The sequence below is a fragment of the Chroococcidiopsis cubana SAG 39.79 genome (assembly GCF_003991895.1).
Lineage (GTDB): Bacteria > Cyanobacteriota > Cyanobacteriia > Cyanobacteriales > Chroococcidiopsidaceae > Chroococcidiopsis > Chroococcidiopsis thermalis.
On record NZ_RSCK01000030.1, the window covers coordinates 1 to 57,671 of the forward strand.

The 57,671-nt window shown below is 44.1% G+C and carries 50 protein-coding genes, 1 tRNA gene and 1 pseudogene (1 of these 52 running past the window's edge); 22 read left to right on the plus strand and 30 right to left on the minus strand.

Going from position 1 to position 57,671, the window contains the following annotated elements; all coding sequences use genetic code 11:
• Positions 1–166: 166 nt before the first annotated feature.
• The 8 genes from DSM107010_RS18070 (at position 167) to ctpC (ending at position 9,867) form a co-directional block, all read left to right on the plus strand.
• Positions 167–718 (plus strand): glycosyltransferase family 4 protein, encoded by a 552-nt coding sequence (locus DSM107010_RS18070; RefSeq protein ID WP_258183848.1) that lies wholly within the window; start codon positions 167–169, stop codon positions 716–718.
• Positions 719–723: 5 nt separating this feature from the next.
• Positions 724–1,872: a glycosyltransferase gene (locus tag DSM107010_RS18075; RefSeq protein ID WP_041462336.1), complete on the plus strand. Its 1,149-nt coding sequence runs from the start codon at positions 724–726 to the stop codon at positions 1,870–1,872.
• Complete coding sequence (locus tag DSM107010_RS18080) at positions 1,869–3,128, plus strand: glycosyltransferase family 4 protein (RefSeq protein ID WP_106166730.1); 1,260 nt, start codon at positions 1,869–1,871, stop codon at positions 3,126–3,128. The genes DSM107010_RS18075 and DSM107010_RS18080 overlap by 4 nt, the downstream gene beginning before the upstream one ends.
• The gene (locus DSM107010_RS18085) at positions 3,106–4,269 is read left to right on the plus strand and encodes a glycosyltransferase (RefSeq protein ID WP_106166731.1); all 1,164 of its coding nucleotides are present in this window, start codon (positions 3,106–3,108) and stop codon (positions 4,267–4,269) included. The genes DSM107010_RS18080 and DSM107010_RS18085 overlap by 23 nt, the downstream gene beginning before the upstream one ends.
• A 54-nt stretch (positions 4,270–4,323) precedes the next feature.
• Complete coding sequence (locus DSM107010_RS18090; RefSeq protein WP_127023560.1) at positions 4,324–5,625, plus strand: hypothetical protein; 1,302 nt, start codon at positions 4,324–4,326, stop codon at positions 5,623–5,625.
• Positions 5,626–6,169: 544 nt separating this feature from the next.
• Positions 6,170–7,075 (plus strand): WecB/TagA/CpsF family glycosyltransferase, encoded by a 906-nt coding sequence (locus DSM107010_RS18095; protein WP_181246308.1) that lies wholly within the window; start codon positions 6,170–6,172, stop codon positions 7,073–7,075.
• Positions 7,076–7,230: 155 nt separating this feature from the next.
• Complete coding sequence (gene ispG, locus DSM107010_RS18100) at positions 7,231–8,457, plus strand: (E)-4-hydroxy-3-methylbut-2-enyl-diphosphate synthase (protein ID WP_106166733.1); 1,227 nt, start codon at positions 7,231–7,233, stop codon at positions 8,455–8,457.
• A 135-nt stretch (positions 8,458–8,592) separates the two neighbouring features.
• The gene (gene ctpC / locus DSM107010_RS18105; RefSeq protein WP_015152692.1) at positions 8,593–9,867 is read left to right on the plus strand and encodes a carboxyl-terminal processing protease CtpC; all 1,275 of its coding nucleotides are present in this window, start codon (positions 8,593–8,595) and stop codon (positions 9,865–9,867) included.
• Between the two features lie 21 nt (positions 9,868–9,888).
• On the opposite strand, the gene DSM107010_RS18110 is transcribed toward ctpC, so the two are convergent.
• The 3 genes from DSM107010_RS18110 to DSM107010_RS18120 all read right to left on the minus strand — a co-directional run bounded on the left by DSM107010_RS18110 (position 9,889) and on the right by DSM107010_RS18120 (position 12,982).
• Positions 9,889–10,077 carry a hypothetical protein gene (locus DSM107010_RS18110; protein ID WP_041462750.1) on the minus strand — a complete coding sequence of 63 codons (189 nt, stop codon included), beginning with the start codon at positions 10,075–10,077 and terminating at the stop codon, positions 9,889–9,891.
• A 163-nt stretch (positions 10,078–10,240) separates the two neighbouring features.
• Positions 10,241–12,304: an elongation factor G gene (locus tag DSM107010_RS18115; protein WP_015152690.1), complete on the minus strand. Its 2,064-nt coding sequence runs from the start codon at positions 12,302–12,304 to the stop codon at positions 10,241–10,243.
• Between the two features lie 330 nt (positions 12,305–12,634).
• Positions 12,635–12,982 (minus strand): ArsR/SmtB family transcription factor, encoded by a 348-nt coding sequence (locus tag DSM107010_RS18120; RefSeq protein WP_015152689.1) that lies wholly within the window; start codon positions 12,980–12,982, stop codon positions 12,635–12,637.
• Positions 12,983–13,178: 196 nt separating this feature from the next.
• Between DSM107010_RS18120 and trxA the strand changes: the two genes are divergently transcribed.
• The gene (trxA, locus tag DSM107010_RS18125; RefSeq protein WP_106166734.1) at positions 13,179–13,538 is read left to right on the plus strand and encodes a thioredoxin; all 360 of its coding nucleotides are present in this window, start codon (positions 13,179–13,181) and stop codon (positions 13,536–13,538) included.
• 88 nt (positions 13,539–13,626) lie between these two features.
• Positions 13,627–14,739, plus strand: coding sequence for an alkene reductase (locus DSM107010_RS18130; RefSeq protein ID WP_015152687.1), 1,113 nt, complete (start codon positions 13,627–13,629; stop codon positions 14,737–14,739).
• 43 nt (positions 14,740–14,782) lie between these two features.
• On the opposite strand, the gene DSM107010_RS18135 is transcribed toward DSM107010_RS18130, so the two are convergent.
• The 5 genes from DSM107010_RS18135 to DSM107010_RS18155 form a co-directional block, all read right to left on the minus strand.
• Positions 14,783–15,754, minus strand: a complete 972-nt coding sequence (locus tag DSM107010_RS18135; RefSeq protein WP_181245474.1) for a histidine kinase — start codon at positions 15,752–15,754, stop codon at positions 14,783–14,785.
• A 316-nt stretch (positions 15,755–16,070) separates the two neighbouring features.
• Entirely contained in the window at positions 16,071–16,922 is an 852-nt protein-coding gene (locus DSM107010_RS18140) for a DUF72 domain-containing protein (RefSeq protein ID WP_106166735.1), read from the minus strand.
• 120 nt (positions 16,923–17,042) lie between these two features.
• Positions 17,043–18,095 (minus strand): pentapeptide repeat-containing protein, encoded by a 1,053-nt coding sequence (locus DSM107010_RS18145; RefSeq protein ID WP_015152684.1) that lies wholly within the window; start codon positions 18,093–18,095, stop codon positions 17,043–17,045.
• Positions 18,096–18,376: 281 nt separating this feature from the next.
• Positions 18,377–19,024 (minus strand): response regulator transcription factor, encoded by a 648-nt coding sequence (locus DSM107010_RS18150; RefSeq protein ID WP_015152683.1) that lies wholly within the window; start codon positions 19,022–19,024, stop codon positions 18,377–18,379.
• Positions 19,025–19,537: 513 nt separating this feature from the next.
• On the minus strand, positions 19,538–19,990 hold the full coding sequence (locus DSM107010_RS18155) for a (2Fe-2S) ferredoxin domain-containing protein (protein ID WP_015152682.1): 453 nt from the start codon (positions 19,988–19,990) through the stop codon (positions 19,538–19,540).
• Between the two features lie 331 nt (positions 19,991–20,321).
• Between DSM107010_RS18155 and groES the strand changes: the two genes are divergently transcribed.
• The 3 genes from groES (at position 20,322) to DSM107010_RS18170 (ending at position 23,435) form a co-directional block, all read left to right on the plus strand.
• The gene (gene groES / locus DSM107010_RS18160) at positions 20,322–20,633 is read left to right on the plus strand and encodes a co-chaperone GroES (RefSeq protein ID WP_039713348.1); all 312 of its coding nucleotides are present in this window, start codon (positions 20,322–20,324) and stop codon (positions 20,631–20,633) included.
• A gap of 106 nt (positions 20,634–20,739) precedes the next feature.
• Positions 20,740–22,380, plus strand: a complete 1,641-nt coding sequence (gene groL, locus DSM107010_RS18165; protein ID WP_015152680.1) for a chaperonin GroEL — start codon at positions 20,740–20,742, stop codon at positions 22,378–22,380.
• 269 nt (positions 22,381–22,649) lie between these two features.
• A complete protein-coding gene (locus tag DSM107010_RS18170) occupies positions 22,650–23,435 on the plus strand; it encodes a DUF3891 family protein (RefSeq protein ID WP_106171034.1) in 786 nt (261 codons plus the stop codon).
• 50 nt (positions 23,436–23,485) lie between these two features.
• Here the strand turns inward: DSM107010_RS18170 and folB are convergent, their stop codons facing one another.
• The 5 genes from folB to DSM107010_RS18195 form a co-directional block, all read right to left on the minus strand.
• On the minus strand, positions 23,486–23,848 hold the full coding sequence (gene folB / locus DSM107010_RS18175; RefSeq protein WP_127023563.1) for a dihydroneopterin aldolase: 363 nt from the start codon (positions 23,846–23,848) through the stop codon (positions 23,486–23,488).
• Between the two features lie 51 nt (positions 23,849–23,899).
• On the minus strand, positions 23,900–26,923 hold the full coding sequence (gene ydiJ, locus DSM107010_RS18180) for a D-2-hydroxyglutarate dehydrogenase YdiJ (protein ID WP_127023566.1): 3,024 nt from the start codon (positions 26,921–26,923) through the stop codon (positions 23,900–23,902).
• A 576-nt stretch (positions 26,924–27,499) separates the two neighbouring features.
• A complete protein-coding gene (locus DSM107010_RS18185) occupies positions 27,500–29,002 on the minus strand; it encodes a multicopper oxidase family protein (RefSeq protein ID WP_106169137.1) in 1,503 nt (500 codons plus the stop codon).
• A 295-nt stretch (positions 29,003–29,297) separates the two neighbouring features.
• Positions 29,298–29,909: a chorismate lyase gene (locus DSM107010_RS18190; RefSeq protein WP_106169138.1), complete on the minus strand. Its 612-nt coding sequence runs from the start codon at positions 29,907–29,909 to the stop codon at positions 29,298–29,300.
• A gap of 193 nt (positions 29,910–30,102) precedes the next feature.
• Positions 30,103–30,183 (minus strand) — tRNA-Leu (locus DSM107010_RS18195).
• 159 nt (positions 30,184–30,342) lie between these two features.
• Here DSM107010_RS18195 and accC point away from each other — a divergent pair.
• Entirely contained in the window at positions 30,343–31,692 is a 1,350-nt protein-coding gene (gene accC, locus DSM107010_RS18200; protein ID WP_015152674.1) for an acetyl-CoA carboxylase biotin carboxylase subunit, read from the plus strand.
• Positions 31,693–31,732: 40 nt separating this feature from the next.
• Here the strand turns inward: accC and DSM107010_RS18205 are convergent, their stop codons facing one another.
• The gene (locus DSM107010_RS18205; protein WP_106169023.1) at positions 31,733–32,020 is read right to left on the minus strand and encodes a YggT family protein; all 288 of its coding nucleotides are present in this window, start codon (positions 32,018–32,020) and stop codon (positions 31,733–31,735) included.
• Between the two features lie 173 nt (positions 32,021–32,193).
• Here DSM107010_RS18205 and DSM107010_RS18210 point away from each other — a divergent pair, with 173 nt between their 5' ends.
• On the plus strand, positions 32,194–33,306 hold the full coding sequence (locus DSM107010_RS18210) for an AI-2E family transporter (protein ID WP_106169024.1): 1,113 nt from the start codon (positions 32,194–32,196) through the stop codon (positions 33,304–33,306).
• 36 nt (positions 33,307–33,342) lie between these two features.
• On the opposite strand, the gene DSM107010_RS18215 is transcribed toward DSM107010_RS18210, so the two are convergent.
• Entirely contained in the window at positions 33,343–33,783 is a 441-nt protein-coding gene (locus tag DSM107010_RS18215) for a secondary thiamine-phosphate synthase enzyme YjbQ (protein ID WP_106169025.1), read from the minus strand.
• A 229-nt stretch (positions 33,784–34,012) separates the two neighbouring features.
• On the opposite strand from DSM107010_RS18215, the gene DSM107010_RS18220 reads away from it, so the two are divergent.
• Both DSM107010_RS18220 and DSM107010_RS18225 read left to right on the plus strand, forming a co-directional pair.
• A complete protein-coding gene (locus DSM107010_RS18220) occupies positions 34,013–34,516 on the plus strand; it encodes a hypothetical protein (RefSeq protein WP_106169026.1) in 504 nt (167 codons plus the stop codon).
• 591 nt (positions 34,517–35,107) lie between these two features.
• Positions 35,108–37,537 (plus strand): PhoX family protein, encoded by a 2,430-nt coding sequence (locus DSM107010_RS18225; RefSeq protein WP_106169027.1) that lies wholly within the window; start codon positions 35,108–35,110, stop codon positions 37,535–37,537.
• A gap of 256 nt (positions 37,538–37,793) precedes the next feature.
• On the opposite strand, the gene DSM107010_RS18230 is transcribed toward DSM107010_RS18225, so the two are convergent.
• Positions 37,794–38,432: a TetR/AcrR family transcriptional regulator gene (locus tag DSM107010_RS18230; RefSeq protein WP_106169028.1), complete on the minus strand. Its 639-nt coding sequence runs from the start codon at positions 38,430–38,432 to the stop codon at positions 37,794–37,796.
• 142 nt (positions 38,433–38,574) lie between these two features.
• Here DSM107010_RS18230 and DSM107010_RS18235 point away from each other — a divergent pair, with 142 nt between their 5' ends.
• The gene (locus tag DSM107010_RS18235) at positions 38,575–39,297 is read left to right on the plus strand and encodes a DUF4336 domain-containing protein (protein WP_127023569.1); all 723 of its coding nucleotides are present in this window, start codon (positions 38,575–38,577) and stop codon (positions 39,295–39,297) included.
• A gap of 135 nt (positions 39,298–39,432) precedes the next feature.
• Here the strand turns inward: DSM107010_RS18235 and DSM107010_RS18240 are convergent, their stop codons facing one another.
• The 7 genes from DSM107010_RS18240 to DSM107010_RS18270 form a co-directional block, all read right to left on the minus strand.
• Positions 39,433–41,052 carry an iron uptake porin gene (locus DSM107010_RS18240; protein ID WP_106171311.1) on the minus strand — a complete coding sequence of 540 codons (1,620 nt, stop codon included), beginning with the start codon at positions 41,050–41,052 and terminating at the stop codon, positions 39,433–39,435.
• A 92-nt stretch (positions 41,053–41,144) separates the two neighbouring features.
• Positions 41,145–42,095, minus strand: coding sequence for a lysylphosphatidylglycerol synthase transmembrane domain-containing protein (locus tag DSM107010_RS18245; RefSeq protein WP_127023572.1), 951 nt, complete (start codon positions 42,093–42,095; stop codon positions 41,145–41,147).
• Positions 42,096–42,273: 178 nt separating this feature from the next.
• Complete coding sequence (locus tag DSM107010_RS18250) at positions 42,274–43,929, minus strand: hypothetical protein (RefSeq protein WP_127023586.1); 1,656 nt, start codon at positions 43,927–43,929, stop codon at positions 42,274–42,276.
• A 125-nt stretch (positions 43,930–44,054) separates the two neighbouring features.
• Positions 44,055–45,017, minus strand: coding sequence for a glycosyltransferase family 2 protein (locus tag DSM107010_RS18255; protein ID WP_106168204.1), 963 nt, complete (start codon positions 45,015–45,017; stop codon positions 44,055–44,057).
• Between the two features lie 145 nt (positions 45,018–45,162).
• Positions 45,163–45,579, minus strand: a complete 417-nt coding sequence (locus DSM107010_RS18260; RefSeq protein ID WP_106168203.1) for a hypothetical protein — start codon at positions 45,577–45,579, stop codon at positions 45,163–45,165.
• 110 nt (positions 45,580–45,689) lie between these two features.
• Positions 45,690–46,364 carry a response regulator transcription factor gene (locus DSM107010_RS18265; RefSeq protein WP_015152661.1) on the minus strand — a complete coding sequence of 225 codons (675 nt, stop codon included), beginning with the start codon at positions 46,362–46,364 and terminating at the stop codon, positions 45,690–45,692.
• Entirely contained in the window at positions 46,357–47,814 is a 1,458-nt protein-coding gene (locus DSM107010_RS18270; protein WP_127023589.1) for a sensor histidine kinase, read from the minus strand. The genes DSM107010_RS18265 and DSM107010_RS18270 overlap by 8 nt, the downstream gene beginning before the upstream one ends.
• Positions 47,815–48,012: 198 nt before the next feature.
• On the opposite strand from DSM107010_RS18270, the gene DSM107010_RS18275 reads away from it, so the two are divergent.
• Positions 48,013–48,831 (plus strand): SirB1 family protein, encoded by an 819-nt coding sequence (locus DSM107010_RS18275; protein WP_015152659.1) that lies wholly within the window; start codon positions 48,013–48,015, stop codon positions 48,829–48,831.
• Between the two features lie 83 nt (positions 48,832–48,914).
• Here DSM107010_RS18275 and DSM107010_RS18280 read toward each other — a convergent pair whose 3' ends face one another.
• Positions 48,915–49,361, minus strand: coding sequence for an SRPBCC family protein (locus tag DSM107010_RS18280; RefSeq protein WP_106168202.1), 447 nt, complete (start codon positions 49,359–49,361; stop codon positions 48,915–48,917).
• Positions 49,362–49,379: 18 nt separating this feature from the next.
• Complete coding sequence (locus DSM107010_RS18285; RefSeq protein WP_127023575.1) at positions 49,380–49,604, minus strand: hypothetical protein; 225 nt, start codon at positions 49,602–49,604, stop codon at positions 49,380–49,382.
• A gap of 286 nt (positions 49,605–49,890) precedes the next feature.
• Between DSM107010_RS18285 and DSM107010_RS18290 the strand changes: the two are divergent.
• Positions 49,891–51,640, plus strand: a pseudogene (locus DSM107010_RS18290) (mechanosensitive ion channel).
• An 85-nt stretch (positions 51,641–51,725) separates the two neighbouring features.
• Here the strand turns inward: DSM107010_RS18290 and DSM107010_RS18295 are convergent.
• Positions 51,726–53,168: a GTP-binding protein gene (locus DSM107010_RS18295; protein WP_106168200.1), complete on the minus strand. Its 1,443-nt coding sequence runs from the start codon at positions 53,166–53,168 to the stop codon at positions 51,726–51,728.
• A 212-nt stretch (positions 53,169–53,380) separates the two neighbouring features.
• On the opposite strand from DSM107010_RS18295, the gene DSM107010_RS18300 reads away from it, so the two are divergent.
• Positions 53,381–53,644: a DUF3146 family protein gene (locus DSM107010_RS18300; RefSeq protein ID WP_015152654.1), complete on the plus strand. Its 264-nt coding sequence runs from the start codon at positions 53,381–53,383 to the stop codon at positions 53,642–53,644.
• A gap of 73 nt (positions 53,645–53,717) precedes the next feature.
• Here the strand turns inward: DSM107010_RS18300 and DSM107010_RS18305 are convergent, their stop codons facing one another.
• The 4 genes from DSM107010_RS18305 to ntcA form a co-directional block, all read right to left on the minus strand.
• Positions 53,718–54,137 (minus strand): pre-16S rRNA-processing nuclease YqgF, encoded by a 420-nt coding sequence (locus DSM107010_RS18305; protein ID WP_015152653.1) that lies wholly within the window; start codon positions 54,135–54,137, stop codon positions 53,718–53,720.
• 2 nt (positions 54,138–54,139) lie between these two features.
• A complete protein-coding gene (locus DSM107010_RS18310) occupies positions 54,140–55,678 on the minus strand; it encodes a DUF3084 domain-containing protein (RefSeq protein ID WP_015152652.1) in 1,539 nt (512 codons plus the stop codon).
• Positions 55,679–55,781: 103 nt separating this feature from the next.
• Positions 55,782–55,973 (minus strand): hypothetical protein, encoded by a 192-nt coding sequence (locus DSM107010_RS39760; protein WP_199755615.1) that lies wholly within the window; start codon positions 55,971–55,973, stop codon positions 55,782–55,784.
• Positions 55,973–56,644, minus strand: a complete 672-nt coding sequence (gene ntcA / locus DSM107010_RS18315; RefSeq protein WP_015152650.1) for a global nitrogen regulator NtcA — start codon at positions 56,642–56,644, stop codon at positions 55,973–55,975. The genes DSM107010_RS39760 and ntcA overlap by 1 nt, the downstream gene beginning before the upstream one ends.
• A 461-nt stretch (positions 56,645–57,105) precedes the next feature.
• Between ntcA and fabI the strand changes: the two genes are divergently transcribed.
• A protein-coding gene (gene fabI / locus DSM107010_RS18320; protein ID WP_015152649.1) for an enoyl-ACP reductase FabI crosses the window boundary here: on the plus strand, positions 57,106–57,671 show its 5' portion. 211 nt of this gene lie beyond the right edge of the window; the window shows 566 of its 777 coding nt (coding positions 1–566); the start codon lies at positions 57,106–57,108; the stop codon falls past the right edge of the window.

A 57,671-nucleotide genomic window follows, 5' to 3' on the forward strand; every position in this document is an offset into this window, starting at 1 on the left:
AAGGCTTTGCTCCTACAAGGTTGAGCGCATAATTGCATCTTAGCTCAACTGGTATTCTGTTTGATAGAAACCGCCTAAAGACAGCCGCGTTTTCGTTCAGCCTTACGAAATTCCCGACACCAAAACTTTAGCAATTCAGGAAAATCTTGAGTTAAATAATTCTCAAATCCAGCGACCAGTTTTTCTTTTCGTCGGACATATTATTCCCAGAAAAGGATTACAGATATTGCTAGAAGCCTGCCAGATTCTTCAGCAACAAGGTTATCGAGAATACACATTACAAGTTATAGGCAATGGATCGCAACAAGAAGAACTAGAAAAATTCGCTCAAGAGAATCATCTGACTGACTGCATCCAGTGGGTAGGCAGAGTAGATTACAACCTCATCAGTGCTTATTTTCACAATGCTGATGTCTTCGTACTACCAACGCTAGAAGATACTTGGGGTGTGGTGGTACTAGAAGCAATGCTGATGGGTAAACCAATTTTATGTTCTACAGGTGCGGGAACGTCAGAACTTATAGTGCATGGTGAGAATGGCTATGTATTTGACCCCAATCAGCCGGAAAAACTAGCCGAACTCATGTGTCAGTTTATCAATCGCCCGACGGCGATCGCAGACATGGGTAAAAAATCGCAACAAATCATGTGTCAATATACCCCAGAAGCAGCATCAAAATGCCTAGTTCAGGTGACAAACCTAGTTTTAAATAATTGAAATTTATGACTATGAAAAAAGTTGCTATCCTGACGCATGATATTGGAGGTGGTGCGTTCACTAGCTTAGGAACTGCCCTCTCGCGCGGCTTTCAGGAATTAGGAATCAATTGTGAGTTTGTGGTTTTAAAGGCAACTCAAGCAGAAAAAGAGCAATATCCAAACATTAATATAGTTACTCTCAATACTCAACGCACGGCTTTTTCTCTACTCCCAACTGTTCGCTATCTCAAACAAAGTAAACCAGATGTTATCTTTCCAATGCCTTGGTATTTTAATATCACGGCAATTTGGGCAAGGTATCTATCAGGAATTGATAGCCAAATTATTATTGGCGAACACAATATTATTAGCTTAGAAACAGGCATCGAGCATCAAGATAAACTGCACCTGCAATCTCTGCCGATGCTAATGCGGTACACGTATCCCTATGGTGATGGCTTAATTGCCGTTTCTCAAGATACGATCGCCGACTTAGTTGAAACAATTAAAGTGCCACCGCGTATTCCGATGCGGGTCATTTTCAACCCCATTGACCTCGATCGCGTGCAACAACTAGCGAAAAAACCAACCGATCACCCCTGGTTTCTAGACTCTGAAACACCAACCATCGTTACGGTAGCTCGTCTAGCCAAGCAAAAACAACTCGATGTATTGCTGCGTGCTTTTGCCCGCGTTGTCAAGATTCAGCCTGCCAGATTGTTGATTTTGGGTGAAGGACCCTTGCGATCGCAACTAGAAAACCTGTGCTACGAACTCCAAATTGAAGATTGCGTAGCGATGCCGGGATACGACCGCAACCCTTACAGATACATGTCTGCCTGTGACGTATTCGTACTCGCATCCGCTTGGGAAGGATGTCCGATCGCTTTACAAGAAGCAATGGCTTGCGGTGCGGCTGTTGTCGTCAACGATGCCCCGGGCGGATCGAAGGATCTGATCGAATATGGGAAGCACGGAATGATGGTAGCTGCTGGAGATTCAGAAGCACTGGCAACAGGAATTTTGCAAATCCTCAGCAACTCCAGCCTCAAGCAGCATTATCAAAACCAGGCGCGTAAACGGGCGCGAGACTTTCAGTATTTGAAAATCGCTCAGCAATATTTAGATTTCTCTACCACTGGGTTAGTCCGCCAAGAGGTACTGTGTCGATGAAGATTCTATTGTCTGCCTATGCCTGCGAACCAGGTCGAGGAACTGAACTAGGGGTAGGCTGGAACACAGTTCGAGAGGTTGCCAAATATCATCAAGTTTGGGTACTAACTCGACCTGATGACGGTCGCGAGGCAATTGAAGCAGAGTTAGTCCGTCATCCAGTCTCCAACCTGCATTTTATCTATTTCACCTTACCAATCTGGGGTGGCGGTTGGAAGTGGGGCAATGGAGCTTTCCAAATCCACTACTATCTCTGGCAGATTCAAGCTTATTTTGTTGCCCGTCAACTGCATCGTCAAATTGGCTTCGACTTAATTCAGCACGTTACTTTTGTTAAGTACTCTAGTCCTAGTTTCCTCTCTCTGATACCAGTTCCCTTCATTTGGGGTCCTGTGGGCGGCGGCGAAACTGCACCAAAGGCTTTTTGGCAAGATTTTAGCTGGAAAGGTAAGGTCTACGAAATACTGCGTGACTTCTCTCGTCGTTTAGGAGAACTCGATCCGTTTGCTCGTTTGACAGCCAGACGCTCTGTCTTAGCTTGGGCAACTACTGAGGATACGGCGCGACAACTCTCTCAAATGGGAGCGAAAAACGTCAAAGTCCTTTCCCAAGTCGCTTTACTCCCAGAAGAGATCGCCCGTCTGAGTCAGAGTTATATTTCTAGCGATCGCCCAGTTCGGTTTATTTCTATTGGTAGATTGTTGCATTGGAAGGGGTTTCACCTGGGACTACGTGCCTTTGCTCAAGCAGATTTACCCTCTGATGCCGAATATTGGATTGTGGGAGACGGACCCGAACGAAAACGGCTGCAAATTCTCGCCCAAGAGTTAGGGATTATCTCTCAAGTCATGTTCTGCCCTGAGATGTCCCGCGATCGCATCTGGCAAATGATGGCAGATGCACGAGCATTGATTCATCCTAGTTTGCACGAATCTGGAGGATTTGTCTGCTTAGAAGCAATGGCAGCAGGTCGTCCGGTTGTCTGTCTCGATTTAGGTGGACCAGCGGTTCAGGTCACCGAGGCAACAGGTTTTAAAATCCCCGCAATCGAACCTCAGCAAGCTGTTGCAGGTATTGCTGATGCTATGTCTCGTCTGGCAAACGATGCTGAACTGAGTGCCGAATTGGGCAAGGCAGGACAGAAGAGGGCAAACGAGCTGTTCAACTGGGCAAATAAGGGTCAGCAATTAGTTCAGTGCTACGACAACATTCTCAATCGACAAACAATTCCCCATGCGTATTCTCACAGTTCATAACTATTACCAACAACCAGGTGGTGAAGAACAAATCTTTGCTACCGAATCGGCTCTTTTAGAAACACGCGGTCATCAAGTACATCGCTACACGATTCACAACGATCGCGTTGAGGGGATGAATCCTCTAACTCTGGCGAAAAAAACAATCTGGAATAACGATGTATACCGCGACCTACGGGCGATCGTCCGCCAGGAACGACCAGAGGTTGCTCATTTCCACAACACTTTTCCTCTGATTTCTCCAGCCGCGTATCACGCCATGAAAGATGAAGGTGTACCAGTCGTCCAAACTTTGCACAATTATCGTCTCTTATGCCCCAATGCTCTGTTTTTTCGCGATGGCAAGATTTGCGAAGACTGTTTGGGAAAATGCGGTGCTATACCTGGCATCGTTCGCGGTTGCTACCGAGATAGTCAAACTGCGAGTGGAGTTGTAGCGGCAATGGTGAACTTGCACTCGATGATGTGTACTTGGACAAAAACAGTAAATGTATTCGTAGCGTATAGCCATTTTGCTTTGCAGAAATTCGTTCAAGGTGGCTTACCGGAGAAAAAAATTCAATTTAAAACTAATTTTCTACATCCCGCTCCCGCACCAGGAACAGGACGTGGTGGATACGCTATTTTTGTCGGGCGGCTTTCGCCAGAAAAAGGTTTAGGGACGCTACTAGCTGCTTGGGAACAATTGGGCGGAAAAATCCCTTTGAAAATTGTTGGCGATGGACCGTTAGCACCTCAAGTTATTGAGGCAACAAAGCGCGTACCAGGAGTGGAGTGGCTAGGACGCAGACCGTTGGAAGAGGTTTACGAGTTAATGGGAGAAGCTGCTTTGTTGATTTTTCCTTCTGAATGGTACGAGACTTTTGGCAGAGTTGCGATCGAGGCTTTTGCCAAGGGAACTCCTGTAGTAGCTTCAGCAATTGGTGCGATCGCCGAGTTAGTTACGCCTGGGCAAACCGGACTTCATTTTCTTCCAGGTAACACCCAAGACCTCGTAGAGCAAGTAGAGTGGGCTTTATCACATCCAGAAGAACTGATGCAGATGCGCCAAGCAGCTAGGGCTGAATTTGAGACTAAGTATACTGCGGAGGAAAACTATCGTCGCATGATGGAAATTTATACCTTAGCTCCTCATGTCTAACTTACATGTAGCAGTATACAGCGCGCTCTGGTGCTTGTATCTAGAGGTCGATCGATGAAAGTAGAGGCGGCGTGTCAGCAACAACGCAAGGGATTAATTAAAAGTTCCACAATTGTACTATTGGCATTTGCTACTGCTTATTTTGCCCGTATCATCGAGGCATTAGGAGTACCCGCAGCAATTAATTTTTTACACTTTGCTACAGTTCCACTTGCCTGTGGTATTGCTCTTGTCAAAGCTCGCTCTAAAAGCCAGCGTCAGCTTACCATCGTCCAAGAAATTCTCTTAGGTTTATTAATATTTTTCATCTTAATATGTGCTAGTGGACTACTCAATAATGCTGGATTAATTAATGTAGTTCTCAATTATTTAATGCTGACCGAGCCGTTCTTACTTATAGTAGCGATCGCCTGCATTCCCATGTCTTTAACTAGCACGGAAAAACTGCACTGTTGGTTAGTGCGTTTTGGCTTTATCAGTCTCCTGCTTGCTTTGCTCCAGCGCTTTGTTCTCAACTTACATCTTCAGGAAGGTTTAGAAGACAATATTAAAGGAGTGTTTTTAAACCAAGGTTCTGGTCATGTTGTTGGTGCTTCAGTTTCATTAACATTTGGTACGTACTATTTATGTATTGCTAAAGAACGTCCACTTTGGCTGCGAGCATCTGTATTTATTGCTACTATCGTTCACGTATTAGTATCAGATGCCAAACAAGTTCTAGCAGTATTTTTAGTTGCTCTCGTACTTCTTTTTTGCACTAAATTAAAAGATATTACAGAATTTGTAAAATACTCGATTGGAGCAATTTTAGCTGTATTTATCGCAGTTTGGTTGGCAAATAATGGGTTTCTCGCTTGGAGCGTCGATATGACTTTAGAGGGGATGAAGCTTAAACTAGTAGGATTCTCAATTATTCCTTCTTTCTATCATTCTCCGCTCAACCCTTTATTGGGGCTTGGTCCCGGTCACACGATCGGACGTTTAGGGGGGTGGATGCTGCGTGATTATTGGGATCTGCTCTCCCCTTTAGGAGCAACTCAACTTTCCGTGAGCGAAGCCGTATGGAGTGTGGTAGGAGCAAGCTGGTTTGGCGATAAATCTAGCATGTTTTCGCCGTTTTTTGGTTGGGCAGGAATTTGGGGAGATTTGGGTCTGCTAGGGTTAGGAGCTTATTTTTATCTTGCATTTCTTGTTTGGTGCAGGCTGTGTTCGGACGATCTTTCTCGGTTTTTTCTCCTAACTATATTTGTTTTTGGATTAATTTTCACTCAAATAGAAGAACCTGGTTATATGCTCTTTATGGCTATTCTTGTCGGTCTGCAATGGCAAACCAATCGCTTGAGACGGCTATCATAATTCTGTATCTTCAGAGTTTTGCGATCGAGCAATCTACGAGCTATTAAATAGAAGCAAATCTGCTACTATAGCTGGGTACTAATCATACCATGACTGAGCAATTATTATTTTTTAATGAAGTTGCTAAACTATTATTGCTTGTCAGTAAATTTTGGTATAAATTTAGACATATAAATAATGTTCAAGGCAGTTCTCATCAATCCCACCGTACTTTGAGAAGACGTGTAGCAATTTCTCAAATCTATAGGTGCTATTATTTCTGTTGATTATTATTTAATCGGTAATCATTATATTTTTTTCATCACTTCTATGACTCATTTAACATGCAAATTGAATTTAATCAAATAAATCATGAGTTATCAAAATAGGGGAAAGAAAATCAATATTTTCCCAAATCTTTTCTAGTAAAAACTATAGTTTTGATGGATTTGAAATCTTTTTTTTATCGTTAAAAACGCAAATAATCAATGATTAGCAATGCTATAAATTACTTTCAAACTATACTGTCATTCATGGTAATGACTCAAGTGAAGAGTTCAGGGAAATGAGATTCGATACAACAAATAAAGTAGAAGCAGTGGAGTTAATCCAACCAATAGCATCGGATTTTCCCGGTCTAGCCATCACTCAATCGTTTCATACTCCAGTCAATAAATCGGAGTTAGAAGTTATTCCGGCTGAAATTCCTCAAATTAGAATTTGTGTGATTGGCTCACCAATCACGATAGCACCTTTCGATCGCCAAATAGAAATGATGTTGGAGTGGGCTAGCAGTCGTGCTAGCCGATTTGTATGCGTGGCAAACGTCCATATGCTGGCAGAAGCCTACTGGCATCCAGAATTTCATGCAGTGTTAAATCGTGCAGATTTAATTACTCCTGATGGTATGCCCTTAGTATGGATGATGAAACTAATGGGAGCGCAACATCAAAATCGCGTTGCTGGGCTAGATATTATGTTATCTATTTGCCAACAGGCTTCGCAGCGTCAGATAAAAGTTTTTTTTCTTGGTTCGGAAGCTTCCATATTAAAACAGATGCGAAAGCACTTAGAGCGTGACTTTCGCGCTTTAGAAATTGCTGGAATGGAGCCACTACCATTCCGTCCGCTCACGAGAGCAGAAGATGCAGCAGTTATTCAAAAAATTCATGATAGTGGAGCTGGCATTGTATTTTTGGCTCTGGGATGTCCGAAGCAAGAATACTGGATGGATCGACATAAAGACAAAATTCATGCCGTTATGATTGGTGTAGGCGGAGTATTTCCAGTGTATGCAGGAATTCACAAACGCGCTCCCTTGTGGATGAGAAACTTTGGTTTGGAGTGGTTTTACAGATTAATTCAAGAACCACGTAGACTCTGGAAAAGATATACTACCACCATGCCCCTGTTTATCTGGCTAGCTTTGAAGCAGCTATTAACTCAGGGAGCAAGAAGCAGTGACCAGTGACCAGTGACCAATAACCAATAATCAACAACTACTTATCACCGCTCTTCACAAACAACTAATAACTGATAACTAGCCCCCTGCCCCTAATTTGTGGCAATCTGAGAGACAGATAGACTCATCTGATAATCTCGCTACAAAAATTCAGCCAATAGGTTATGCAGACTCTCCCCAACCCAGCTACAGTAAAATCTTCTTCTGGCGAACTTTCCACTGATACTACTATTCATCGCCGCCAGACTCGTCCGATTCAGGTAGGAAACGTCACGATTGGTGGTAGTCATCCAGTGGTGGTGCAATCCATGATCAACGAAGACACCCTGGACATAGATGGTTCCGTTGCTGCTATTCGTCGCCTACATGAAATTGGCTGCGAAATAGTCCGCGTCACCGTACCAAGTATGGCACACGCTCAAGCCTTAGCAGAAATCAAACAAAAGTTGTATGCCTCATACCAACCAGTTCCAATCGTGGCTGACGTGCATCATAATGGGATGAAAATTGCCTTGGAAGTTGCCAAGCACATCGATAAAGTGCGGATCAATCCTGGCTTGTACGTATTTGAAAAACCTAAATCCAATCGCACTGATTACAGTCAAACAGAATTCGAGGAAATTGGCGACAAGATTCGCCAAACTTTGGAACCACTGGTAGTCTGCTTGCGCGACCAGGGTAAAGCCATGCGGATTGGCGTGAATCACGGCTCCCTGGCAGAAAGAATGCTGTTTACCTACGGCGACACCCCAGAAGGAATGGTAGAATCAGCCCTGGAATTCATTCGGATTTGCGAATCGCTGGACTTTCGTAACTTAGTGATTTCTCTTAAAGCATCGCGAGTGCCCGTGATGATCGCTGCCAATCGCTTGATGGTTAAGCGGATGAATGAGCTAGGCATGGACTATCCCTTGCATCTAGGCGTGACGGAAGCTGGAGATGGCGAATACGGTCGAATCAAATCTACAGCTGGGATTGGGACACTGTTAGCTGAAGGGATTGGCGATACCATCCGCGTATCGCTGACAGAAGCGCCAGAAAAAGAAATTCCCGTTTGTTACAGCATTCTGCAATCTTTAGGTTTGCGGAAAACAATGGTAGAGTACGTTGCTTGTCCTTCTTGCGGACGCACTCTGTTTAATTTAGAGGAAGTGTTGCATAAAGTTAGAGAGGCAACAAAGCACCTAACAGGTTTAGATATCGCCGTTATGGGTTGTATAGTCAATGGTCCAGGGGAAATGGCGGATGCGGACTACGGCTATGTAGGGAAGCAACCTGGTTACATTTCTCTCTATCGCGGTCGAGAAGAAATCAAGCGCGTTCCTGAAGATCGAGGAGTGGAAGAATTGATTAACTTAATTAAGGCAGACGATCGCTGGGTCGATCCGTAAGCAGTGACCAGTGACCAAGGTTTGTCTGCTGCGGTCACTGGTCACTGTCAAAACTGGTCACTGTCTGAGCGCCCTGTGTTAAATTGGGCTTACTTGGTTTGCTTTGTTCTCCGGCTGTGCAGTGTCAATACGATCATGAATAAGCGTGGAATTTTCTTGGGTGCAACAGCAGTGATGCTCTCGACTGCCGCAGTTGCCAGTTTTAGCGATCGCTCTCAAACTCAAGCTTTCTTTCGTGAAAGTCCGAAAGAATTAGTCGATGAAGTTTGGCAAATAATCGATCGGCAGTATGTAGACGGGACTTTCAACAAGGTCAATTGGCAAGCTGTACGCAAAGAGTACTTGAGCCGCTCTTATGCCAATCGAGAGGATGCATACAAAGCAGTCCGACAAATGCTAGAAAAGCTCAAAGATCCATATACCCGATTTATGGATCCAGAAGAATTCAAGAATATGCAGGTAGATACTTCTGGAGAACTAACGGGAATTGGCATTCAAATCGCCCAAGATGAGAAAACAAAGCAATTAACTGTAATTGCCCCAATTGAAGATACACCCGCTTTCAGTGCCGGAATTCTTGCTAAGGATACAATCGTCAAAATTGATGGTAAAAGCACTAAGGGAATGGATGTGAATCAAGCAGTGTCGCTGATTCGGGGACAACCAGGTACAGAAGTACAAATCACGATTTTGCGCAACGGACAGCAGAAGGATTTTCGGATAAAACGGGCGCGAATTGAAATTCATCCAGTGCGTTACAGCTACCAGAATAGCCCAACAGGTGGTATAGGGTACATTCGCTTAAATCAGTTCAGTGCCAATGCTGCCACGGAAATGCGCGATGCAATTAAAAATTTAGAAAAGAAACAGGTATCCGGTTATATTTTGGATTTACGTAACAATCCTGGTGGGTTGTTATTGTCCAGCATAGAAATTGCTCAAATGTGGCTGGAAGACGGGGTTATTGTTTCCACTAAGAACCGACAAGGGAAGCAAGACATTGAAAGGTCTAACCACCATCCATTAACTAATAAACCCCTAGTCGTACTAGTAAATGACGGTTCGGCAAGCGCCAGTGAAATTCTTTCTGGGGCGCTACAGGATAACAAACGCGCGGTTTTAGTTGGAGAAAAAACTTTTGGTAAAGGGTTGGTACAGTCGGTACGCAGCTTGGGAGATGGTTCTGGCTTAGCTGTGACTATAGCGAAGTACTTTACCCCCAACGGGCGCGACATCAATAAGTCTGGGATTGCTCCTAATGTAGTAGTATCGCTGACGGATAAAGAAAAACAGGCGTTATTTCTACAAAATCGCGACAAAGTTGGTACGCCATCAGACCCGCAATATGCTAAGGCACTAGACATATTAAAGAAGCAAATTGCAGCTAAGGGGAACTCTGCTACAAGGTAGGGAGAAAGTGTTCCCCACACTTTACATAGGCTGGCATTTTCCGGCACGGATGAGTCCAACGCGACGGGCGATCGCTTCTGCTTGAGATGGGAACGGTCCCCAACGTTCTTTTGCTTCTGCATCTGGCTCTATATTCACTTGCTCGTCAGAAACAATTTGACAATGACCGTCCGCTAGCTTGACAATAAACCAAGTTTGTGAATTCATCATAGAAAAAAGTTGAGCGCTGTTCTGTCTGGTATCCTCAATTCTAAGCTGTTCGCAGACAAGAGCATATTTGTAGGGGCGCACAGCTGTGCGCCCCTACAGATCGTGTAATTTATCTAATCGAAAACGACAGATCTTTTCAGCAAAGGTAATCAAGCCTGATGCATCAACGGTTGCCGTTACCGTTACTGCCAGTTGCCAAAACTCGCTCTGCTAACTTGTCAGGAACTTCTTGCAAGTGATGGTATTGCCACTGGAAGGAACCAACACCTAGAGTTAGCGATCGCAACTCGACAATGAAGTTCTGCATCTCGGCTTGAGGTAAGTAAGCAATCAGCTTGTCCCAACCAGACCAATCAGATCTTCCTTCATAGCCGAGAATTTGTCCCCGTCGCCCGCTCACCAGTTGCATCACCTTGGAGGTGAATTCGCTGGGCGTATTGACTTCAATTGAGGCGATCGGTTCTAATAGCGTCGGTTCGCACTGAGTCATTCCCGTTTGCATAGCTAGCCGTGCCGCTTGTTTAAATGCTTGCTCGGAGCTATCAACTGTATGATAAGAGCCGTTGGTCAAGGTGACGGCAACATCAACTACGGGAAAACCTAAAGGACCGTGTACCAAAAATTCCTTCACACCAACTTCAACGCCAGGAATATATTGCTTCGGGACAACGCCACCTACAATCTTTTCGCTAAAATTAAAGCCTTCTCCGCGTCCAAGCGGTTTAATATCTAGGTAAACATCGCCAAACTGCCCGTGTCCTCCTGACTGGTGCTTGTAGCGCCCGTGAACTGAAGCAGCAGGCTTGCGAATGGTTTCTTTATAGGGTACTTGTGGTAGATGAGTCCCCATTGGTAAGTTATACTTCCGACGCAGGCGATCGAGGGCTACTTGCAAGTGAATTTCGCCTTGTCCCCACAGGATCACTTCGTGGGTATCGCCGTGCTGTTCCCACATTAAAGATGGGTCTTCTTCTAACAGCTTAGTCAACGCTGCACTCAATTTGACTTCGTCGTTGCGTTTTTCCGGGGCGATCGCCAAGGCATAAACTGGTCTGAGTATATCTGCTTTAGGTAGCTCTGTGGCTTGTCCGTTGGCTGAGATGGTGTCGCCAGTTTTTACGCCATCCAAGCGGCTGAGGGCAACAATTTCACCAGCTTCAGCTTCATTTATCGAGTTTTGTTGTTGTCCTAGTAGCCGATAAATCCCGCCAGCGCGAGTACCATTCAATACGATGCCATCGGTTAACTTACCCTGCCATACCCGTACTAGGGAAAGTTTGCCTCCTTGGGGCGTGTAATAGGTTTTCAATACTTGGGCTATGGGAGTTTCAGCAGTAGCGCCAAGCCCTCGTCGTTGAGCAGTGTCTTGTGGTTCAGGTGCTTCTCGTAACAGTGCTTCTAAAAGCGGTCTAACTCCAAAATCTCGGTCTGCAACTCCACAAAATACTGGAACGACTAAATCTGCCCCTAATTCTAATTTCAAGTCTTGCAGAATTTCTTCTTGAGGCGGCTCGATCTCTTCTAAAAGTTCTTCCAATAAATGGTCGTCAAAGTTGGCTAATTCTTCCAACATTTCCGCTCTAGCTGCCTGTTCCTGTGCCTTTAAAGATGCTGGCAATGGAATTGGATCGGCTGGTGCGCCAGAGTGGTATTGATATGCTTGTTCGCTGACTAGATCGATAAATCCAGTTAGCTGTTCGTCTTGAATAATGGGATATTGATGCGGTACGAGCGGACGCTTGGAAACAGCTTTAAGGGCGTGCAACATATCCATGAAATTGTTGCTAACCCGATCCATTTTGTTAATAAATACGAGATGGGGAATTTCCCAATCGTCAAGAAATTTAAATAAGGGAGCGAGGGTAAGTACCTTCTGACGCAAACCGTTTTCATTGTTATCATTTGCTGGCTCGCAAACAACAACTGCTGCATCTACGCCCATGAGAGCGTTATATGTCTCTTGAGCAAATTCGACTGAACCCGGACAGTCAACAAATGTGAAGCGGACACCTTCATACTCGGTACTAGCGGCGCTCACTTCTACACTCATTTGGCGATCGCGCGCTTCCGCTGCACTGTCTCCTACGGTGTTACCGTCGCGGACGCTACCTTTACGAGTAATAGCTCCTGTGACCGATAACAAACTTTCGAGCAAAGTTGTTTTTCCGCTCAAATAAGGACCGACAATTGCAACATTGCGCGTACTCGCTCTGACATTTTCATTCATACAACCTCCTACGCGGATTCTTTTATGAGAAGCCGCACGATCGTGAGTAGACAATGGATAATGTTGTAGAGAATTATCCCGTCTTTAATCCGACCTTATCTTGTCTTTAATCGTAAGAATGAAAATTGTAGTTTCTCGTAAGAATTAGCTAAATTAAAGTTAATTAGCTTGAAGTTTTATGCAGATATTTGGAGTTTTATCAAGGAGAGAGTGGTAATTGGTAGTTGGTAGTTGGTAGTTGGGTGGTGCGTGGTGCGTGGTGCGTGAAGAAGGGGTGTAGGGTGTAGGTTGTAGTGGATTGTTGACTGGTCACTGGTCACTGGTCACTGGTCACTGGTCACTGCTCCCTGCTCGTGCGCTCCCTCTCATCAAGCTTTGCAGGCAAGCATTGAGTAACTCCCAATTCAAAGAGTTATATTTTGTCTGCCCTTCCTTGCGAATATCGAGCAACCCTGCTTCCGCTAGAGTTTTAGAGTGGTGGCAGAAGAGGGCAAGGCTAATACTTAATTTTTGCGCAATCTCCGTACCGCTCAATTCTCCAGCATGGGCGAGTAACTCGACAATTTTCAATCTGGTGGGGTCGGCAAGGGCTGCAAAGATTTTTGCCCGACGACAGCTATCGTCTACTTCAGCTACAGGTAGGGACTTGGGCTGGTCTAGATTATTGTGTGTCATCATCGTTCGTCCGCGATCGCGCTACTTGTCAAATAGTTAAATAGCTACTTGACTTTTTAATTTATCTTGTCTAACATAATAGCAAGTGGTTGTTTAACTACTTAAATTTTAACCTACGGTTGGCGATCGGTAATAGGTAGTTGGTAGTTACCTTTTGCTTGTGCTAATCCGGTTTTGATGAAGAAGGAGACTTGTAGGTATGACAGATCGTGTCAAGCCGTTGACTCTCACTGCCGAGAATTTTCAAACAGAGGTCATTGAGAGTAAAACACCAGTGCTAGTAGATGTTTGGGCAGCCTGGTGCGGACCCTGTAGGGTAGTTAACCCAATCGTGGAAGAGATTGCTGCCAATTTTGCCGGACGCGCCACAGTAGGCAAGCTGAATATTGACGAGTACGGAGAAATTGCTTCTCGATATCAGGTGCAGGCAATTCCGACGCTGTTATTTTTCCAAAATGGCGTAGTTGTAGATCGAGTTGTTGGTGTTGTTGGGGCAAAAGCGATCGCGCAAAGATTGAATGCTTTGTTAGAGCCAGCAGCAGATCGACAAGCTGCTTAGACATTACATCTGTAGAGGCGTGAAATTTCGCGCTTCTACAGTCCACATTATTTCATACACTTTTTATCCATTTACCCTAGTAAAGCCTATGAATACCAACATCGATCTATTCTCACCCGTTCGGCTCGGTCGTTACGAATTACCTAACCGAATGGTGATGGCTCCCTTAACGCGCAACCGTGCGGGAGAGGGTAACGTGCCGAGAGAATTGAATGCAGAATATTACGCCCAAAGAGTCTCGGCAGGACTGATTATTACAGAAGCGACTCAGGTGTCGCCACAAGGCTTAGGTTATCCGTTTACCCCTGGTATTCACTCCCAAGAACAGGTAGAAGGCTGGCGGCTAGTGACGAAAGCCGTACACGATCGCGGTGGCAAAATTTTTCTCCAGCTATGGCACGTCGGGCGAATATCTCACCCCGATTTGCAAGTCGATGGAGCATTGCCCGTTGCACCTAGCGCGATCGCGCCATCAGAAGGTATGGCAGCTACTTACGAAGGAGAAAAGCCTTACGTTACACCCCGCGCCCTAGAAACAGCAGAAATTCCAGGAATTGTAGAACAATATCGCCAAGGGGCAAAAAATGCGTTGGCGGCTGGGTTTGATGGCGTAGAAATTCACAGCGCCAACGGCTATCTGCTCGATCAATTTCTCCACGATGGCTCCAATCACCGTACAGATGAATATGGTGGCTCGATTGAAAATCGCGCCCGCTTGCTAATGGAAGTGACTGAAGCAGTCGTTAGTGTTTGGGGCGCAGATAGAGTGGGAGTCAGACTTTCACCCAGTGGCACTTTTGGCAGCGTCTACGACTCCGATCTCAAAGCATTGTTTACCTATGTAGTTGATGCGCTCAACCAATTTGAATTAGCTTATCTACATTTGGTAGAGCCGAGAGTTGCTGGTAACGAGACAGTAGAAAATCCTACTTCAGAATTGTCATCAAAATACTTCCGTCCGATCTACAAAGGGACTCTCATCAGTGCTGGCGGCTACGATCGCGAATCGGGAAATGCAGTATTAGCCTCTGGAGATGCGGACTTAGTTGCTTACGGTAGACTGTTTATTTCCAACCCCGACTTACCGCAGCGTTTTGCTCTCAACGCACAATTAAACCCCTACGATCGCTCTAGCTTTTATGGCGGAGACAAGAGGGGTTATACAGATTATCCATCTTTGGAATTGCAGGCTGCTGGTTGATGGGGGTAGGGGCGCACGGCTGTGCGCCCCTACTTTACCCAATTTATTTACTAGCAGGTGGTTCTTTATCTTTGAGCAAATCACTTGCAACTTTGAGCAGATCGTGCAGAATCTTGCGTAGTTGATGCTCTCCTTTCGCGATCGCTTCTCCTACTTCTTTAAGTCTATCTTCAAGCGATCGCCCTTCTACTGATTCTCCGACATCAGCTTTGTTACGGGTGCGGCTGTACCAGTGCGTAGCCTCATCTATTCTTTCTTTTATTTCCTCGTAGCGTCCGCCATAGCGGGCGGCTAGATTGGCGCGAACGATCGCCAATTGTGCTTGGAGTTGAGCGTAACGCTTCTTCATTAAAGCGAATTCTTCGCTATTTTTAAAGGCATTAATGGCGGATTGGATCGAATCTTTCAAACTAGAATCTGATTCTTTACCAACTTCTTCTACATCAACCAAGAGGCGATCGATCTCTTGTTGTAGTTCCTCTTCTTGAGTGTCAATTCTGGATTGTAATTGGTGAACTTCTGCCTGATCTTTGACAATAGTTTGCCGTTTGCCACTACTGTAACCTTCAATAAATCCTTCAACCGCAGCAGTGATTTCCTCTTTGATCTCGCTACCCTTATCCTTAAAGTTATCGCTAACTGCTGAAATGGTATCTCTGAAAATTTGACGAATATCGCTAGTACCTGCTTTTATCTCCGTACGAACATCATATATAGCAGATTGAACGATTTCGCGAATCCTACTCGATCGCAACTGTCCAGTAGTTTTTGCTTCCTCAAATTCGGAGCGAATTTGCGTCCTAATTTGCTCGACTATATTTCTTTGTGGATAAGTTGACGTACCTGTCTCATCTACAGGACGCTGAGCAAAATCCTCAAAATTCTCGTAGTCTTTAGCATCGAAACTAGAGTCATACTGGTCGAGATTAGGAGTTTTTTCCTCATGAACCAATCCTGGCTTACCTTGAGCTAGATCGTTCATGATTTTTTGTTTTTCTTCATTACTTAAAGTCACTGTTGTTTCTCCCACTTACTAAATTGAGCTACTAAAACTGAACTGTAGTAAAAGAATTGTTTTTGCTTTCTTCTTTGCGCCTGTGCATCTAACGCTTCGCCTTCGGCTAATGCGTGAAACACAATCAAAACTTTATCCAATCTAAGAAAAATCTCTGATATCGTGTTCGGTTAATCGCTCGTAAATACCGTCAGAATGAATTCTGGTAAACCCACCCTTGCAATACTCTGGTTATTGCAACGAACTTAATATGACTTATCTCTACATTAATGACAAACAAATCCAATCGCACTCTTTCTGACGGATGAAAGTCAATCTAGAACAAGCTGAGTTGCTGAGGAAATGGCTGCAAATCGTTCCAGGGAAGCGGCGGAACCACAACCCCTTTTTGTGTCAATAACTGGTGAAACGACCGAGCATTGTGCGGCGATCGCTCTTCTGTGGGACAATGTATAAAGAAATAAATCTGGGTTCCTTGACTTAGATTGCGATCGATAAAATCAACCCATTCCTCAAGAAACAGCTGATTCAACTCCCATTTTGGGTGGCTGATAAAACGAACTAAGCTAAACGGTGCAGCGATACTAAATTCTACTGGTAACTTAGGTTTGCGGCGTTCGGAGTGAATCTGCGGATCGTCTGGTGCATCGTATATCGGACGGCTATCGAGTAAAACTCTACCTATCCCTAATTGTTTCAGAAGCGTTGTTAGTTGACTAGCGTGAGGTTCTTGAAACCAACTTGGATGACGTACCTCTAAAGCCAGCGACGTTTTTTCTCTCAAAGCGTTTAAGAATATTGTTAAGTCTTCTATTGCTTCTGGACTATATCGTGGCGGGAGTTGAGCAAAAATTGGTCCCAAGCGATCGCCTAAACCTTGCATTCGTGCTATGAAACTCAAAGCATCGGGAATATGTGGTTCTAGCAAGCCTTGATGGGTAATGTCTCGCGGTAACTTGAGGCAGAATTTAAATTCTGGCGGTGTTTCTGCTGCCCAGCGCGCTACAGTATCGGCATCAGGGATAGCGTAAAAGGTGGTGTTTCCTTCAACAGTCGTGAGACGCTGGCTGTATAAACCTAAAAATTCACCCACACGACTTCCAGTCGGATAAAAATCGCCTACCCAACCTTTATACGACCAAACAGCACAGCCAAGATGAAAAGTCAAAAGTTAAAAGTTAAAAGTTAAAAAACTGTAAGGACTGGTTTTTACTAAGATCTTCAGCTAAAGCTGTCAATCTATTTGCTAAGCTCACTCGTACAACAATCAAAAATCAAAGACAATTTTCTAGGAATGAACTGAGCCATCAGGCATAATTGCCCCAGTTAAAATTGCTCCGGTTAATTTGACCATAATTCGGTCTTTTGTACCTACTTTGGCTCCTTTTAAATTAGCTTTACTTAAATTTGCTCCACTCAAGTCAGCACCAATTAAATTGGCTTCCTGTAAATTGGCTGAAGTTAAATTTGCGCCTAATAAGTTGGCGCGAAATAAGTTGGCTTGAGACAGATTTGCTTCTTGTAAATTGACTTTGTGTAGAAAAGAATCGCTCAGATCGGCTTTACTTAAGTTAGCTTTGCTCAAGTTTCTCCCCGATAAATCTTTTTCTTTCAACTCAGCACCCCGTAAATCGGCTCCAGTCATATCGGGATAGTGAGGACGGTAAGGTTGATGGGGGGAAGATGAAGCAGTGGCTTGCTGGGGCGACTTAGAAGCAGAATAGTAAGACTGAGAACTACTCTGTTGGGGCGATTGCGATCCCGAGTAATAGCTTGAGGGAGGTGATTGCTGCTTGTAGCTCGACTGTGAAGCTGAGTAGTAATCTGACTGGTACGGTTGCTTATAGCTAGATTGCGAATGTGACTGCTGGTGCGACTGAGTAGAGTCGTAGTGCGATTGCGACGGTTGTTTGTAGCTAGATTGTGAATTATTGCCGTTCGACTGCGAACTTGCCTGCTGACGCGATCGCGCGGTTGAATCGTAATATGACTGAGAATTATTGCTGCTCGACTGCGAATAACTTTGCTGGCGCGATTGTGACGCTGAGTAGTAATGAGATTGAGAATGAGCCTGCGACTGTTTAGATCTACTGCGAGACTCTGGTTTTGGTTGCGCGGGAGTAAATTTACCCGTGCGAGTCTGAATTACCCGCAATTGCTCTCGCGCTTGATTAATTTCTTTTAATTTTTCTTGCGCTTTTTGCTGCAACCGCTGATTCTCTTTCGGGATGCGATCGGGATGCCAAATAAAAGCCAAGTCCTTATACGCCTGGTTAATTTCTTCCAGGGAGGCTCCAGGCTCTAATCCAAGTACTCTGTAGCAGTGGTTCAGGTCTAACATTACTACTGCCGCATCCTCACTAGCTTGGTATTACCCATGATAGGCAGCTAATTGCGTATTCGCTACCTTCTTTTAGGCGATCGCCTAATAAGAAACTTAAACTAAACTTATCACTACTGAGACAACACTAGCTCAAGAAAGCAGGAGGCAGATGACAGCAGGATTTAATCTATACGGCATCAGCCAGTCGTGCTGATTCAACTATATAGTTATTCTTGCCATAATCCGCTACATTTTTTCTTGAATTCCCCAGTCTCCAGCCGCCAATTTTCCATGTCGAGTCATGCCATTTGATTTTCAATTGCCCAACGTGCTAGCTCAGTACGATTGTGCAATCCCGTTTTACCAAGCATATTAGACACGTGGCTTTCTACTGTCCGCTGACTCACATTCAGTTCTTCGGCAATATCGCGATTAGCTAGACCTCTCGCCACATATTGCACGACTTTTAGCTCTGTTTGCGTCAGATGCACGTCAAAAGGAACTTGAATTTTTGTCTCGTTTTCGCCGTTGCCACCTGATTGTTGTCTCTGGCGATAAGCTTGTTTAAGAGAAGCTTCCACTTGAGCCACTAGTTCCTCTGGCTCGAATGGTTTGACCATGTAGACATCAGCACCGATGTTTAAACCTTTGATTTTGTCTTGGCTTTGACCCTTGGCAGAAAGAAATAGAATCGGAATCCAACTGGTGCGTTCGTCCTGTCTTACCTGATTGACAAACTGATAGCCATCCATTTCTGGCATCATCACGTCACAGATAATCATATCTGGAATTTCCTGCTCCAGAACTTCTAAAGCCTCTCGCCCGTTTTCTGCGGTGATGACCTCATAGCCTCGGAATTCTAGGTAATCCTTGACGAGTAATATGAGGTTGGGGTCATCATCTATTAATAGCAGTCGCTTGTGCTCTTTTACGCTAGTTTCCTTCATGCTGCGCTTACTCGCCACAATTGAGTCAGTCGAACTTTTCAATAGCAGTTTCTCTTGCAATTTATCGGTTTGGTGGTATTTTACTGACCTCGGTCTCGCTGAATTGTAGTCGGAAAGCCATTTTAATCTTCAAAGAAGATTTATAGCTTTAGTGCTGCACTGCAACTGCAAAGATTTCAGTCTTAGTACGGACACCTAATGATACGCCCTATTTGGTATAACTTAGGCGATATCATTATATATTCTTTTTTCGGCGTTGTCGTATAAAACCTGATACAATAGCAAAATATACCTATCTTTATTTGAAAGAATCAGTAAAACCCACTAAAGTAGGAGCAAACGCCAAAATTTGTACTGAGAAAAGTCAGTCAATTTTGTTTGCTAAATCAAATATTCTTTGTAACTATCCTTAATAAACTGTGATGAGATGGGGTCTCGTGCAAAAGAACTGATGGCTTTTTAGTTATTTTGCCAAGTTATTTTGCCAATTCTATTGACTTCTCTGATGCTGCACTAGTTGTCATCAGCGATCGCGTCTGATGTCGGTTCTGGAAGAGGATGAACGAGAAAGGCATATTCGCGCACAATTTGGTTGCCGATGAGATGTTCTTGGATAATCCGTTCGATAACTTCGGGGGTTGCCTGACGATACCAAACCCCATCGGGATACACTACGAGAATTGGACCATTAGTACAGACGCGCAAGCAGTTAGCCTTCGTGCGAAAGATACAACTGGGGCGATCGCTCGTTGGTTTATCGAGTTTTAATTGTTTGAGGCGTTTTTTCAAGTAATCCCAAGATTCTAGGCTCGCTTCCTTAGAACAGCACTGCGGTAAAGTCTGGTCGGCACAAATAAAAACATGGCGTTGAATTTGCGGTAAACCTAAAGCCTGGACGCAAACAGCCAAAGCTTCATCATCTTTTGGTTTACAGGTTTCATCTTGGGGTGTCAGGTTGTCGGTCATTTGAGGAGTGAGGGAGAAAATCTCAGCTTCAGGGAATGAAACGGGTAAGTTACATAATTTACACGCATACACATTGCATTTTAAATTGTCTTGTTCCTCATTATCCCCTTGTCCTCCTTGTCCCCCTTGTCCCCCTTGTCCCCCTTGTCCCCCTTCGCCCCCTAATCCCCACTCCCTTCGGTCGTGGGGAAGAGCGAGTTCCCCCTTGTCCCCCTTGTCCCCCGACTCTCTAGTTCGGAAACCCGTACAATCGAATTTGTTGCCACGATCTCTATCTTTTGGCTAAATTAGCACTCAGGAGTTGAGAGTGCTAACAAGGCAAGGAATTTGTATGGCAGCAGTATCTTTAAGCGTTTCTACAGTTAAGCCACTAGGCGATCGCGTATTTGTCAAAGTCAGCGCCTCAGAAGAGAAAACCGCTGGCGGTTTGTACTTGCCCGACACTGCTAAGGAAAAACCCCAAGTTGGTGAAATCGTCGCCATTGGTCCTGGTAAGCGTAATGATGATGGTTCTCGCCAAGAATTAGAAGTTAAGGTTGGAGACAAAGTTCTTTACTCTAAGTACGCTGGCACAGACGTAAAGCTAGGTACAGATGAGTACGTGCTGTTGTCTGAGAAAGACATTTTAGCAGTTGTTAGCTAATCGGTAATGGGTAATGGGTAATGGGAGATCCACAACTACCAATTACCAACTACCAATTTACAAAATCTAAAATCCAAAATCTAAAATCCAAAATCGCAAGACAACTATGGCAAAGCGCATTATTTACAACGAAAACGCTCGTCGCGCCCTAGAACGGGGTATGGACATTCTAGCTGAAGCGGTAGCCGTTACGCTGGGTCCAAAGGGTCGTAACGTGGTGCTAGAGAAAAAGTTTGGCGCACCGCAGATCGTCAATGATGGCGTAACCATCGCTAAAGAAATTGAATTAGAAGATCACGTCGAAAACACTGGTGTATCTCTAATTCGTCAAGCTGCTTCCAAAACCAATGACGCTGCGGGTGATGGTACAACCACTGCAACCGTATTAGCTCACGCCATTGTAAAAGAAGGCTTGCGTAACGTTGCTGCGGGTGCAAATGCAATTTCCCTCAAGCGCGGGATCGATAAAGCGGCTAACTTCCTAGTAGAAAAGATTGCCGAACACGCTCGTCCTGTAGAGGATTCTAAAGCGATCGCTCAAGTCGGTTCGATTTCTGCTGGTAACGATGAAGAAGTTGGCAGCATGATCGCTGAAGCGATGGATAAGGTGGGTAAAGAAGGTGTCATTTCCCTAGAAGAAGGGAAGTCCATGACAACCGAACTAGAAATCACCGAAGGGATGCGCTTTGACAAAGGTTACATCTCTCCCTACTTCGCTACCGATCCCGAACGGATGGAAGCTGTTCTAGACGAACCTTTCATTTTGATTACCGACAAGAAAATTGCTTTGGTACAAGATTTAGTCCCCGTACTAGAGCAAGTTGCACGTTCTGGTCGTCCGCTGCTGATTTTGGCAGAAGATATTGAAAAAGAAGCGCTAGCAACCCTAGTTGTTAACCGTCTGCGTGGCGTACTCAACGTAGCTGCGGTCAAGGCTCCTGGGTTTGGCGATCGCCGCAAGGCTATGCTGGAAGATATCGCTATCCTCACTGGTGGTCAATTGATTACTGAAGATGCTGGTCTGAAGCTGGATAACACCAAGCTAGACATGCTCGGTAAAGCACGCCGGATCACCATTACCAAAGACAACACCACAATTGTCGCTGAAGGTAACGAACAAGCTGTTAAGGCTCGTTGCGAACAGATTCGCCGTCAAATGGACGAAACCGAATCTTCCTACGACAGAGAAAAGCTACAAGAGCGCTTAGCTAAACTAGCTGGTGGCGTTGCTGTGGTCAAAGTCGGTGCTGCAACTGAAACCGAAATGAAAGACCGCAAACTACGCCTGGAAGACGCGATTAACGCTACCAAAGCCGCCGTAGAAGAAGGTATCGTTCCTGGTGGTGGTACAACCTTGGCTCACTTAGCTCCTCAGTTGGAACAGTGGGCAAGTAGCAGCCTCAAGGGTGAAGAATTAATCGGTGCATCAATTGTAGCTCGCGCTCTAACTTCTCCCCTGAAGCGGATTGCTGAAAACGCAGGTCAAAACGGTGCGGTCATCGCCGAGCGCGTCAAGGAAAAAGATTTCAATATCGGCTTCGACGCTGCTAAAAACGAGTACGTCGATATGTTTAGCGCTGGTATTGTTGACCCTGCTAAAGTGACTCGTTCCGCGCTGCAAAATGCTGCTTCTATCGCTGGTATGGTGCTGACAACTGAGTGTATCGTGGTTGATAAGCCTGAACCAAAAGATGGCGCTCCTGCTGGTGCTGGCGCTGGTATGGGTGGCGGAGATTTCGATTACTAAAGTTTGTTAGAGGTAGGCTACTGTCTACCTCAATTGTGAAGAATACAGCTGCTTCCCTTGGGAGGTGGCTGTTTTTTTATAAAGTCAAAAGTCAAAAGTTAAAAGTCAAAAAACCGATCGCATTTGTATTTTACGTGCCACCTGCATCCATCTCTGTTTAAAATTTCTACCATTTTCCAAAACAGAAGCTATTGACTATATCTATGGCTAGGCGACAGACAGGAAAATGTTAATTTAATCTCAAGTTAATCGAGCGAGAACGCAGAGAGATGCTCCACCGCCAAACACCAACAGGAATAATTGCGATCGCACAACCAACTCATGCTTGGATTGCAGGTTGTCTGGCACAAGCTTGGGGAAATCAAGATTTTGGGAATTTTACGCCTAGAGAAGAAGTTTGTCTTGGTGCGGCAATACACGATATTGGTTGGGTCTTTTGGGAAAACGAACCGACTTTAAATCTCCAGACGGGTTATCCTCATCATTTTATGGAACTCCCTTCAGAAATCTCGGTTAAGATTTGGTCTGGTGTCAAGCATTTAACTTCGTCTTACGGTAGATATGCAGCGTTATTGGTTTCGCTCCACGGTACGGGATTGTTTGAGCGCTTCCGAAAATGGGAAAATTCACCTGAATCTACTCAGTTAGTAGAAGAATATTTGCAGCAAGAATATGCTTATCAAAAACAGCTCGTTAATTATTTACAGAATGACTCTTACTATGCAAATCATACAACTCCAGAAGTAATTCAACGCAATCGCAAATTAGTAGCAATTTGGGATTTATTATCACTTGCTTTATGTATGGGACTGCGAGAGGAAAGGCAATTTCATCATATTCCTACCGCATCTGGGGAAACGACTCTAACTCTGATTCCTGTAAATGATAATTTTGACAAAATTAAAGTTGAACCTTGGGCATTTGAACGAGATGAAGTAAAACTCAATTATGATGGGCGAGTTTTAAATGAAAAGTTTACCGATGAAACTCAAATGCGTCAGGCTTTGGCAAATGCAGAATGGGTAAATATGTCTACTGTTTTGATTCCAATGTAGAAACGTTATGTAGAGACGTTACATGTAACGTCTCTACATTGAATTGGAAATTATTCCCGAGCATTTCTCGTAATTTCAATTGAAATTCTGCCGCTAAAATCTGGTATGGGTGCGGCGGGTTTAGATAATTTTACTTTAACTTGTTCTGTCCCCTTCACTGCTAAAATAGATTCCGCGATCGCTGTTGCTAGTTTTTCGACTAATGCAAACTTAGAAGTCTTAACTAAATGCTGAACGTTACTAATAATATTACGATAATCGATTGTGTCTTCAATAGCATCGCTCTTACCCGCCACTGATAGATCTAACCACAGCGTTACATCAACCTCAAACCATTGTCCTAATATCTGTTCTTCTGGTAAATATCCAGTATAACCATAACAGCGAATTTTTTCTAGATGAATGCAGTCCATATAATTAGGGTAATTGGTAATTGGTAATTGGTAGAATTTGTGTTAAATTAATTATATTTTACAGTGCGAAAGTATAACTTGAATTGGATGTAAAGGTACGAAACTATCAAAGCGTTTTATCTGAGAACGGCAAGAGTAACCAGTAGCTAAACAAAATTTTCTCTGTTCTACATCGGATGAAATTTGCCGTCTCCAGCTCATAGAATAAATTCCTTGAGATTCATTATAGTGTTCGGCTTCATGTCCGTAAATACCCGCCATACCACAACAGCCTGTAGGAACTAAACTCAAAGGAATTTTTAACATTTGAAAAATCTGCTGCCATTGTTTTTGTGAGTTTAAAGCAATCGTTTTTTCGGTGCAGTGACCGAATAAGTAATAACGATCTGATTCAGATATGCGATCGCCAATTTTTTGCTTTAACCTCGCTTGGTTTTCCCACAAAAATTCTTGCAATAACTGCACTCGAAAGCTTGCTTTTAAACCTTTAATTTTGATATACTCATCTCGGTAGGTTAGGACAATACTAGGTTCAATTCCTACAAGGGGAATTTCTAGTTTTGCTAATTGATTTAAATAGTCAGTATTTTTTTGCGCGATCGCTTGAAATGTTTTTAAAAACCCTTTAACGTGCAATGTCTTTCCATTCACGAAAAAAGGTGGAACGTACACTGTATAACCTAACTCGCGCAAGCAATCGTAAGTATCGAGAACTATTTGCGATTCGTAAAAGCTGGTAAAAGCGTCTTGCAATAAAATAACGCTGTTTGCTCGTTCTAACTTGCTAAGAGTAGATAATTTCTCTAAATCAAAAACTGGTGCTTGTCTTTGTTTTAATCCCTGTCTGACAGTCAGCGTGCTGATTGCGGGTGGATCGACCATTCGCACGAATTTTTGAATTAACCAGCGCGTCACGAAGTTTTGAGTCAGAAAATTGAATAAGACAGGTGCGTGAGATTGCCAATTGGCGAGAGTTTCAATATTCCCAACGAAATAATCGCGCCAATGCCTCAGATAGCGGGTGTGGTAAAGTTCGAGAAATTGTGCTTTCAGACTGGGAATGTCTACATGAATCGGACATTGGCTAGCACAAGCTTTACAGGAAAGACAGCCGTGCATTCCGTTATACACTTCATGGGAATAGTCATAACTTCCCCAGATCTTAGTTAAATTATTCCAGAACTTGAGGGGTAAACTTCCAGATTTTTCTATTTCTTCACTTTTATTGATGGCTAATTGCCGCAACCATTCTCTCATCAAACTGGCACGACCTTTAGGCGAGTGAATGCGATCGCCTGTAATTTTGGCAGACGGACACATGACATCATCGGGATTGTAGTTAAAGCACGCGCCATTACCGTTACAGCTAAAAGCAACTTCGTATTGCGATCGCACTTCTTTTGCAACTTGGCGATCGAAATGTCCCCGTAAAGGTGCTTCGACTCGTACCACTTCGTTATAACTGGCGTTTGGCGCGACAATTTTGCCTGGATTTAAGCGATTATCGGGATCGAAAGCTGCTTTGATTTTGCCTAAATCGGGATAGAGTTCGCCAAAAAAGGTAGGAGTATATTCGCTGCGAAAACCTTTACCGTGTTCTCCCCACATTACGCCACCATATTTTCTGACCAACGCCACAACTTTGTCAGATAATTCTCCGATCAGTGCTTCATCTTGTGGTACTTTCAGGTCTAGTGCTGGTCGAACGTGCATACAGCCTACGTCTACATGACCGTACATGGCATAATTTAGCTGATAGGCATTGAGTAAAGTTTGAAATTCGCAAATATAGTTAGCTAGACACGCTGGCGGAACTGCGGTATCTTCAATAAAAGCAATTGGTTTGCGATCGCCTTTAGTATTACCAAGGAGTCCTACACCACGTTTGCGTAAGTCCCATAAATGAGAAATTTCTGTTTCGTTTTGCGCCAAATAATAACCAGTTGGTTGCTGAGGCTGGTTTCGATTTAAGGTAATGCTTTGGCAGATTCGAGTAAGTTTCTGTGCTAATTCCTCTAAGTCGTCACTGCTAAACTCAACTAAGTTGATTGCTTTTGCACCTAGAATAAAATGTTTGACTTTTTCATAAATCTCATCTTGTCTCGCCAGACTGAGAATTTTTTCGTCAATGGTTTCTATAGCTGCGGGTGCAAAAGCTAATAAAGTCTCTGCTGCAAATAAAGCATCGTTAAAACAGTTATAGTGAATTGCCAATAATTTTTTATATTTAGGAATCGGAGTTAACTTTAATTTGGCTTCGGTAATAATAGCAAGCGTTCCTTCCGAACCTGCTAAAAGCCAGTTTAGATTAAATGTTTGTTCTGGCGGTGAATAAACCTTTGCCAAGTTATATCCCGTCATAAATCGAGGCATTTTAGGAAAACTTTGCTCGATGATTTTTTGCTTGGTTGTAACAATTTCATTAACTTGACTGTAAATATGTCCGATGCTATTTGGTTGTTGCTTTAGATGATTTAATGTATAAAGGTTAATAGCGTGCGATCGCCCCACAGTCCCATCTGCTAAAACCCAATTTAACTCTAAAATATGGTTGCTAGTGCGTCCGTAAATCCGCGAACCTTGACCGCAAGCATCAGTATTAATCATACCTCCAATCGTCGCACGGTTACTAGGAGATAAAGACGGTGCAAAAAATACTCCATAAGGCTTTAGTTCGGCATTCAATTTATCCAAAACTACCCCTGGCTGCACTCGTACCCATCCCTGTTCCAGATTTATTTCTAAAATCTGGTGCATGTACTTAGAACAATCAATAATAATTCCAGGGGAAAGCGATTGACCGTTAGTTCCCGTTCCTCCACCTCTGGGTGAGAAAGTTACAGATTTAAATGGTTCTTGCTGTGCTAATTGAAATAAATGCACTAAATCTTGTTCGGATTTAGGATAGACAACCGCTTGCGGTAAAATTTGATAGATACTATTGTCAGTTGACATCATCAATCGACTGGCAAAATCGGGGCGAATTTCTCCTGAAAATGGTGTTTTCGCCAGTGCATCTAAAAAAAGTAGATATTCGGGTTTTAAGTTGTCCTTTAGATTTAGCTTGGGAAGCATAACCCTACACAGCTGACTATTAAATATTTTAAGAGATGGCGATCGCGAATCTAAAACTATAAAAAGCTCGCGGAAATGTAAAATAACTAAGCCTTACATTATAACTGACTAAAACGAGCAATTTGTGTAGGTTTCTTAACTCGCCTTATAGAGCTGTCCAGAACTAGCTACAATTTAAGAACAACAGGACTTTTACTATATTAAATATGCTACCATCTTGGAAAAATGTTTTGAAACCATTTTGGCTGCTAGTTTTTCTAACTATATTTTTTACTGCATTTATAACTAGAGCCAGTTTTACTTTGGCAAAATCTTCACCTCAAAAAACTCCATCCGTAGAAGTAATCAACTTTAAGGTTGATGTGCCAACGTGCTATATGGAAACAGCTAAAGGCACGGTTTTGAACCTGAGTAACTTATGTAAACAACCATATACAAATTCTGATACTCGTTCAAATCTGTCCTCTCCCAGACCGTACAATTCTTCACTGATAAAAAAATTCGATGATGAACTGTACGGTAAAGGAAACTAACGCACATATAAACTATTTGGTAGTTATCATTACCCATTACCAATTAGAATGACGGTGCTGGAAGTGGTTTTGCTGGAGCTGACATCGGATCTGCTCCACCGCTACCCACTTCAAATTGAGTCATCATGTCGTGGTCTTCGTGAACCGTGTTGTGGCAGTGCATCATATACTTACCGTTATGAGGACCAAACCTAGCAATAATCCGAATATTATTGTCTTCGCCTAAATATACGACATCTTTCCAACCCCGCTCGTAGGGAAGTGGCGGCTGGCTGCTACGTTCGAGGATCTGGAAATCAAATAGGTGAAAGTGTACGGGATGAAACCAGTCACGCCCATTGGTGATAATCTCCCAAATCTCAGTGTTACCTAAGCCGATCCTGGCATCAACTCGATTTTTGTCCCAACCATTACCATTAATCTCCCAGCGATCGTTACGATGCTCAAAAGTCCATCGCCTAGTAGCAACTGCGGAAGACGCTACAAGCGGCTGAAAAGAACGCAGTTGGGAGGGAATAGAGCTGTTATCAGTCTCTTGCCGGACTACGTCAAAGCGCAAGATCTGCCTTGTGCCGTCGTAATCTTTATTGTTAGGAAGACCGAGGTTTTGCAGAAGTATCTGAGTGCCGATGGAGTATTTAGAAAAGTCAACAATCAGCTCGTATCGCTCTCCCATGCCAATCCGCAAATCTTTAGTTCTCACTGGTGCGCTCATCAATCCGCCATCTGTGCCGATAACAATCAAGTCATCGCCTGTACTTAGAGCTAATCTATAAGAACGCGAATTCGATGCGTTTAAAACTCGGAAGCGATACTTGCGGTTGGCTACTTCCATGCGGGGATATGGCGCACCGTTAACCAGAATGACATCGCCCATTAAACCCTGATGATTGTCGTGGTCAAAGATGAACGAACCATTGTTTGTAAATAACTTATCTTGAATGACCAAGGGTACATCGTACTCGCCTTTAGGAAGAGGTAATCCTAGCTCAAGATCGTCTTGAACGATGTACATTCCAGCCAATCCCATATATACGTTGCGCGCAGTGTCATGGATGGCATGATCGTGATACCACATTGTGGCAGCGCGGTTATTTGGATAAATGTAATTTTTGTAGTAGCCAGGCGGAATCAAATCCTCAGCGTAACCATCATATTGCGGTAGCGATGCCATTCCATGTAAGTGAACTGATGTCGGTGTACCTACATTGTTGATGAAGCGAACAACCGACTGCCGATCGCGACGCTGTTTAATTGTAGGACCAGGAGTAATGCTGTTATAAGCCCAAATCTCTGTTGTCAACCCAGGTAAAATCTCTACCTGGTTCTTTTGCATCTCAATCTGGTAGTAATCGGTTGTAGCATCGCTGCGTACTGGGTTTAGCACTGGTGGGAGCGGCAGTTTAACTTGAAACCGTCTCGGTTGAGGACTACCAGCAGTCTGAGCGTAGCCACGGTGCTGAAGTGCTATGGGAAGCAAAAGCGAACTGCCAGCAGCAGCAAACCCTCCGAGCTTGAGTGCTTCCCGTCTGGTGATTCTATTCATGTTTGGATTTTTTTATTAAGAGTTTGAATTTTTAACCAAACATGCCGCGCGGCTTACAGAGGTTAAAAGAAATTTTCAGCCACTTTAAAGTAGATACTTATATCAAAATAATATATAACTCGTGAGCGATGAATAGAGTAGGCGAGCAGCAATTTGTAACAAAGGTTACTTGACTGAAATAGAGCGATCGCTTGACACGCTCGGATTGCCAGTACGAACTAACTCCCTAACTTTGGAGTTGTGGCGCGATCGCAAAGCTATAAATTAGTGGCTGTATCAGTTGTCCGCAACTATCTCAATCTACTTGCGTCAACCCTAGATATTTTGTTAAATAAGGCGAAAACACCTCATAAATCAACGTCAAAGGCTTTCCGTGATGCCAGAACAAGTAGTGACGACCCCAAAATGGTCCCTGGTGTTGAAATCCTGCTTCTAACGCCTCTGAGTGACCGTAATAAACTCCTTGGACATCCCGATATAACTCAGTCCGCAAACGCGCTAGACTAGCCCAAATTGGTAAGGAACGATTTTGTAAATATTCATCGACGTGGCTGGCTTCCCACCAAGATGCAGCATATGCCAAACGCTGACCCGATTGTTTGCGCAACCACACCTGTCGTCTCAATCTCGGTCCTGGTACGGCTTCAATGATACTTGGTGCATCATCTAAATCCATGCCAACTACCGACATATCAATCACGTCAACTTCCGTGGGTTCCCCAGTTAGCAATTGTAAATGGCGTGTAGGAGAACCATCACCTAACAAAAGTAACTGCCAAGCTGGAGCAAGACGAGTATGAGGTAACCCTGGTTGTATAGTATTCTCATCACCTTCCCAAATGGGTGAGAGACGATGCCAAGACTTAGGTAGTACCTGCTTATCTGTAAAGTTATAAGTCGCAGTCAATTTGTTTACAAAAATTCATGACTTTCTTATTAATATAACAGGAGTCAGAACAGTTATCAGTTATCAGTGACTCGTGGCTAGTGGCTGGTGACTAGAAAAGAATCCAGCCACTAGATACTCACTCATGACAGCTATCAACCACCCATGACAACCGATCGCTGGTCACTGGTCACTGGTCACTGGTCACTGAAAATGCGGATGGCGAGACTCGAACTCGCAAGGCAAAGCCACACGCCCCTCAAACGTGCGCGTATACCAATTCCGCCACATCCGCGCTTGCAGATATATAATTTAGCATACTTGTGGAGCAAGACCAGCAAAGTTGAACAAAAAAGAGGCGATCGCTCGTGCCAAAATAATTACGAATTACGAATTACGAATTACGAATTCTGCCAACCCCTATGCTGATGATACCGACATCCTTTGCTGGAAGATGCGCTTTGACAAAATTCTGATTGCTAACCGAGGGGAAATCGCCCTGAGAATTCTCCGTACTTGTGAAGAAATGGGAATTGCGACGATCGCGGTACACTCAACCGTAGACCGCGACGCGCTCCACGTCCAATTAGCTGATGAAGCGGTGTGTATTGGCGAAGCTCCCAGTAGCAAAAGTTATCTCAACGTCCCTAGTATTATTGCCGCAGCTCTGACGCGCAACGCGACTGCCATCCATCCTGGTTATGGCTTTTTAGCGGAAAATGCGAAATTTGCGGAAATTTGTGCCGACCACCAGCTTGCCTTTATTGGACCAACCCCAGAAGCAATTCGAGCTATGGGCGATAAATCCACAGCGAAGGAAACGATGATCGCGGCAGGAGTCCCCACCATCCCTGGGAGTGATGGGTTAGTCAGAGACGAAAAAGAAGCGCGGGAGATCGCGCGTCAAATTGGCTACCCAGTCATGATTAAAGCCACTGCTGGCGGTGGTGGCAGGGGAATGCGTCTGGTTCGCAGCGATGAAGATTTAGGGCGATTATTTTTAGCGGCTCAAGGAGAAGCAGAAGCCGCCTTTGGCAACCCTGGTCTGTATGTCGAGAAATTTGTCGATCGCCCGCGCCATATTGAGTTTCAAATCTTAGCAGATAGCTACGGCAATGTCGTCCACTTGGGCGAACGGGACTGTTCGATCCAGCGCCGCCACCAAAAGCTATTGGAAGAAGCTCCCAGCCCTGCCTTAACCCCCGAATTACGGGAGAAAATGGGAACAGCTGCGGTAATGGCGGCAAAGTCGATTAATTACATCGGTGCGGGGACGGTAGAGTTTCTCCTGTCGCAAACTGGAGAATTTTACTTCATGGAAATGAATACGCGGATTCAAGTCGAGCATCCCGTCACGGAAATGATTACAGGACTTGACTTAATTGCCGAACAAATCCGCGTTGCCCAAGGGGAAAGCCTGCAATTCACCCAAGAGCAGGTAAAGTTGCGGGGACACGCAATTGAATGTCGGATTAATGCTGAAGATCCAGACCGAGATTTTCGTCCCGCACCAGGACGGATCAGCGGCTATCTCGCTCCTGGAGGACCAGGAGTCAGGATGGATTCTCACGTTTACACCGATTATCGCATCCCGCCTTACTACGATTCTCTGATTGGTAAGCTGATCGTCTGGGGACCAGACCGTCCGACTGCAATTAGGCGAATGCGACGCGCCTTGCGGGAATTCGCCCTCACAGGCGTACCGACGACTATCGGCTTTCACCAACGGATTTTAGATACTCCAGAGTTTCTCAAGGCAGAGGTTTACACCAATTTTGTCGAGCAGGTGATGTTGAAGAAATAGATCGGTAGAGACGTTACATGTAACGTCTCTACATAAAATTTCAATGCATCAGCATCATCAGCAGTCCTTGCTGACCGAGCAGAATTTCTCGCAACAGGCTAAAAATTCCGACCCAGATGATGGGGGTAATATCCACACCGCCTATGGGTGGTACAAGTTTTCGCATCGGTACTAACAAGGGATCTGTTGGTACGGCAATTAAGTTGTATGGAAAACGCTTAAGGTCTATTTGGGGAAACCAAGTCAGCACGATGCGGAAGATGAATAGCAGAATCATTAAGCCGAGAAAGATCCCCAGCACCAAATTTGCGATCGCAGCAGTTGTCATATATGGTCATTGGTAATTGGTAATGGGTAATTGGTAGTTGGCAAGAGGTAAGAAGCAAATTTAGATGTCTAACTTACGACTTACGACTTACAACTTTACCCTGTCACTTAAATAGATTTTGCCACTAAAATCGAGGATTAGTGGTGGAGCAACTATTGTGGGTGGTGTGAGAAATGCGCCGTTCAGCCTCTTGGCAGCGTTTAGCGATTTACGGTTTGAGCGGTCCTGTTATTGCTCTGAATATTTGGTTATTGAGTCAAGCTTTTCAATATTTTCAGCATACGATCGCCGTATTGACGATCGCGGCTATTTTGGCTTTTCTACTCAATTACCCAGTCCGGTTTTTCGAGCGAGTTGGCTTTAGCCGCTCTCAGGCAGTCATCGTCGTTCTATTTTTGAGTTTAGTCTTGTTGGTGGCGATCGGTCTAACTCTAGTGCCATTGGTCTACGACCAAACGATCGAATTGATTCAAAGAATTCCCGATTGGTTAAATACAATTCAAACACAGTTGGGAAGACTAGATAGCTGGGCGCGGGTAAGAAAGTTACCTCTCGATCTGAGCGGTTTTAGCAATCGCGTTAACGATACGATTGAAAGACGCTTGCCATCTATACCAGAACAGGCGTTTGGAGTTGCCCTCGGGACGCTGTCGTGGTTAATTGAGACAATTTTAGTGGTGGTACTGGCATTTTACATGCTGCTCTACGGCGATCGCCTCTGGCGCGGTCTCATTAGCTTCCTACCACCAGAGATTGGACTTCCGTTTAGTGCTTCCTTGCGACTCAATTTTCAAAATTTCTTTCTGACTCAACTATTACTGGGGTTATTCATGTTTGCCGCTTTAACCCCAATTTTCGTAGTTCTCAACGTGCCATTTGCACTACTATTTGCCCTCTTAATTGGCGTAGCCGAACTCATCCCATTTATTGGTGCTAGCTTGGGCATTGGTACAGTCACGCTGTTAGTCATGGTGCAAAATTGGTTGCTGGGGTTGCAAGTTGCTTTGGCGGCAATTGTGTTGCAACAAATTAAAGATAACGTGCTAGCACCTAGATTGATGGGCAATTTTACGGGACTCAACCCAATTTGGATCTTTATTGCCATCTTGACTGGAGCTGAAATGGGTGGTTTTTTGGGTGCAATTGTAGCTGTTCCCCTGGCTGGTACGATTAAAAATACTATTGATGCAATTCGTAACCTGCGGCGTTCTACTGTAGCGGCTAAAATTACCATCACGCATGAGGATGCGACTTCTACTGAAGGGAAAGATAATCTCAGTTTTTGATTTATATTAAGGTGGACAATACCCACCCTACTTTTATTATTCACCCCAAATTTGACACAGAATTGTTCTTTTTCGAGCGCCGTCTAATTCAAAAAATAAAACTGATTGATAGGTTCCTAATGCAAGTTTCCCATCGACTATGGGAATAATTTCGTTATTATTAAGCATCATCGCCATTAAGTGCGAGTGAGCATTTATCGGCTCATCTTCAGGGATATTTTTTCTTAAGTGCAAGTCGTTATGCAAGTAGCATTCTGATTCGGGAACTAATTTGCTCAAAAAAACTTTGATATCTTCTAGTAATCTTTCTTCGTCTTCATTAATTGCTAATGCGGTCGTAGTATGACGAGAAAAAATTAAAACTTGTCCGTTATTAATTCCTGTGGCGGATACTATCTTGTCAATTTCTGGTGTAATGTTATGAATATTAATTCCTTGAGCAGTTTCGATTTCAATAAATTTATTAATGATTGGCACGGTAGTCGGTAAATGGTAATGGGTAATTGGTAGTTGGTCATCAGTGAATGGCTGGCGGCTGAATTCTTTTCTAGTCACCAGCCACTAGCCACGAGTCACTGATAACTAATAACTGAAACTTAACCTGGACTTACTGACTTATTAAAGCGCGATCGCTAAGCTTAGGAACAGTCTGCATTTCTCCTTTCCTCCTCGTAACTATGCAGAGAATAAGGATTTAGTCAAGATAATGAGTGTTTTTCGACAGTTTCGACTATCTAGAGCGATCGCCCCAGCCAAAACAATTCCAGTAAAAATCATTTTAGTCGCAACAATGTGTGTAAGCTGCTGGTATTCTACCCCAGCTAGAGCGCAACCTAAATCTTTAAATCTCGTCCTTAGTTCTGAGGGAATGCCTTCTTTTGCTCGTCTGATGCAGCAAGCCGAGTCACAGACTAGCGAGTTGATTCAGCAAGAGTTCGATCGAAAACCCAGAGTTACAGCGATTTCTGTAACGGTAGTAGGCGATCGCAATGGGCAACAAGTCCCTTTACTCCATACTCAAGTCTCGCGAGTCGATTGGCGATCGCAACCCGTGTTGAGTCACTGGACGAGATACTTCAGCAACTCCGCACTTTTGTTAGGCTTTTCCTCATCGCCAAATGGAACTGCAACCGATAGTCAGCGTACTCCTGCGAATGTAAATACTGCGCGTAGGTTAAAAGAAGACGATCCCGCCTATCGCGATGACTGATTGAAATGAGAAATGTACGTAATTCTGCAAATTTTGATTTTTTTTATACACACCGATCTATTGTTGCGATCGCAGAGGTGGCGCGGAGAAAATTGTTTAAACAACAAAGTATATCCGATAGGCTCGCATTTAAACTACTAGCTGAATTGAGAAAATAGCTTTCAGCAAGCAAACTAAATTTTGCAAATTGATGACTAGATATATTTGCTTATCGTGTTCTATATAAAGTTAACTATAGCAACCTAATGTAAAAAAATGACTCAGTATTAACCAGGCGATTAACTCACCTTAATGTTGCGGGATTATCGTAACAGAGGCAACAATATTTGTTTGAAAATAAGTCCCTGTCTTAATAATTAGTAGTAGAGAAAAAGCGAGAGCGCGTCTTTTGGTTACAGCTCAATCCAAGCTTTTGTTTGATATGTTTGTAATTAAAAATACATAAGCTAATAGAAAAGGCGCGAGCATAGTTATCGCGTTGAAACCTGAAGGAACCAAGAGCTAATAGCACTCTGCACTCTCTACTAATAATTGCAATACAGACATTTTCAAACTTGAGGATCTGGCGATTCCGAATCAAGAGGGAGTTTCATGTCTAGAATTACTCGGAGGCAGCTGTTAGTTTTCTTCGGTGCGGGTGTTGGTGCTGCTGCTTTCTCACCCGTGCTAGAGAATAAACTGTTTGGTGCTGGTTCTAACGCTGCCCAAGCAGCTGAGGCTTTATCGTTCACCCCTGTACGATTGCCCCATCCGTTACCCATTTATCAACAACTGCCTAGTTACCTACCAGCAGGCAGTGAAAAAGGGCAAGTTTTACAACCATCGACAGATGCGAGATTGACGAAATATACCGTCTACGATGATGTCATCGTACCCCCAGAATATGAACGCTACGTCATTGTTGGCTGGGGCGATCGCGTCTTCTCCAACCCAGACGATTATTTTGGTTATAACTGCGACTACACGGGTTTTATTCCTATTAAGGACAGTAGGGTTCGCAATATTATCGACGGTAGCAGTTACGACGGCATTGCTGTTAAAGACGGCTACTTGTGGGTGAACCACGAATACGTTTCCTACCCCATTTCTCTTCTCGCGCCTGAAACCCCAGAAGATTTGGCAGGGTTCTCCGAATCTTTCCCTTATTTAGGAATCAATATTACTGAGAAAAACCGCACATTGCTAGGCGAGTTTCTTTACAACATGGGTGGTTCGATTGTCAGAATTCGCCAAGGTGATGACAGACGTTACAGCGTTGTCAAAGACCCGAAAAATCGCCGCATCCACACCCTGTCAGGCTTAGGAATCAACAGCGATCGCACTGATGCTTACAAAGAAGTCACATCCTGGGGTGAAAAAAGCTATCAGAAAGGCGATCTCAACTACCTCATCGGTACGGGTGCGGCTGCTAAGGATGTATTTGAAGCCGTCAACACCGATGGATTGGGTAGCAAAATCATCGGTACGGGACACAACTGTTCTGGTGGTACAACTCCTTGGGGAACGATCGTGTCCGCAGAGGAAAACTTCCAAGCTAGTGAAGAGTTCTTCGTCGGAGTTACAGAAGCCGTTCTGCCTAACGGTACGCAAACAGAATACACCGAAGGCACGACTGGAGCTGAATTCGGGATGGTAGGGGAAAAATACGGCTGGATGGTCGAGATCGATCCCGCCGATCCCAAATGGCGATCGCGCAAACATACTGCTCTCGGTCGCTTCCGCCATGAGAATATCACTATAGTGGCGGAGTCTGGAAAAAAACTCGTTGCCTACATGGGTGACGATCGCCGTGGCGGACATACCTGGAAATTTGTCAGTGCAGGGAAGGTCAAATCCCCTGAAGACAAGAAAAATAGCGAACTATTCGAGACGGGTACGCTCTACGTTGCCCGATACAATCCTGATGGTACAGGTGAATGGCTACCGTTAGAGATTGGTGCGAGTACCAACCCCATTTCCCCTTCCACGCTTGGCTCGGTAGAAATTCAAGCTTTGGGTAAAGCGACGCGCAACGCACTGCTACCATTACCGCGACGCAACGGCATTGCCGCACAAACAAAAGATGGTGGGAAGTACAACATTACGACCGAGAACGAAGCTACGGCTTTAAAAGACTACCAAGGTAAGAAACTCTCAGATTTCTATACCAGTCAAGGCGCGGTGTTAGTTGATGCCTTTTTAGCTGCTAACCTCATCGGTGGTACTCCTACCGCTCGTCCTGAAGATTTGGAAATCAATCCTCGCAATTCAAGGGAAGTCTTCATCGCTTATACCGATGGTGCGCCAGGTAGCGATGGTTATCCAGATTCTCGGATATTTGTTGTCTCTAAGTACAGCAAAGATGTCAACGCCGGGCAGCCTTCAGGAGAACTGTTTAAGATTACTGAAAACAGTTCCGATAATACAGGTCTAACTTTCCGTTGGCAACGCTTAGCCAAAGGTGGGGAAGCAGGAGCCGAGCCAGGAGACGGTTTTGCTAACGTGGATAACCTTGCTTTCGACAGCCAAAATAACGTCTGGGGTGTCACGGATATGTCCACTGGCGCTCATAACGGTTTTGGTGAAGGAGCAGAAGCAAAACAACTCAACATCGACCATACAGTAGTTGGAGCTGTGGTAGAAGGTGCATCCTCCGATCTCAACATTCAAACATCCGATTTAATTGGAGTTTTCGGTAATAACTGGCTGTTCTACATTCCTCTAGATGGTGAGAATGCAGGGCAGATCGTACCCTTTGCCTATGGTCCGCCGCGCTGCGAAATGACAGGACCTACTTTTGTCAGCGATACCTTAATTATTGCCGTGCAGCATCCCGGGGAAAACTGCCCCTTCAATCCGCCTCAAAGTCTCAATCGCGACATTGAGATGCTGAATTTGGATGGGACTCTGTTCACGCAAAATAGAACTGTCCCAAGCGGTAGTAATTGGCCTAGCAATTTAGCTGGAGATCTTTACGGTCCGCCGCGTCCTTCTGTAATCGGTATTCGTCGTAAAGAAGGTAAAGGCGATCGCTTTGTTTAACAGTTATCAGTTGTCAGTTGTCAGTTATCAGTGACCAGTTAATTTCAACTTACGGCTTGTAACCAGTGACTGGCTATTAGTAGGGTGGGGGATACTTACCCTACTTTTTTATTACTAAATTATAAAAAATTTCTTCATTTATTCACTCAGATAAGTTTCCTTAAGTTATCTTGCAAATGGCTTCACGATAATCCTAAATGGGAGTATTTAGCATTAGGACGATCGCGCTTATATGGATTATGCGATCGCCTTAGTATTAGCTCCCAATTTTCTCATTTGTCGGATCGCAATCGGGAAAAAGCGGTTGAAGATAGCGAATTAAAATGTGTTTGGTTTCAGTCACGATCTGCTGTCGTAACCGTTCTGTTTGGGCAAGGGATAATAGCTGTAAGGCTCCAGTAATTTCTACGCTGACTAAAGCCGCTAGCTGGCGTTGCTCTGGTTCCATCTGCGGTTGTCGCAAGGCAAAAAAAGCTTCTAAATGTGCCACAATTTCGCGATCGGCACGTTGATTCACCGCCTGTAACTCAGGAGAAACTCGCGATCGCAACATAATTGCTTGCGCCCCTGGTACGGTCGTGAAAAAATCATCAAACGCTTCGACTGTATCGCTGACCACCTGAGCCAGAGGTCGATCTACTGTTGAGGAATTGAACTTAGTGACAAATAAATCCCGCATTTGCTCGGCATATCTCTCTGCCAAGGCGTATAAAACCGCAGATTTATCTGGAAAAAAGCGATAAAGCGAGCCAATAGAAGTATTTGCCCGTTGTGCGATCGCCTCCGTAGAAGCTGCTTCATAGCCAACTTCGGCAAACACTGCGGCGGCGGCTTGCAGAATTTGCTCAAATCTTTTTCTGCTACGGGATTGTTGCGGTAAATGCCTGGAAGTCATGTATCGATAATCGTACGGTCGGGTTTATCTGTCTCTCTTGACAAACGTGAGGATTTCTCAGATTATGCAAATATGAGGATTCCTCACGTTTAGAAGGGCGATCGCTAATTATGGCATTCAGTACACCCCACACCCTAAGCTTATGCTGAGAGAAATCGATCGAAATATCTGGGTTGGCGAACGGCAACTTAAGTTTTTAGGTCTAGAAGTGGGAACGAGAATGACAGTAATTCGCCTTGACAATGGCGAACTTATAATTATTTCTCCCAGTGATGTTGATGAAACAATTATTCAGCAAATTAACGCACTGGGTCACGTCACCACAATTATCGCGCCAAATTGCTACCATCATCTTTTTCTCAACAACTTCAAGTCGATTTATCCTAATGCCGAGATTTGGATTGCTCCAGGTTTAGACTTGAAAAGACCAGATATAAAGAGCGATCGCATCCTTAGCGAATGTGGTAGAATCGGCGATTTGAATGAAGTTGAATATCTTTTATTTGCGGGATTTCAAACTATAGGTATCGGCAATTCGGGAATATTAAATGAAATTGTATTTTGGCATCGAGAAAGCCAAACTTTGGTATTGACAGATACAGCATTTCATGTTGATGCTAGTTTTCCTTGGCAAACACAATTAGTTTTCAGAATTATAGGAGGCGATCGCCAGTTGGAACCAACATTATTAGAAAAACTTGCTTCTCGCGATAAAGAACGGGTAAAACAGTCAATTCAAAAAGTTCTCTGCTGGGATTTCGATCGAGTCATTATGGCTCATGGTAGTATTATCGAACGTGACGGTAAGCGCCAATTACAAGCGGGATATGAGAAGTTTTTATCTACAAAAAATTTACAGATATAACGCTCTTAGATAATCGTGAAATCGATTGCCCGTGTAGAGACGTTACATGTAACGTCTCTACACGGGAACGTTTACAAATCAATTTGGATTGCTATAGCTCGTTCGTAGTTCGGTAGTCTAAATTAGAACTCTTAATTAAAATTCAAAAGTAGTACGAATTGTCCCAACATATAAAGTATTGTTATTGTTATCGTGTTCGGGATTGATAATAACTAAGAAACCTGGAGTCATTGAAATTTGTTCGCTGAGTTGCAAGCGGTAGAATGCTTCAAAATGCCAAGCTGTATTGCGGTCTTGAAAATCTGTGCTGAGATCGCTGTTAGTAACCTTTGGTGGTTGACCGATAACAATTCCACCTAAGCTACCCTCTTTCCCTAAGTCAGGAAAGGCAAGGGTGATAGCATAATTAAAAATCTCTGCGGTTGGATTGTCTGGTAAATCTGCGGCTGTCGCATTTGTCAAACCCATCCATCCACCGATCGCAAATTTAGGATTAATCTGCCAAGTTGTAGCAATACCATAAGAATTTGCTCGGATAGCATCGCTGTTTTCATCAAAAGGATCGTTGGCTAGTTCGCTTCCCGTACCTGTATCTATTTGGTTGTAAGAATGTACGTAAGTTAAACCTAACTCAAATCGATCGCTATACTCAAAATACAATTGCGCGATCGCGCCGTAAGCACTACCACCAATTCCAGATTCCAGTTCGTTAGCATCTTCAGCAACGTAACCCAGTTGCAGAGAGATCTCCTCAGTCAAATCGTATTCCACACCTACTCCCGTACCCGAACCTTGTCTGTATATCGGATTGCGTCTGCCAAAGCGAGATACTGCCCCCCGACTGCTACTATCAAGGAAAGAATTGACTGTATCGGCGAAGTCATCTATTCCACTACCGAAGATCCCAGCATAAACTGTAGTTTGTTCGCCAACGGGAAAGCGGTACTCAATGCGAGTTAACTCAAACTGATTCTCGCTATCCCCTTCAAATCCCAACCGCGCCATTGTTGTCCTAGTCGCATCTTCAACTCCGGGGAAGTTATTCGCTTGTATACGCACCCTCAGACGATCTTCCCCCATAAAACTAGAATTAAAAGTTAGTCGCACGCGATCGCTCAAAACTAAATTGCTATCTACTTTTTCACCACTACCATCGGCTTTTTCGTCACCTACAGCGCCACTGACAGCAAAGATGACTTGACCTGAGAGAGTTGTAGTTGTAGAAAATTGTTGTGCTTCAAGCTGCTGGGCTTGACTTTCTAATCCCTCTACTCGTCTTGTTTGTAGATTAGCTAGTTCAGCAGCAAATTCTGTTTGCAATCTTTGTAATTTTGTGATGTCTGATTGACTCACTCGTTCAGCGTCACCTGTAGCAATTAGTTTTGCAATTTCAGTTAAAACAGTATCTAAAGTAGCGGCAAATTCATAACGTGTTAGACTGCGATCGCCATTAAAATCAATTGTTGTATTATAGCGTTGGCTGAGAGATTTTAATGTTTGCCACTGCCAATCGCGAGTGCTAATATTGTCGAGTTGGGAAATAGGCGTTATCCGATCGAGACTGTTAGCTTCGTAAGGTGCGATCGCTTTAAAGCTAGAAGATAAGTTATTTGCTCGATCTAAATCTGTGTTTTCTTGCTTCAATTCGCTGGCAAATACACTATTTGTTAGTGCAAGCGTTGCACCAAATACAAATATGCTTGTACGAATATTATTGCTAATAATCTGCAACACAATTCCTGCGACTAGAAACACTTAATAGAATATACATGTATTTTCTTCACAGGTGCAAGACTACTCTATAAAAGTAACAAACTTGTGAATTTAAGATGAGAAAAATTTCATCTTTACTTCTCTTGAGAAAAACGGCGAACGGTTGTTAAATATTGTCCTAAAAAAGGGAAACCACCAATCGCAGGTAACAAGTAGCGGGACGTGCAAAGTAAACCTAAAGCAGCTGCCGTAGGAGCATTAAAATAGGGTTGGTAGAACGCAATTAATGCAGCATCGCGAGTGCCAACACCAGCAAATGTCAGCGGTAATAATCCTGCTAAAATCGCTAATGGAGAAAGAGCAAGGTTTGTTAAAAATGGTGTCCAGGCTTTTAGAGCCAGAATGAAGAACCAAATCTGTAATAGATGTAAAAACCAAATAAATATAGACGTTAAAGCGATTTTGAATAAATTAGCTCGATCGCGCCAAAAGTAATTATGCATTTCCTCCCAGGAAAATTGCAATTTTTGAATTTTAATTTTAAGTTTTTTGGTAGCGATCGCTTTACTTAAGACAAAAAATATTTGGGCAAATTTACGAGAACTGAGTAAGAGTAAGCCAAGGATTAATCCCAAACTCACACTTACTGTCATTATCCAAAACAACCAATTCTTATAAGGATAAAGAATTAAACCCAAAACACACCATAATAATAACGATAGTAAATCGCAAGTTTTCTCAAAAACAACTAAAGATAAAGACAAAGAACCAGTTAAATGACCTTGCTGCCGCATAAAATAAGCTTTAGCAATATCGCCCATTTTTGAAGGTAAGACCATATTCAGAACGCTAGCAGCTAAAATTAATTTATTTGCTTCTCCAAAGCTTAATTGAGCTTGTTTGGGAGCTAGTTGCTGCAATCGCCATGCTGTAATAGTTGTTATGGGTACGACCATACATAGACTGACTATCATCCAGTAAATGTTTGAGTTTTGAAAAACTCTGATGAGGTTAATAAAGTCTATTTTCCAATAAATAATTACTAAAATTATTAAGCTAACTACAATAGAAATTATTCGTTTCATGTTTGAATCCAAAAAAATATTCAATTTCTTCAAAATTTACGCAGTCGATCCCCCAACCCCCTTAAAAAGGGGGCTTTGAGTTCCCCTTTTTAGAAGGAGGGAACTAGGGGGGATCGAGATCTCAGATTTCAAGTGCGTAACTCCTGTTCTTGTAGAGACGATATATCAAAAATAACTTTTAAAAATACCGTTCTAATTTTAGCGATTCACCTGGGGCGAGTTGTTTGACTTCTTCAGTAAAATTCCATTCAGGCTGCAACTGACCGATTTGAAAAGTTCGACTCATCACAACATAAATTGAAGTGCGATCGCAGCCAATATCAGCAGCTATAACATTTTCCCAATTCTGAGCTTTTAGTTCGTCAATTATCTGTAATTTACCATTCTCCCAAAACAGTTGACGTTGAAACCAGAATGGTGCGTCTTTCTTGCCAACAATCAAAACTTTTTGTAATAACTTCCGAATTAAATTAGAAAAAAATCGTCCGAAGCCCAGCATAACTATGCGTAATATCATTAAGTTAGCTGGTGTCATTTGTTTTTGCTTCGCCCATCCCAACTGTCCTTGAATTGTAATTTTGTTTTGTTCTAGAGCGATCGCATAATTTCCTACTAAATGTCCAACTGCATTCTTAATTTTTTTACCTTCTTTAACCAAAAGTGAAAACTGCGTATCTGAAGCTATCAACTGGTTGTTACGAAATAGTTTAAACGTACCTCCCTTATTAAGTGCCAAATACAATTCATAATTATCTCCCTTGTCCCCCTTGTCCCCCTTGTCCCCCTTGTCTCCCTTGTCTCCCTTGTCCCCCTTGTCCCCCTTGTCTCCCTTGTCTCCCTTGTCCCCCTTGTCCCCCTTGTCTTCAGATGTACCTTGATATCGGTCTATCAAAATCTTCGCCTCCGGTAGCCAAATTCTACCTGTAGGACGAGATTGAGATAAAGGACGTTGAGGAACAAAATCGCGCCAAGCCAACAAGTAATTCCAAGTATGATGTCCGATAATATGGTCGTCACTATAACAAGGTGCTAAACCGTTCGCTAATCCAACTAAAAAAGCATCATTAATTCTTAAAGCATCTGGGAACCATTGCCCAACTAATTCAAAACCATGAGGGAAGTAATTGTATGTATTGCGACTAGTATATTCTCCCCCATATGAACCATCAGGATGGACAAATTGAGCAGCTAATTCAATCGCTTTGATTAATGCCTCTTTGATGCGAATATCGGGTTTAAGTTGATAAATTCGCGCTAAACAAGAAATAGTTAAAGTATGATAACCAGGATCGCAACCTTCATATTCTTGAAACCAGCCTTCGCTACTTTGCCAAGCTAAAACTCGTTCTAAGCGCTGAACTTTTGCTCGATCCCACTGAAAGGTTTGTAATAAGTTTGAAAGTAATTCAAAACAAAAAACAATCAAGGCTTGGTGATTGGTAAGTCTACCACTTTCATGATGTTTTGCCAACCAATTAGCACGTTTAGTAAAAAATTGCAGAGCGATAGGATTATTGAGTTTTAATAGAGTGTAGCTATCTATACAGGCAAGTAGAGAAAAAGCCGCTGCACCAGCAGCTCGTTCGTAGGGAAAATAATCGTCACAGGAACCATCTTTATGAGCGCTACGAGCAGCATATAAAATTCCTGCTTCCACCCACTGAGGAACGATCCTTTGGCGATAAAAAGGGTTATTTGGTAAATCCGTATCGTATGCTAAAGCGAGAGGTAATACAAATTCTTGCGCCATCCCGCTCGGAAAATCGATAATTTTGTAATGCCAGAAATTGCGATCGCAACATCCATAAGTAGGGCTGTGAACATTACGATCCATTAGGGTTAGAATTTTAGGAATTTGCGCGATCGCTTCTTTAGCAAACAGGTTTTTATTTGACACTGGTAATTGGTAATTGGTAATTGGTAATTGGTAGTTTGTTCTCCCTTGTCCCCCTTGTCCCCTCAGCTCTCTTTCTCCCTGCTCCCTTCAATATCCGCCCGTCGTAGTCGTAATTGAATTTCTTCTAATACTTTGCGGTTGACTGCTAAGAGATCGGCAACTAAGCCAAAAAGCCACAATTGAACGCCAGTAATAATTAAAATTGCTGCTAAAATCAAGCTAGGGATACGAGTACGAGTTGTGCCATCAAGAAAAAATATTAGCCATCGAATTCCCAGCAATGTACCCAAACTAAAAGGAATGCTGCCTAAAATTGTGAAGAATTTTAGGGGCTGATATGTCATGAAAATGCGTAAAATTGTAAAGAGCGATCGCTGAATGTAAGTTGGAATGTTTTTCACTAAACGCGAAGGTCTGAGATATTTATTCGTTCTAATCGGAACGGCAGTAATCGGAATACCTTTTTGTCCAGCTTGAATGATCGTTTCTAGCGTATAAGTATATTCGTTAAATACATTTAATTGCATTGCTGCTTCTCGACTAATTGCCCGAAAACCACTGGGTGCGTCGGGAATGTCCGTGTTGCTGGCAAGGCGTACCACCCAACTTCCTAATTTTTGTAAAACTTTTTTAGTTGGGGAAAAGTGTTTAATTTTATAAATTGGTCGCGTGCCAATGACAATTTCTGCTCTACCTAATAAAATGGGGGCAATTAATTTAGGAATATCATCAGCACAATATTGATTATCTGCATCAGTATTAACAATAATATCTGCTCCTGCGATTAGACAAGCTTCTATCCCTGCCATAAATGCTTTTGCAAGTCCTTGATTGTGGTTCAATCTGACTATGCGATCGACCCCAAACTCTTTAGCAACTGCAAGTGTTTTATCCGTACTGCCATCATCAATTACTAACCATTCTACACAGCTAATCCCAGGTATTTCCCGCGGCAAAGCTGAGAGAGTAGTTCCCAAAGTTTCTGCTTCGTTATAACAAGGAATTTGAATAATTAGCTTGGTCATACGGTGATATATACAGAATTCATAAGCTTTTTAGTTATTTGTCATTTGTTATTCGTGAGTGGCTGGTGGAACCAGTGGCTAGTGGCTAGATTTTTTTCTGGTCAACAACTCCACTAAACACTAGTCACTTTCTTAAAATATTAAATTAAAACGTAACAATTACCCCTTCGCGATCGCCTGTATATTCGTAGGTTCTAAGTTTACCTTCAGCCAGTTGCGGTTGAATAACTTCTTTAATAATGGTAAAAGCACAACTATTATTACCAGTATCAATCTGCAACTTATTACTGAGAAACTGATACTTTATATCGTTCATATAGTTGGCGCAAATTATTTTTACCTGCTTATTACTGCTGACTAAATTTTGAATATCTTCTATTTTCTTTTCATATTCTTCTGGTGGTTCTGGTGGTTCGGCAGGTCTGCTAGGATTTCTAGGAGTGCGTCGTGGAAGTTCAAAAGAAGAATTGTTGTCTGAGTTAGGAGAGGTAGATTGCGCCGCCACAATTGTAGGCAATGCCAGAAAAGCGATCGCGGCGATCGAGCTAAGAATTAAACGCATAATTAAATTTACAGTTTATGAGAGTAACAGGTAAGTCGTAGGTCGGAATTGACTGATAACTGATAACTATGTACAGACGTTACATGTAACGTCTCTACACTGACAACTGTTCACTGCTGACTAACGAAACGGTATCCCATACCTCGGACGGTTTCAATCAGGTGAGAACTGATTTTTTTGCGTAAATAGCCAACATAAACATCAACAATATTAGAACCAGGATCGTAGTCATAACCCCAAACAGCACTGAGGAGTTGCTCGCGGCTGAGGACTTGATTGGGATGCCGCAGAAATGTTTCGATCAACGTAAATTCTTTTGCAGAAAGTTCAATCGAGCGATCGCCAATTCTAACTTGTCGCAGCCGCAAATCTAGGACAAGATTACCTGCTTTGAGTTCCGCAATCTCCTTCGTAACGCTCTGAGTTTTGTCGCGTAACCGTAAACGCACCCGCGCCAGCAATTCTTCAAACCGAAATGGCTTGGTCATATAGTCATCAGCGCCTCCCTCTAGTCCCGCTACTTTATCATTCACATCGTCGCGAGCAGTGAGAATGACGATCGGTAAATATTCTCCTTGACCGCGCAATGTTGATAATATCGTCCAACCGTCTTGTCGCGGTAGCCCTATATCGAGAATCATGAGGTCAAAATCTTTGCTATTGGCTACAAGTAAAGCTTCATCGCCATCCCGAACTACTGAGACTGTGTAGCCATTGGCTTTTAGTCCTTTTTCAATAAAAGCACTAATCCGGGGTTCATCTTCGACGATTAAAATTCTACTCATGAGATGATATCTCTGATGTGGGTTCGATAGGAAGTACGATGGTAAAAGTAGAGCCGCGATGAGGACGACTACTTAGTTCAATTTTGCCACCGTGAGCTTGAGCGATCGCCCGCACGATTGCCAAGCCTAAGCCAGCACCTTCAGAACGTCTTTGACTTTTGGTAGTGCGAGCAAAGCGTTCAAAAATTCTTTGTTGGTCTGCCAGAGAAATACCTTCGCCCGTATCGCGCACCCATAACCGTACCCAATTGTGTCTCTGCATACAGCCTAAAGCGATCGTATCTCCCGTTGTCGTGTGTTGGGTGGCATTCTGAGCCAAGTTTATCATTGCTTGGGTGAGACGCTGACGGTCGTCAATAATTGCCCCTGGACTATGGCGATCGATCTGCCAGTGACGATCCGTTGATAGGGCGATCGCCTTAGAGTAAATTTCTGCTACCAAGGTAGTCAGATCTAATCTTTCCAGCTTTAAAAAGTTTGGTTGCTCCGCCTTAGCGAGGAGTAACAGATCGTCAATAAAACGACTCATGCGATCTAATTCGTCTGTCACCAAGGCTACAGTTTCCTCTCGTTCTTGGGGATCGTCGCCCATAAGTTCTAAGTGACCGCGGATGATAGTAATTGGCGTTCGCAGTTCGTGACTGGCATCGTTAATGAAGTTGCGTTGGCTGCTGAAAGCAGCTTGGAGGCGATCGAGCATTTCATTAAATGTCGTTGCGAGTTCGGCAACTTCATCCGACCCTTTGACAGGAATGCGGCGAGTGAGGTCAGATTCGCGAATCGAGCGTGCAGTTTCCGTGAGTAAATGTAGAGGAGTCAGCGTTCTACCTGCCACTAACCAAGCAAGGATAGCTGCCCCAATGATGACAAAAATTTTGACTTGAATAATCACTGCCATTGCTTCATTCACTTCTTGGCGTTCCCCTGCTGTCAGTTGAGCGACCACAAAGACTCCGTGAGTTTCATCTCTGATAATAGGGGCAGCGCGATAGAGAATCGTACCTACAGCAGTCTCTCTGGCTCCCTGTTCGGGCTGAGTCAATTTACCAAAATATTGAATTAGCTCTGAATTCTGTTTTAGTGGCTCGGGTAGCGCTCTAGGGCTGGAGCGATCGATTTCACCCTCGATGATGGCAATCAAAAACTCATCGTCATCAGGAATGTTGCGGTTGAGAAAAACTTTAAATAAAGCTTTAAGGTTATGTTGAAAAGGTTTTCCCGTGTTGGGGTCTTTGCCATTAGCTAAAACTCGAAACTCCTTGACTTCCTGTAGCAAAGAGGTTGCATGTCTTGCCTCTAGGCGCGCCAGTAAGACTTGCCGGATGACCAAGGTGGAAAGAAACGCACTACAAGTTAATAGCAAGACATACCAAATTAAAATGCTGGTACGCAAGCTATAAAAGATCCGCCGCCATTGTTGAGTTTTATCGAAACGATTTGGTGGTGACACTTCTGTTTTTGATGGCTCAAATCGATTGCAGAATTTTTGACCTCGATCGCTGACTTCCCACGTTTGTTGTTTTTGATGCAACTATCTCTGGTTGAGTTCCATAAGACTGACCTTAAGGATGCACCATTTATACTGTGTTGTCTGTTTTAATTTATGTAAAGAGTGTAAAACGATCCTTATTATTCTTTGCAATTAGTGATGGTTCCGGTAGCAAGGCAATTTTTCTCTCAAGAGATCGATCGCTCTGATGAGCAGATCGATCTAGCCAAAGCAGCTCTGTACATTGCTCAGGAGGAATATCAAGACCTCGATCCAGCAGAATATCTCAACGCTCTAGATACGATGGCAGAAGAATTACTAGAGCGGCTACCTATTCAGAGGTATCCCTTACGTGTCATTCACACTATTAATCAATACTTATATGAAGACTTAGGATTTAAAGGAAATGTTAATGAATATCACGATCCGCGTAATAGCTTCTTAAACGATGCGATCGAGCGACGGACGGGAATCCCGATTACACTATCGCTAATCTACCTAGAGTTAGCTAAGCGAATTGACTTTCCGATGGTTGGAGTGGGAATGCCAGGGCATTTCCTGATTCGTCCTGACATACCGGAAATGGAAATTTTTGTCGATGCCTTCAATCGCGGTGAAGTACTGTTTCCCCAAGACTGTCAAGCAAAATTGAGCCAAATTTACGGACAGCCTGTAGCATTACGAGCGGAATTTTTGCGATCGGTGACTCATCGGCAATTCTTAGCACGGATGCTGACAAATTTGAAGTATATTTATTTACAACAGCAGGATTTAGAAAAAGCACTGGGAACAGTAGAAAAGATTTTGCTATTGTTTCCAGATATCCCAGGTGAAACACGCGATCGCGGTTTAATTAACTACCAGTTGGGACATTGGTTTTCAGCCATTTCCGACTTTGAATCCTATCTTGCCCAAGCCCCCCATGCAGAAGATGCTCCAGTAATTCGCAAGTTGTTGAGTCAACTGGGAAGAGGATAGGGTTGGAATTCGGAATTCGGAATTCGGAATTCGGACAAGGGAGAAGAGGAAGCAATTCTGGTTCCGCTAGCGACTCACTCCCACTACTCCCTACTCACTTCCTCTGCAACCTGCTTGAGGCGCTGGAGTTGAGTTTTCATGTCTGCTTGCGTCCAGGGGGCGGCGAAGGTGTGGAAACCCCAGCTAACGATGGGATTGGGAATCTCAAATTCAAAGCGGTTAAGCAGGCGCGTTCCTTGGGGTAAAGGCTGACACTCCCAGCGATCGCTACCCCGAAAAAAACCCTCAAACCCCCAGACAATTAACCCGGGAGCGCGATCGAGCGTGACGCATTCTAAAGTTGGTTTGACTAAGGGAACTTGAATAAGAAAACGGCTGCGGCTACCTATTTCCGTACTCCACTCGCCTACAGGTTCGCAACGCAGGGCTGGGTTCAACCACCGATGCATTAGATGCAAGTCGGTAATGCAACGCTCGACAGCCGTTGCACTAGCAGCAATCTCAATTGATTGTTCAAATATTTGTGTCATTTGTTCAGTTATCAGTTGTCAGGGTATGGGTAATGGGTAGTTGGTAGTTGGTAGTTGGTAGTTGGTAATTGGGTGGTGAGTGGTGCGTTCAGAACTAGGGTGTGGGGTGTATGTAGTGAGTGGTGCGCTCAGGCTTGGCTTGCGACTGCGAAAGAGCGACTTGCGAAAGAGCGACTTGCGAAAGAGCGACTTGTGAATTACTCTCTGCTCCCTTATCTCCCATTTATCAGAAAATTTAATCATAATCTTTACGAGCAAACTGATTTGATTTCGCATCTATCACAATGATGAAAATCTGAAAACTCACTAATCCGGGGATTCTTCTGGCATAACTACTCACTAAGGTAGATGTGGAATGAGAAACTGAGGAATCACTCTGTATAAGAACTCTATATTTCTCCTCACTAGCTAATTTGCTGACAAAGTACAAAAATACAAGGGAGTTGTAGCAGAATTCCCAGTTCTGCTACCAAAAAGAGCGATGACTGGTATTCTCTCCTCATGAAATTTACAGTTAACTCGGAAAATTATGAATGCAATTTGGCACGGGATAACCCACTCGACTAACTGGGATAGACCGCTGCAAGCGTCTTGGCAACATTTGGCGCAAGCAGCACCACCAGTACAGCAGGGACAACAGGCTGTTGAGCGAAGTGTGGATTACGTACAAAATATTTGGGGTAGCTTGTTAGCGTTTATTCCTAACTTGCTGGGAGCAGTCTTGATTCTGGCGCTTGGTTTGATCGTGGCTGCGATCGCTAAAGCTATAGTCAAAGGCATCCTCAATCGCACGGATATTGACAATCGCATTGCAGCAAGTATTACTGGTCGTTCGGATAGCCGCGACTTACCCAGAGTCGAAGAACTGATTGCCAACCTAGTCTATTGGATTGTGATTCTCTTCACCGTAGTAGCGGTGCTAAACGCACTCCAACTAGAGGTCGTATCTCGTCCTTTGGGTGGCTTTCTCAATACTGTACTGAGCTTCATTCCTCGAATACTAGGAGCGCTGATCTTTCTGGGTGTAGCTTGGGCGATTGCGACGATCGTGAAGTTGATTACAGTCCGAGGACTACGCGCTGCTAGGCTGGACGAGCGTTTAGACCAGCGACCGCAAGGAGTAACCCGACCACCAAACCAAGTATCGCTGAGCGATACGATTGGTAATGCCTTGTACTGGTTTATATTTTTGCTGTTTTTAATTCCTATCCTCGATACTCTTGGTTTGCAGCAAGCATTACAACCAATAGAGGGTTTGGTGAGCGAGATTCTCTCAGCGTTGCCAAATATTTTGGTAGCAGTCATTATTGCTGCTGCTGGTTGGTTGTTGGCTACTGTAGTGCGTCGGATCGTCACTAATTTGCTGATCTCAACTGGAATTGACCAAGCAGGATCGCGCTTTGGACTGCGAACCACGGCAGGAGGGCAATCTTTATCGGGAATTATTGGCACGATTGTCTACGTCCTCATTTTGATTCCAGTAGCGATCGCGGCACTACAACAACTGCGCATTGATGCGATCTCGACTCCAGCGATCGCCATGTTGCAACAGATCCTCAATGCTTTACCACTAATTTTTACAGCAGCATTAATTCTCATCCTGGCTTACTTCCTGGGACGATTCGTCGGAGATCTGGTGACGAATATTCTCACAAGTATTGGCTTCAACAATATCTTCTCCGTATTGGGACTACCTACTCTCAGACGCAGAAGCGCCGCGCCAAGCCCCACCTATGAGGAACCAGGAGCAATTCCACCACCACCATCGACGGGGCAGCCAACAGTCATTCAAAGGGAACCAACACCTACAATCTCCGCTCGTACACCAGCTGAAATTGTTGGCATTATCGTATTTGTGGGAATTATGCTGTTCGCTACGGTGACGGCAGTTAATATTTTGGGTATTCCCGCATTAACTACCCTTGTAAGCGGTATTATCGTCATTTTTGGGCGAATTTTAGCAGGATTGGTAGTATTCGCCATTGATTATTTCTGGCAAACTTGGCTTACAACATCATCACCAGTTCGGGCGATCGCCAAGCCCAGATTTTAGGACAGATAGCCCGCATAGCAATTATTGCCCTCGTCTCAGCAATGGCGCTGCAACAGATTGGATTGCCCAAGATATCGTAAATTTAGCATTCGGATTGCTATTTGGCGCGATCGCTGTTGCTTCTGCGATCGCCTTCGGTTTGGGTGGTCGGGAAATAGCCGGACAACAAGTACGGGAAATTCTCGAATCCTTCAAGCAGCAGCGGAATTTACCTCCGCGTGGGTGAAGGAGTGGGGAGAATTTGGAATTTGGAATTCGGAATTCGGAATTAATGCGTGAATTTTGAATTTTGATTTGCTCCCTCAGCTCCCTCAGCTCTCTTTTCTCGCCCCTAATTTCGCGACCAACTCATCTTTAATCCGATTCAGAATCGAAGTTTGGTCGAGGGAGGACAAAATGCGAGTAATGACCGCTTTTGGTCCTTCTGGTCCCCAAGTTGCGCCGTTAGCGAGGTATGCTTTTGTCACTTGTCCGATGCTGTAAGCAGAAACACCCGCCACACCTGCTTGGGTAATAGCAACAGAAAGGTAGGGAGCCAGAGTAATGCCCCCGGTAGCGGGGGTAGCTATACCAAGTAGGCTTTTCAGGGAACTCAAACCCAAATTGGCTAGCAATTGGCTGGCACTAATTCCGCCCAAACTCAGGGCGATTTTTTGTAGCAATTGCAAGGCTCCCGTCTGTGACATCGGGATGTCATATAACTTAGCTAAAGACAGGATGAGGATCGCATCGATCGCAGCTCCACTGAGCAGATCGACCATCATTATTGGGTTGAGGGCGATCGCTACGGCTTTGGTCATGGTTGCCCGCCAAATTAGGCGATCGGCACTGCTGGCACGAATTTCGAGTTTACGCTTGACAATTTGCTCGTTCACGTTGTCGGCATAAAGCATTGTATTGAGGGCAACTAAAGCTTTGCCTTCCCGATGTAAAATTTCGAGAATTTTTAACTTTAATTCCTCAACTTGCGGCTGTCCCTGGCTGAGTTGCACGCTTCTGGTTCCATCAGGACGCACGATCGCTTTTTTGGTCAAAGGAGAAGCCGCCGCCATGACAATTTCATCGGGAGAGAGTAATTCTTTGACTCGTTCGTCGCGAATTTTTTGATAGATCGCTATCCGGTCGGCTTGGGGATATTGGTCGATTTTATTAAATACCAACAGGATCGGCTTGCCAACGTCTCGCAGTTGGGAAAGAGCCTTGTGTTCTACTTGCGTCATATCTCCGGCGATCGCAAATAAAATCAGATCGGCACGATTGGCAATTTGCGCGGCGAGAGCAGCGCGAGTTTCTCCATCAACCTCATCTAAGCCAGGGGTGTCAATCAACTCTACTTGAGAATCGCCGCTACTAGGCAAGGTAAATTTAACGTAGCGATCGCCCGCACCAATAGTTTCTTCTGTAACTTCCCACTGTGCTTTTTGAGTGCTGCGAGTCACGCCATGCAGTGGACCCGTTTCAAAGACTTGCTGCCCTAACAAAGCATTAAGTAGAGATGATTTTCCCCTACCTACCATACCGAAGACAGCAATTTGCACCACCCTCTGCTCTAGATTTTCCAGCATCGTCTCTAACTGGGCGATCTCCGTTTCTAATCCCTCTCGTTCTTGTGGTTTGAGGTCGAGACGAGTGACTAAGTTATGAAGAGTATCTTTTGCCTGTTTGTAGTTAATTTCTGCCTGAATATCATCAAAGCCCCAAATTGCCTTATCTAATTCATCGGCTAATTCCGTCTCTTCTAAAGGCTCGTGCATAGATGGAAATAATCTCAGTTTTCAGTGACTAGTGACTAGTGACTAGTGAAGACGAAAACTAGGAATCTAGCCGCCAGCCACCAGCCACTAACCACTCAAGACTCACTTTCTTTCGTTAGAAAGATCGCTTTCGCCTCTTCGATCCTATAAGTTGGTTTTGGTATTGTGGGAAGTAAGTCATTCGGAAAGCATTTCATAACGGTAGTATCATTGTGAGTCGTAAACGATTACCAGAAACTGTTGCCCACGTTCGGATTACACGACAATCTTGGCAGCACGGTTTGCTAGAGGGAGAAGTGTGCGCTGGTAATTTTGAGTGGCAATTCCAGTGGCGATTTCACCGAGGCGAGTTATCTGTTAAACCTTCGCAAGGAAGGGCATTGATTCAAGAACCTCTTGGTCGCTTTTTAGAGCAACGGGATTATCAGCTAGAACCAGGCGGAGATTACGCATTTAAAATTCGGGCAGAAATTTAACGATTGGTAATTGGTAGTTGGTAGTTGGTAGTTGTTGGTTAGTAGTTTTTAGTTGCTGTTCCTGAAGCTCCCATTACCCATTACCAGCATCTAAATATCTTTCAATGAGCAATATTGCTACGATATCGTCGATCGCCCGTGGGGGTTGACGCATTCCCTGCGGGATGAGGCGAGAAAGACCAGTTGGAGGATACATCTGCCAGTAGCGATCGCGTGCTTCTAAAGTCGTGTTACGTTCGTCTACCATGACTATTGTTAGCGGTTCTAGTTGTGCTTGACTAATTTTTTGCTGCCACTGTTTGGATGTGGTTCGATCGCCCATAACCAATAGGGAGATGGGATATTGTTGGCGTAACGCTTGAATAGTGGCGATCGCTTCTGTAGCTGGTACAACTTGATGGTAGGACAAATTACCATCCAGCCCCATCACTGCCACACCGCATTTATCTCGACCAGGATCGAAGCCTAATATCACAGTTGAGTCCATCCCCATACCTACTCCCCACTCTCTGCTTCCTGGTTCTCTGCTCCTCTGCTCCCTGCTCCCTGCTCCTCTGCTCCTCTGCTCCCTGCTCCCTGCTCCCCGCTCCCTGCTCCCTGCTCAGTCGGCTGCGGTAAACTTTGTTGAGTACTAAATATCACCTGTCCGTTTTGGGTTGCCAGTAGCTCCACAGCTATAGGTCCAGCAGTGTAAATATTCTGAGCGGCGATCGCTTTCAATTCTAGCGGGCGATCGTAGCTCTGGAGTTGCTCGAAAAAGCGAATTAGGGTTTGGATACGATTGTCGGCAATCAGGAGATTCTCATCTAATACTCCGGCACGTTGAGCGCTAAATTTAGCAGCTTCTAACAACAAATCTATCCGCTGTCTCACTTCTCTAGTTGTCATTACTGCTGGGTTCGCTTCGATCCTAGATAAGACTTCTCCAGGTTTAAAGACTTGTTGATTCAGTGCCACATCAGCAAAAACTTGCACGGAACTTTCCCCTACTACATAATTATTTGCAGCAAGAATGCGGACAAGATAATCTTGCCCATCGTCAATTTGCTTGATGAGCTGTTCGACTTGTTTTTCCGAAATTTTGACAACCCTTTGGGAAATTTTTTCTACTCCAGGTTGAGTTTGATTCATCGCATTACGGTTAGCTTCGCGCAGAATTTCTTCGATAGCTTGACGAGCGGCTGAAGGACGAACGATGCGCACTACCCGCGCCGCTAGTACTTGACCCCTGACTAATGCCAGATTCCCTTGGCGCAGCAGTTGTAAGTTCCTTGCTAAAGCAATTGCTTCTTTTTCCAAATCTTTCAGCAAAGCTTCTCTTTGGGCAATACTTAGGTCTCGCCGCTGAATTTCTGCGTCTAATTTGGCAATTTCTCGGTCTTGCTGGTTAATTCTTGTTTTGAGTTGGTTTCGTTGGGCAACTAATGCTTGCAGTTCTTTCTGGTTCTGTTGAATTTCTTGACGCAGCTTGCGTGCTTGCCCAGTCACCGTATTCAGTTGCGCTTGAGCTTGCTGATATTGCGAGGAGATTTGCTTAAGTTGACTGCGAGTCCGGTTGAGTTGAGCTTGGGTTTGTACTTGTTTAGTTAACGCTGCCCGTAAAGATTGATTAATTTCTTTCAACCGCTTTTGGGCTAGTGCTTGCTGTCTTTGAGCTTCTATCTGCTGAGCTTTCTGTTCTTCCCTGGCTTGAGTCAGTTCTTGCTCGACTTGAGTTTTGGCTTTGGTAGTTGTTTCTAATTGCTGGCGAGTTTCGGTTAAATCTTGTCGCCTTAATTCCAGCAATCGTTGTACCCTACCAATCTCAAAGATCCCATCTCGCAACCTCTTGTCAAAAGCTAGCAAAACCCCCAAAGTGGAAAAAGAAATCACCATCCCAGTCAAGATGGTAATCAAAGTAGCTGTGTTGCGGGGGCGCAGTTTAAATAAACTCAGCCGCGCTTTGCCTACTTTCGTGCCGATGCGATCGCCCACCGTCGCGATTACACCCCCCAAAATAATAATTGCTGCAATCCAGATGAATCCGGTGGACATTTCTTGTTGCGATTTACGTCATCCAGATACAGCCTATCCTAATAATGAAGGAGTAGGGAGTCAGTTATCAGTGACCAGTGACCAGTGACCAGTGACCAGTTAGTTATTTTATCTCCTCTGCCCACCTGCACACCTGCACACCTGCTTCCTTGTCCCCCTTGTCCCCCTTGTCCCCTTGTCCCCCTTGTCTCCCTTGTCCCCCTTGTCCCCCTTGTCCCCCTTGTCTCTCCCTTGTCCCCCTTGTCCCCCTTGTCTCCCTTGTCTCTCTAGCCACCAGCCACCAGCCACTAACCACTAAGTAAACTGCTGACTCAATATGACGGGGTTGTGAACGGTGATTTTCTTTTTGTGGATGGAGATCATGTTTTTATCGCGCAAGTCTCCTAGCAAGCGGGTGACGGTAACGCGGGTAGAACCAATAGCTTCTGCGATCGCCTGATGGGAAAGCTTGAGATCGACCGTGATCCCATCTGGACTGGGAAGACCGAAATCGCGGCACAGAATTAATAAGAAACTGACCAAGCGCGAACCCATATCGCGGTGAGCCAGGGTTTCAATCATCATTTCTGTCTGCAAGATCCGCGAAGATAAGCCCCGCAGCATTAACATTGACAGATCGGGATTTTCTTTCAGCGCTTGCTCGACTTGCTCGATTGGTGCTGAGAGTAACTCCACTGGTGTAAAAGCTACTGCATGATAAAAGCGATCGCTACGATTGCCTGTCAGCAGCGACAGCACGCCGAATACGCTATTTTCTCGCAATAGTGCAACGGTGATCTCTTCTCCTGCTTCATATACTCTAGACAACTTCACCGCGCCTTTGAGTAAGAAATAGACCCGTTCTGCCGGATCGCCAGGAAAAAATATTGTTTTGCCCCGTTCAAATACTTCTACGACTGGTGGAAACGAACCTGCTCCTACCTGCCGAAATACCTGTGCTAGCGGTCTATCTTGCGTCACGACCATATTCCTTGCCCAACCAGATGTCCGTAAAGACTACACCAGATAACATCATCATTAAACAGATCGAGTCAAAATCCAGAAGATCTGCTCTTTATGCATCTAAATCAGAATCTTCCAGTTTTTTTGTATTCAAAGCTACAAAAGCTTGAATAGACCGCAAATAACTCGATTCCAAAGCAAAAATGGCAAAGTATTGTATCCTCTAATCTCAATTACTTAGCATGAAAACTACTTGCCAATATATCTTAAGTGAGAATAAGGCATTTTACTTAAATTCTAGCTAATTGATTTGAAAAAGTTGTGAGTAGTGAGTGACTAAGTGGCTAGTGGCTAGTGGCTAGTGGCTAGTGGAAGTAGTCACTGATGGAACTAGACTCTTTTCTAGTGACTAGTCACCAGTCACTAGTCACTGATATAGGTGTATGCTGCTAATGTGTTTCCTGACGTAGCCTGACACAGTTTGTATGCTAGATTTAACTGGAAAAAATGCCCTTGTAACTGGCATAGCCAATAACCGCTCCATTGCTTGGGGGATCGCCCAACAGTTACACAAAGCTGGTGCAAACCTGGGGATCACCTATTTACCAGACGAACGCGGCAGGATGGAAACAAAAGTTGCCGATCTAGTAGCTCCCCTGAACCCCAGCCTGTTTTTGCCCTGTGACGTGCAGAATGAAGCGCAGATTCAATCTACCTTTCAGGCGATCGCAGAAAAATGGGAGAAATTAGATATTCTAATCCATTGCCTTGCCTTTGCTAACAAGGATGACTTGAGCGGAGATATCAGCGGTACTTCGCGATCGGGTTACGCTAAAGCTCTAGATATTAGTGCTTACTCTTTACTGCAATTGAGCGGAGCTGCTAAACCCCTGATGACAGCAGGGGGTAGTATTGTCACTCTTACATATTTAGGCGGCGTGCGAGTAATTCCTAACTACAACGTGATGGGAATTGCTAAAGCAGCTTTAGAAATGAGCGTGCGGTATCTTGCATCTGAAATGGGACCGCAAAACATTAGGGTGAATGCTAT

Excerpts from the sequence above, each read along its gene's own strand:
- DSM107010_RS18075 (WP_041462336.1), top strand. The coding sequence starts at position 724 with ATGACTATGAAAAAAGTTGCTATCCTGACGCATGATATTGGAGGTGGT.
- DSM107010_RS18080 (WP_106166730.1), top strand. The coding sequence starts at position 1,869 with ATGAAGATTCTATTGTCTGCCTATGCCTGCGAACCAGGTCGAGGAACT.
- DSM107010_RS18085 (WP_106166731.1), top strand. The coding sequence starts at position 3,106 with ATGCGTATTCTCACAGTTCATAACTATTACCAACAACCAGGTGGTGAA.
- DSM107010_RS18090 (WP_127023560.1), top strand. The coding sequence starts at position 4,324 with ATGAAAGTAGAGGCGGCGTGTCAGCAACAACGCAAGGGATTAATTAAA.
- DSM107010_RS18095 (WP_181246308.1), top strand. The coding sequence starts at position 6,170 with ATGAGATTCGATACAACAAATAAAGTAGAAGCAGTGGAGTTAATCCAA.
- ispG (WP_106166733.1), top strand. The coding sequence starts at position 7,231 with ATGCAGACTCTCCCCAACCCAGCTACAGTAAAATCTTCTTCTGGCGAA.
- ctpC (WP_015152692.1), top strand. The coding sequence starts at position 8,593 with ATGAATAAGCGTGGAATTTTCTTGGGTGCAACAGCAGTGATGCTCTCG.
- DSM107010_RS18110 (WP_041462750.1), bottom strand. The coding sequence starts at position 10,077 with ATGATGAATTCACAAACTTGGTTTATTGTCAAGCTAGCGGACGGTCAT.
- DSM107010_RS18115 (WP_015152690.1), bottom strand. The coding sequence starts at position 12,304 with ATGAATGAAAATGTCAGAGCGAGTACGCGCAATGTTGCAATTGTCGGT.
- DSM107010_RS18120 (WP_015152689.1), bottom strand. The coding sequence starts at position 12,982 with ATGATGACACACAATAATCTAGACCAGCCCAAGTCCCTACCTGTAGCT.
- trxA (WP_106166734.1), top strand. The coding sequence starts at position 13,179 with ATGACAGATCGTGTCAAGCCGTTGACTCTCACTGCCGAGAATTTTCAA.
- DSM107010_RS18130 (WP_015152687.1), top strand. The coding sequence starts at position 13,627 with ATGAATACCAACATCGATCTATTCTCACCCGTTCGGCTCGGTCGTTAC.
- DSM107010_RS18145 (WP_015152684.1), bottom strand. The coding sequence starts at position 18,095 with ATGTTAGACCTGAACCACTGCTACAGAGTACTTGGATTAGAGCCTGGA.
- DSM107010_RS18150 (WP_015152683.1), bottom strand. The coding sequence starts at position 19,024 with ATGAAGGAAACTAGCGTAAAAGAGCACAAGCGACTGCTATTAATAGAT.
- DSM107010_RS18155 (WP_015152682.1), bottom strand. The coding sequence starts at position 19,990 with ATGACCGACAACCTGACACCCCAAGATGAAACCTGTAAACCAAAAGAT.
- groES (WP_039713348.1), top strand. The coding sequence starts at position 20,322 with ATGGCAGCAGTATCTTTAAGCGTTTCTACAGTTAAGCCACTAGGCGAT.
- groL (WP_015152680.1), top strand. The coding sequence starts at position 20,740 with ATGGCAAAGCGCATTATTTACAACGAAAACGCTCGTCGCGCCCTAGAA.
- DSM107010_RS18170 (WP_106171034.1), top strand. The coding sequence starts at position 22,650 with ATGCTCCACCGCCAAACACCAACAGGAATAATTGCGATCGCACAACCA.
- folB (WP_127023563.1), bottom strand. The coding sequence starts at position 23,848 with ATGGACTGCATTCATCTAGAAAAAATTCGCTGTTATGGTTATACTGGA.
- ydiJ (WP_127023566.1), bottom strand. The coding sequence starts at position 26,923 with ATGCTTCCCAAGCTAAATCTAAAGGACAACTTAAAACCCGAATATCTA.
- DSM107010_RS18185 (WP_106169137.1), bottom strand. The coding sequence starts at position 29,002 with ATGAATAGAATCACCAGACGGGAAGCACTCAAGCTCGGAGGGTTTGCT.
- accC (WP_015152674.1), top strand. The coding sequence starts at position 30,343 with ATGCGCTTTGACAAAATTCTGATTGCTAACCGAGGGGAAATCGCCCTG.
- DSM107010_RS18205 (WP_106169023.1), bottom strand. The coding sequence starts at position 32,020 with ATGACAACTGCTGCGATCGCAAATTTGGTGCTGGGGATCTTTCTCGGC.
- DSM107010_RS18210 (WP_106169024.1), top strand. The coding sequence starts at position 32,194 with ATGCGCCGTTCAGCCTCTTGGCAGCGTTTAGCGATTTACGGTTTGAGC.
- DSM107010_RS18220 (WP_106169026.1), top strand. The coding sequence starts at position 34,013 with ATGAGTGTTTTTCGACAGTTTCGACTATCTAGAGCGATCGCCCCAGCC.
- DSM107010_RS18225 (WP_106169027.1), top strand. The coding sequence starts at position 35,108 with ATGTCTAGAATTACTCGGAGGCAGCTGTTAGTTTTCTTCGGTGCGGGT.
- DSM107010_RS18230 (WP_106169028.1), bottom strand. The coding sequence starts at position 38,432 with ATGACTTCCAGGCATTTACCGCAACAATCCCGTAGCAGAAAAAGATTT.
- DSM107010_RS18235 (WP_127023569.1), top strand. The coding sequence starts at position 38,575 with ATGCTGAGAGAAATCGATCGAAATATCTGGGTTGGCGAACGGCAACTT.
- DSM107010_RS18245 (WP_127023572.1), bottom strand. The coding sequence starts at position 42,095 with ATGAAACGAATAATTTCTATTGTAGTTAGCTTAATAATTTTAGTAATT.
- DSM107010_RS18250 (WP_127023586.1), bottom strand. The coding sequence starts at position 43,929 with ATGGATCGTAATGTTCACAGCCCTACTTATGGATGTTGCGATCGCAAT.
- DSM107010_RS18255 (WP_106168204.1), bottom strand. The coding sequence starts at position 45,017 with ATGACCAAGCTAATTATTCAAATTCCTTGTTATAACGAAGCAGAAACT.
- DSM107010_RS18260 (WP_106168203.1), bottom strand. The coding sequence starts at position 45,579 with ATGCGTTTAATTCTTAGCTCGATCGCCGCGATCGCTTTTCTGGCATTG.
- DSM107010_RS18265 (WP_015152661.1), bottom strand. The coding sequence starts at position 46,364 with ATGAGTAGAATTTTAATCGTCGAAGATGAACCCCGGATTAGTGCTTTT.
- DSM107010_RS18275 (WP_015152659.1), top strand. The coding sequence starts at position 48,013 with ATGGTTCCGGTAGCAAGGCAATTTTTCTCTCAAGAGATCGATCGCTCT.
- DSM107010_RS18280 (WP_106168202.1), bottom strand. The coding sequence starts at position 49,361 with ATGACACAAATATTTGAACAATCAATTGAGATTGCTGCTAGTGCAACG.
- DSM107010_RS18285 (WP_127023575.1), bottom strand. The coding sequence starts at position 49,604 with ATGATTAAATTTTCTGATAAATGGGAGATAAGGGAGCAGAGAGTAATT.
- DSM107010_RS18295 (WP_106168200.1), bottom strand. The coding sequence starts at position 53,168 with ATGCACGAGCCTTTAGAAGAGACGGAATTAGCCGATGAATTAGATAAG.
- DSM107010_RS18305 (WP_015152653.1), bottom strand. The coding sequence starts at position 54,137 with ATGGGGATGGACTCAACTGTGATATTAGGCTTCGATCCTGGTCGAGAT.
- DSM107010_RS18310 (WP_015152652.1), bottom strand. The coding sequence starts at position 55,678 with ATGTCCACCGGATTCATCTGGATTGCAGCAATTATTATTTTGGGGGGT.
- ntcA (WP_015152650.1), bottom strand. The coding sequence starts at position 56,644 with ATGGTCGTGACGCAAGATAGACCGCTAGCACAGGTATTTCGGCAGGTA.